Origin of the sequence: Sphaerisporangium perillae (assembly GCF_023276435.1) — a bacterium.
GTDB lineage: Bacteria > Actinomycetota > Actinomycetes > Streptosporangiales > Streptosporangiaceae > Sphaerisporangium > Sphaerisporangium perillae.
In genome coordinates, this window is record NZ_JALLPO010000037.1 from 57,672 (window position 1) to 102,284 (window position 44,613).

Annotated in this window: 47 protein-coding genes and 1 pseudogene (1 of these 48 cut by a window edge); 28 read left to right on the forward strand and 20 right to left on the reverse strand. The window is 69.0% G+C overall.

What is annotated here, in order from left to right; all coding sequences use genetic code 11:
- Together MYF83_RS31150 and MYF83_RS31155 are read right to left on the reverse strand one after the other, a co-directional pair.
- Window positions 1-972: the 5' portion of a glycosyltransferase gene (locus MYF83_RS31150; RefSeq protein WP_248964322.1), read on the reverse strand. Its footprint begins 672 nt before the window's first position; 972 of the gene's 1,644 nt are visible here — the first part of the coding sequence; the start codon lies at window positions 970-972; the stop codon falls past the left edge of the window.
- Window positions 973-1,125: 153 nt separating this feature from the next.
- Window positions 1,126-2,271 carry a class I SAM-dependent methyltransferase gene (locus MYF83_RS31155; protein ID WP_248964323.1) on the reverse strand — a complete coding sequence of 382 codons (1,146 nt, stop codon included), beginning with the start codon at window positions 2,269-2,271 and terminating at the stop codon, window positions 1,126-1,128.
- Between the two features lie 295 nt (window positions 2,272-2,566).
- On the opposite strand from MYF83_RS31155, the gene thrC reads away from it, so the two are divergent.
- The 24 genes from thrC (at window position 2,567) to MYF83_RS31275 (ending at window position 26,324) form a co-directional block, all read left to right on the forward strand.
- A complete protein-coding gene (gene thrC, locus MYF83_RS31160) occupies window positions 2,567-3,625 on the forward strand; it encodes a threonine synthase (protein ID WP_248964324.1) in 1,059 nt (352 codons plus the stop codon).
- Between the two features lie 134 nt (window positions 3,626-3,759).
- Window positions 3,760-4,695 carry a homoserine kinase gene (gene thrB, locus MYF83_RS31165; protein ID WP_248964325.1) on the forward strand — a complete coding sequence of 312 codons (936 nt, stop codon included), beginning with the start codon at window positions 3,760-3,762 and terminating at the stop codon, window positions 4,693-4,695.
- 451 nt (window positions 4,696-5,146) lie between these two features.
- The gene (gene rho / locus MYF83_RS31170; protein WP_248964326.1) at window positions 5,147-7,255 is read left to right on the forward strand and encodes a transcription termination factor Rho; all 2,109 of its coding nucleotides are present in this window, start codon (window positions 5,147-5,149) and stop codon (window positions 7,253-7,255) included.
- Between the two features lie 208 nt (window positions 7,256-7,463).
- Entirely contained in the window at window positions 7,464-8,756 is a 1,293-nt protein-coding gene (locus tag MYF83_RS31175; RefSeq protein WP_248964327.1) for a sensor histidine kinase, read from the forward strand.
- A gap of 70 nt (window positions 8,757-8,826) precedes the next feature.
- Window positions 8,827-9,474 (forward strand): response regulator transcription factor, encoded by a 648-nt coding sequence (locus MYF83_RS31180; protein ID WP_248964328.1) that lies wholly within the window; start codon window positions 8,827-8,829, stop codon window positions 9,472-9,474.
- 267 nt (window positions 9,475-9,741) lie between these two features.
- Window positions 9,742-9,960 (forward strand): 50S ribosomal protein L31, encoded by a 219-nt coding sequence (rpmE, locus tag MYF83_RS31185; RefSeq protein ID WP_248964329.1) that lies wholly within the window; start codon window positions 9,742-9,744, stop codon window positions 9,958-9,960.
- A 111-nt stretch (window positions 9,961-10,071) separates the two neighbouring features.
- Entirely contained in the window at window positions 10,072-11,124 is a 1,053-nt protein-coding gene (gene prfA / locus MYF83_RS31190; RefSeq protein ID WP_248964330.1) for a peptide chain release factor 1, read from the forward strand.
- A 51-nt stretch (window positions 11,125-11,175) separates the two neighbouring features.
- Window positions 11,176-12,030 (forward strand): peptide chain release factor N(5)-glutamine methyltransferase, encoded by an 855-nt coding sequence (gene prmC / locus MYF83_RS31195; RefSeq protein WP_248964331.1) that lies wholly within the window; start codon window positions 11,176-11,178, stop codon window positions 12,028-12,030.
- Between the two features lie 59 nt (window positions 12,031-12,089).
- Window positions 12,090-13,124 (forward strand): L-threonylcarbamoyladenylate synthase, encoded by a 1,035-nt coding sequence (locus MYF83_RS44535; protein WP_372500291.1) that lies wholly within the window; start codon window positions 12,090-12,092, stop codon window positions 13,122-13,124.
- 205 nt (window positions 13,125-13,329) lie between these two features.
- The gene (locus MYF83_RS31205) at window positions 13,330-14,946 is read left to right on the forward strand and encodes a hypothetical protein (RefSeq protein ID WP_248964332.1); all 1,617 of its coding nucleotides are present in this window, start codon (window positions 13,330-13,332) and stop codon (window positions 14,944-14,946) included.
- A 16-nt stretch (window positions 14,947-14,962) separates the two neighbouring features.
- Window positions 14,963-15,343, forward strand: coding sequence for a hypothetical protein (locus MYF83_RS31210; RefSeq protein WP_248964333.1), 381 nt, complete (start codon window positions 14,963-14,965; stop codon window positions 15,341-15,343).
- 101 nt (window positions 15,344-15,444) lie between these two features.
- Window positions 15,445-16,731 carry a serine hydroxymethyltransferase gene (glyA, locus tag MYF83_RS31215; RefSeq protein ID WP_248964334.1) on the forward strand — a complete coding sequence of 429 codons (1,287 nt, stop codon included), beginning with the start codon at window positions 15,445-15,447 and terminating at the stop codon, window positions 16,729-16,731.
- 60 nt (window positions 16,732-16,791) lie between these two features.
- Window positions 16,792-18,027 carry a glycosyltransferase family 4 protein gene (locus tag MYF83_RS31220; protein ID WP_248964335.1) on the forward strand — a complete coding sequence of 412 codons (1,236 nt, stop codon included), beginning with the start codon at window positions 16,792-16,794 and terminating at the stop codon, window positions 18,025-18,027.
- Window positions 18,028-18,165: 138 nt separating this feature from the next.
- Window positions 18,166-18,591, forward strand: a complete 426-nt coding sequence (locus MYF83_RS31225) for a Cg1360 family ATP-synthase-associated protein (RefSeq protein ID WP_248964336.1) — start codon at window positions 18,166-18,168, stop codon at window positions 18,589-18,591.
- A 75-nt stretch (window positions 18,592-18,666) separates the two neighbouring features.
- Entirely contained in the window at window positions 18,667-18,879 is a 213-nt protein-coding gene (locus MYF83_RS31230) for an AtpZ/AtpI family protein (RefSeq protein WP_248964337.1), read from the forward strand.
- Window positions 18,880-18,937: 58 nt separating this feature from the next.
- Complete coding sequence (atpB, locus tag MYF83_RS31235) at window positions 18,938-19,732, forward strand: F0F1 ATP synthase subunit A (protein WP_248964338.1); 795 nt, start codon at window positions 18,938-18,940, stop codon at window positions 19,730-19,732.
- A 68-nt stretch (window positions 19,733-19,800) separates the two neighbouring features.
- Window positions 19,801-20,034 (forward strand): ATP synthase F0 subunit C, encoded by a 234-nt coding sequence (gene atpE, locus MYF83_RS31240; RefSeq protein WP_248964339.1) that lies wholly within the window; start codon window positions 19,801-19,803, stop codon window positions 20,032-20,034.
- Window positions 20,035-20,065: 31 nt separating this feature from the next.
- Window positions 20,066-20,614 (forward strand): F0F1 ATP synthase subunit B, encoded by a 549-nt coding sequence (locus MYF83_RS31245; RefSeq protein ID WP_248964340.1) that lies wholly within the window; start codon window positions 20,066-20,068, stop codon window positions 20,612-20,614.
- Window positions 20,614-21,423, forward strand: coding sequence for a F0F1 ATP synthase subunit delta (locus tag MYF83_RS31250; RefSeq protein ID WP_248964341.1), 810 nt, complete (start codon window positions 20,614-20,616; stop codon window positions 21,421-21,423). Before MYF83_RS31245 ends, MYF83_RS31250 begins: the two co-directional genes overlap by 1 nt.
- Before the next feature lie 40 nt (window positions 21,424-21,463).
- The gene (atpA, locus tag MYF83_RS31255) at window positions 21,464-23,113 is read left to right on the forward strand and encodes a F0F1 ATP synthase subunit alpha (RefSeq protein ID WP_248964342.1); all 1,650 of its coding nucleotides are present in this window, start codon (window positions 21,464-21,466) and stop codon (window positions 23,111-23,113) included.
- A gap of 3 nt (window positions 23,114-23,116) precedes the next feature.
- Window positions 23,117-24,019: a F0F1 ATP synthase subunit gamma gene (locus MYF83_RS31260; RefSeq protein ID WP_248964343.1), complete on the forward strand. Its 903-nt coding sequence runs from the start codon at window positions 23,117-23,119 to the stop codon at window positions 24,017-24,019.
- Window positions 24,020-24,028: 9 nt separating this feature from the next.
- Window positions 24,029-25,456, forward strand: coding sequence for a F0F1 ATP synthase subunit beta (atpD, locus tag MYF83_RS31265; RefSeq protein WP_248964344.1), 1,428 nt, complete (start codon window positions 24,029-24,031; stop codon window positions 25,454-25,456).
- Window positions 25,457-25,508: 52 nt separating this feature from the next.
- Entirely contained in the window at window positions 25,509-25,907 is a 399-nt protein-coding gene (locus MYF83_RS31270; RefSeq protein ID WP_248964345.1) for a F0F1 ATP synthase subunit epsilon, read from the forward strand.
- A 30-nt stretch (window positions 25,908-25,937) separates the two neighbouring features.
- Complete coding sequence (locus tag MYF83_RS31275; RefSeq protein ID WP_248964366.1) at window positions 25,938-26,324, forward strand: DUF2550 domain-containing protein; 387 nt, start codon at window positions 25,938-25,940, stop codon at window positions 26,322-26,324.
- A 127-nt stretch (window positions 26,325-26,451) separates the two neighbouring features.
- Here the strand turns inward: MYF83_RS31275 and MYF83_RS31280 are convergent, their stop codons facing one another.
- On the reverse strand, window positions 26,452-27,042 hold the full coding sequence (locus MYF83_RS31280; protein WP_248964346.1) for a cob(I)yrinic acid a,c-diamide adenosyltransferase: 591 nt from the start codon (window positions 27,040-27,042) through the stop codon (window positions 26,452-26,454).
- Between the two features lie 157 nt (window positions 27,043-27,199).
- Here MYF83_RS31280 and MYF83_RS31285 point away from each other — a divergent pair, with 157 nt between their 5' ends.
- A complete protein-coding gene (locus tag MYF83_RS31285) occupies window positions 27,200-27,517 on the forward strand; it encodes an STAS domain-containing protein (protein ID WP_248964347.1) in 318 nt (105 codons plus the stop codon).
- Between the two features lie 157 nt (window positions 27,518-27,674).
- On the opposite strand, the gene MYF83_RS31290 is transcribed toward MYF83_RS31285, so the two are convergent.
- The 7 genes from MYF83_RS31290 to MYF83_RS31320 form a co-directional block, all read right to left on the reverse strand.
- The gene (locus tag MYF83_RS31290) at window positions 27,675-28,283 is read right to left on the reverse strand and encodes a TetR/AcrR family transcriptional regulator (protein ID WP_248964348.1); all 609 of its coding nucleotides are present in this window, start codon (window positions 28,281-28,283) and stop codon (window positions 27,675-27,677) included.
- Window positions 28,284-28,363: 80 nt separating this feature from the next.
- Window positions 28,364-29,851, reverse strand: coding sequence for an aldehyde dehydrogenase family protein (locus tag MYF83_RS31295; RefSeq protein WP_248964349.1), 1,488 nt, complete (start codon window positions 29,849-29,851; stop codon window positions 28,364-28,366).
- Between the two features lie 170 nt (window positions 29,852-30,021).
- Complete coding sequence (locus MYF83_RS31300; protein WP_248964350.1) at window positions 30,022-30,639, reverse strand: response regulator; 618 nt, start codon at window positions 30,637-30,639, stop codon at window positions 30,022-30,024.
- Window positions 30,636-31,907: a sensor histidine kinase gene (locus tag MYF83_RS43980; protein WP_248964351.1), complete on the reverse strand. Its 1,272-nt coding sequence runs from the start codon at window positions 31,905-31,907 to the stop codon at window positions 30,636-30,638. The genes MYF83_RS31300 and MYF83_RS43980 overlap by 4 nt, the downstream gene beginning before the upstream one ends.
- Complete coding sequence (locus tag MYF83_RS31310; protein WP_248964352.1) at window positions 31,865-32,719, reverse strand: ABC transporter permease; 855 nt, start codon at window positions 32,717-32,719, stop codon at window positions 31,865-31,867. Before MYF83_RS31310 ends, MYF83_RS43980 begins: the two co-directional genes overlap by 43 nt.
- Complete coding sequence (locus tag MYF83_RS31315; protein WP_248964353.1) at window positions 32,716-33,576, reverse strand: ABC transporter ATP-binding protein; 861 nt, start codon at window positions 33,574-33,576, stop codon at window positions 32,716-32,718. Before MYF83_RS31315 ends, MYF83_RS31310 begins: the two co-directional genes overlap by 4 nt.
- 166 nt (window positions 33,577-33,742) lie before the next feature.
- A complete protein-coding gene (locus tag MYF83_RS31320; protein WP_248964354.1) occupies window positions 33,743-35,026 on the reverse strand; it encodes a glycosyltransferase family 4 protein in 1,284 nt (427 codons plus the stop codon).
- Between the two features lie 536 nt (window positions 35,027-35,562).
- Here MYF83_RS31320 and MYF83_RS44540 point away from each other — a divergent pair.
- Window positions 35,563-35,817: a DUF4865 family protein gene (locus MYF83_RS44540; RefSeq protein ID WP_372500296.1), complete on the forward strand. Its 255-nt coding sequence runs from the start codon at window positions 35,563-35,565 to the stop codon at window positions 35,815-35,817.
- Here the strand turns inward: MYF83_RS44540 and nucS are convergent.
- The 5 genes from nucS to MYF83_RS43185 form a co-directional block, all read right to left on the reverse strand.
- Window positions 35,762-36,421 carry an endonuclease NucS gene (gene nucS, locus MYF83_RS31325; protein ID WP_248964355.1) on the reverse strand — a complete coding sequence of 220 codons (660 nt, stop codon included), beginning with the start codon at window positions 36,419-36,421 and terminating at the stop codon, window positions 35,762-35,764. The two genes, MYF83_RS44540 and nucS, sit on opposite strands and share 56 nt — an antisense overlap.
- A 235-nt stretch (window positions 36,422-36,656) precedes the next feature.
- Entirely contained in the window at window positions 36,657-37,397 is a 741-nt protein-coding gene (locus MYF83_RS31330; RefSeq protein ID WP_248964356.1) for a phage portal protein, read from the reverse strand.
- Window positions 37,394-37,873: a hypothetical protein gene (locus MYF83_RS31335; protein WP_248964357.1), complete on the reverse strand. Its 480-nt coding sequence runs from the start codon at window positions 37,871-37,873 to the stop codon at window positions 37,394-37,396. The genes MYF83_RS31330 and MYF83_RS31335 overlap by 4 nt, the downstream gene beginning before the upstream one ends.
- 13 nt (window positions 37,874-37,886) lie before the next feature.
- A complete protein-coding gene (locus MYF83_RS31340) occupies window positions 37,887-39,269 on the reverse strand; it encodes a terminase TerL endonuclease subunit (protein WP_248964358.1) in 1,383 nt (460 codons plus the stop codon).
- A 291-nt stretch (window positions 39,270-39,560) separates the two neighbouring features.
- Window positions 39,561-39,683: a hypothetical protein gene (locus MYF83_RS43185; protein ID WP_279340304.1), complete on the reverse strand. Its 123-nt coding sequence runs from the start codon at window positions 39,681-39,683 to the stop codon at window positions 39,561-39,563.
- A 131-nt stretch (window positions 39,684-39,814) separates the two neighbouring features.
- Here MYF83_RS43185 and MYF83_RS31345 point away from each other — a divergent pair, with 131 nt between their 5' ends.
- On the forward strand, window positions 39,815-40,339 hold the full coding sequence (locus MYF83_RS31345) for a hypothetical protein (protein ID WP_248964359.1): 525 nt from the start codon (window positions 39,815-39,817) through the stop codon (window positions 40,337-40,339).
- An 823-nt stretch (window positions 40,340-41,162) separates the two neighbouring features.
- On the opposite strand, the gene MYF83_RS31350 is transcribed toward MYF83_RS31345, so the two are convergent.
- From MYF83_RS31350 to MYF83_RS44545, 4 genes are all read right to left on the reverse strand, one after another.
- Window positions 41,163-41,588, reverse strand: coding sequence for a phage terminase small subunit (locus tag MYF83_RS31350; RefSeq protein WP_248964360.1), 426 nt, complete (start codon window positions 41,586-41,588; stop codon window positions 41,163-41,165).
- Window positions 41,588-41,734 carry a hypothetical protein gene (locus MYF83_RS31355; RefSeq protein ID WP_248964361.1) on the reverse strand — a complete coding sequence of 49 codons (147 nt, stop codon included), beginning with the start codon at window positions 41,732-41,734 and terminating at the stop codon, window positions 41,588-41,590. Before MYF83_RS31355 ends, MYF83_RS31350 begins: the two co-directional genes overlap by 1 nt.
- A gap of 147 nt (window positions 41,735-41,881) precedes the next feature.
- Window positions 41,882-42,487: a CHAP domain-containing protein gene (locus tag MYF83_RS31360; RefSeq protein WP_248964362.1), complete on the reverse strand. Its 606-nt coding sequence runs from the start codon at window positions 42,485-42,487 to the stop codon at window positions 41,882-41,884.
- 156 nt (window positions 42,488-42,643) lie between these two features.
- Window positions 42,644-42,835: an HNH endonuclease gene (locus MYF83_RS44545; protein WP_372500297.1), complete on the reverse strand. Its 192-nt coding sequence runs from the start codon at window positions 42,833-42,835 to the stop codon at window positions 42,644-42,646.
- Between the two features lie 228 nt (window positions 42,836-43,063).
- Here MYF83_RS44545 and MYF83_RS31365 point away from each other — a divergent pair.
- Window positions 43,064-43,915: pseudogene (locus tag MYF83_RS31365) on the forward strand (IS5 family transposase).
- On the opposite strand, the gene MYF83_RS31370 reads toward MYF83_RS31365, so the two are convergent.
- A complete protein-coding gene (locus tag MYF83_RS31370; protein ID WP_248964363.1) occupies window positions 43,822-44,247 on the reverse strand; it encodes a hypothetical protein in 426 nt (141 codons plus the stop codon). The pseudogene MYF83_RS31365 and the gene MYF83_RS31370 sit on opposite strands and share 94 nt — an antisense overlap.
- Window positions 44,248-44,613: the final 366 nt, after the last annotated feature.

The following is a 44,613-nucleotide window of genomic DNA, read 5'->3' on the forward strand; positions in this document are numbered from 1 at the left end:
GCCCACGGCCGCCCGCACCTGCGGCTCGGTGTGGCCCGCCACGTCCAGGACGACCTCGGCGTAGGGCACCAGCCAGCGCCTGCCGCGTTCCTTGCGCAGATCGCGGCGGAGCGGGATGCGGTGGGCCAGGTAGGGGGCCACGACTCGGACGGTCGACTCGGTGTCGACACGCTGCGCGGGAAGCCCAAGGTGGGCGGCCCGCGCCTCCATGTCGGGCACGAACACGGCGCCGCTCATGGCGAGCCGGTAGGCGAACTCGGTGTCCTCGCCCCTCAGCACCTGCGGATCGAGGCCGCCCACCCGGTCGAAGAGGGCGCGGCGGAAGGAGACGGTCGGCCCGGTGCAGACGTGGTACGGGTTCCGGCTCGCGCGCAGCCCGTCCAGCCGCCGGATGGTGGCCTCCGTGGAACTCGGTACCGCCCTCGTCATGTCGAAGAGCGTGTCGAAGGCGCCGTCGCGCACGGCGCCGTGGACCCGCGTCGTCGTGAGGGCGGGTTCCTGGACGAAGACCTTGGCGCCGATGGTCACCACATAATCGGTGAGGTGGTGCCAGCGCATGAGCGCCTCGATGTGCTCCCGGCAGATCACCATGTCCGAGTCGAGGCGCTGGACGATCTCGCCCTCGGCGAGTCGCACGCCGGTGTTGAGCGCGTGCGCCGTGCCCCAGCCTCCGGGCCCGCTCGGGACGACCCGCGTGTTCTCCGGGCGGATGTCGGGAAGGCGCAACGGCGGCTCGCTGCCGTCGTCTACGACGATGACCTCCATGAGACCCGGCGGGTAGGTCTGCGCGGCGAGCGCGGCCAGCGTGAGGTCGAGGCGATGCTGCCCGCCGTGCGCGGGGATGACCACGCTCACCGGGAGGGTGGGCGTCCACGCGCCGAGCGGTGGCAGGGTGAGCGGCGAGTAGTCGTTGTGGCGGATCCTGGGCCTGAGGCCGGTCTTCGCAGGGCTCGTCCGCGGGGAGGCGGTCAAGATGATCGCTCCTTAGTCGGGTTCCGTTCGCCGCCGGAGCCGACCCTATACAAGGAAGCTGGGAGCTTCATGAGAGGCCCGGCGCATCACCACCTGGGGATCTTCCCCTGCCTGGTGGAACATGCGGCCACCCGCGTTCTTTTACCTCCGTCTTTACCGCTCCTCCGTCCGGCCTGGTCGGGGCAGGGCCGAGGTGGGCGCCGCGATCACCATGGGGCGTTTGGCCGTGGGCGGCGGTGGCGGGATCTCGCGACCGGCGGGGTGCCGCACCCGGCGGTAGGCCGTGATCAGCCGCCACGCCCGCGACCGGCGCAGCCGGGCGATCAGCTCCCGGTACTCCGCGAGGCGGCCTTCCAGCTGTCGTACCCGGTGTCCGAGACGGGTGGTCTCGGCGCGCAGCTCGGCGTTGCGGCCGAGCAGGTCCTCGCTCGCGCGGGTGAGGGTGAGCTCGCGCGCGGCCAGCTCGGCGCAGCGGGCGCGAAGCTCGGCGATCTGCCCGTGGAGGAGCCGTTCCCGCTGGAGGAACGCGGTCTCGGCCCGGCTCAGCGCGAATCCGGGCGTGCCGCGCGGCTCGTCCCGGCGCACCGCGACCCCGGCGAGATGGTGGCGCAGCACGGTCAGCTCGCGGATCTCGAAGAGCGGCTCCACCAGGTGGCGCATGCTTCCGTGGTAGAAGACCCGGCGCCGCTCGGCGTCGCCGTCCTCCTCGCCTGCCCGCCGCTCGTCCCGCCGATCCGTCTCAAGCTCGTGGCCCACGGCGCGCGCGATCTCCGGCCCGTCTGCGGCGGCGCGCGGGATCTCCCGTTCGTCCCCGGCGGCGCGCGCGATGCGCAGTACCTCGTCGCTCACCCCGTACGGGACCGTGAAGACGAGCGTGGCGCCCGGCCGGAGCGTCCTGCGGAGCGTTTCGAGTACCTGTACGGGGTCGGCGACGCGGTCGAGGATCTCGCCGGCCACGGTCGCGTCGAAGGCTCCCTCGGGCAGGCCGTCGAGCCCGTGCGCGTCTCCCACGGTGAAGTCCACGCGCGCGGCGACGTCCGCCGGGAGCCGGCCGGCCCGCCGGCGCGCGTTCGCGATCGCCGGCGCCGAAGGGTCGATCCCGGTCACCTGGTCGCCGCGCTCGGCGAGCAGTAAGGAGAGGTCGCCTTCACCGCATCCCAGGTCGAGCACGGCCATCGGGCGGCCCGGGCGGCTCGCGGGCAGGTGGTCGAGGATCCAGTGCAGGCGGTCGCGGTCCCCGGCCCGCGCGGTCTCCACGCCTGTGCCGTGACACGCGTGGAAGACCTGGTCGTCGGTCACGGCGACGTTTTCCCTCCGGGCATGCTGATGTTGCCCCAATTGTGGGGCAAAAGATGCTAAAGAGACAGTGTGCTTTCGGGGTTCTTTCTGGATGCGGTATCTGCCGCTTCCCGGGCCCGGCCGGGCCCGCTTGGCCGAGTATTGACATGGAGAACCTTAAGGACGGTCCAGCCTGTGGACGGGCGACGCGGCGGGGCCCGGCCCCCCCGTAGACTCGATGCCTGATACCGCTGGTAGCGGACCCATGGTTACGCGCCCTCGTGCCCGCTCGGGCCCGGGCGCGGGAGGAGCGATCATGTTCAGGGCGTGGCGTGGCCTTATCGAGGAATACCGTGACCGGCTTCCCGTGACCACGACGACGCCCGTGGTCACTCTGCTGGAAGGCGGCACGCCGCTGGTCCCCGCGCGCCGCGTCTCCGCGCTGACCGGCTGCGAGGTCCATCTCAAGGTCGAGGGTCTGAACCCCACCGGCAGCTTCAAGGACCGCGGCATGACCGTGGCCATCAGCAAGGCCGTCGAAGACGGCGCCAAGGCCGTCATCTGCGCCTCCACCGGCAACACCAGCGCCTCCGCCGCCGCCTACGCCGTCCGGGCCGGGCTGACCTGCGCGGTCCTGGTGCCGCGCGGCAAGATCGCGATGGGCAAGCTGGCACAGGCCCTGGTGCACGGCGCCAAGCTGCTCCAGGTCGACGGCTCGTTCGACGACTGCCTCGAGATGACCCGCAAGCTCGCGGAGAACTACCCCATCGCGCTGGTCAACTCCGTCAACCCCAACCGCCTGCAGGGGCAGAAGACGGCGGCCTTCGAGATCGTCGACGCTCTCGGCGACGCGCCGGACGTGCACTGCATCCCCGTCGGCAACGCCGGCAACATCTCGGCCTACTGGATGGGCTACCGCGAGTACGCCAAGGACGCCCTGGCGACGCATACCCCGCGCATGCTGGGCTTCCAGGCCAGCGGTGCGGCGCCCATCGTCAACGGCGCCCCCGTCACCCACCCGCACACGATCGCCACGGCGATCCGCATCGGCAACCCGGCGTCCTGGCGCCTGGCCGAGGCCGCGCGCGACGAGTCCGGCGGAGCCATCCAGGCCGTCACCGACCGCCAGATCGCCGCGGCGTACAAGCTCCTCGCCCAGGAAGAGGGCGTGTTCGTGGAGCTCGCCTCCGCCGCCAGTGTCGCGGGGCTCCTCCAGGCCCACGAGCAGGGCCTCGTACGGCCGGGCGAGCGCGTGGTGTGCACGGTCACCGGCAACGGCCTCAAGGACCCCGACTGGGCGATCTCCGGGGCGCCGACCCCGCTGACGATCCCGGTCGACGCCTTCGCGGCCGCCGCCGCGCTCGAACTCGCCTGACTCCCTGCCCGTGCGCCGGCCCGATGCCTCCTGCGGCGCGCTCGCCCGCCGCCTCGGGCCCGCGCTCGCGCTCTGCCTGAGACCCACGGCACGACCGTAGACCGGCCGAGATGGACGAAATCCCGAGGAACCGCATGTCATCGAGCAGCACCGTCGTGGTCCGCGTGCCCGCCACCAGCGCGAATCTCGGACCCGGGTTCGATTCGCTGGGGCTCGCCCTCGGCCTCTACGACGAGGTGGAGGTCGCCGTCCTCGACGACGTGCCCGGCTCCCCGGGCGGCCTCGACCTGGACGTCCACGTCGAGGGGGAGGGCGCCGGCGAGCTCGACCTCGGTGAGGGCCACCTGATCGTCAAGGCCATGCGCGCCACCTTCGACCGCGCCGGCGTGCCGCAGCCGAGGCGGCTCAGGATGCGCTGCCTCAACCGCATCCCGCACGCGCGCGGCCTCGGATCCTCCTCCGCCGCCATCTGCGCGGGCGTCCTCGCCGCTCGGGCGCTCGCCGCGCCGGCGCTGTCGGACGACGAGGTCTTCGAGGTCGCCACGCGCATGGAGGGACACCCCGACAACGTCGCTCCGTGTCTGTCCGGAGGCCTGACCATCGCCTGGACCGAGTTGTCCGGAACTCCGCGTAAGCTGAAGCTGAGCCCGCATGGGGGCGTCCGACCTGTGGTGTGCGTGCCGAGAACCCGGCTCTCCACCGAGGAGGCGCGCGGGCTCCTGCCGAAGGAAGTGCCGCATGCCGACGCTGCGGCCAACGCCGGACGCGCCGCCCTGCTCGTCGCGGCCCTTACCCAGCGGCCCGAGATGGGGTTGTTGCTCGCCGCCACCGAAGATCGTTTGCATCAGGATTACCGTGCGCCTGCGATGCCGGCCACCGCTGATCTGGTAAAACGTCTCCGCGTGGCAGGAGTGCCCGCCGTGGTCTCGGGAGCCGGTCCGACGGTTCTCGTGTTCGGAACGGCGGATACCCATGATTTGATCGCGTCGGAAGTGGGTAGTGACTGGCACATCCAGCCATTGGACGTCGACCGGTCCGGCGCGAGCGTTCAATTTCCCGAGACACGCTGATGCATCTTCGACCTTCAGGGAATAGCAGTGTGCGCTGGTGATGTTAGGCTGATAGCCGCACCAGATGCCCCCGTTGCGGGTGCGTGCTTGTCAGCCATACATCGCTGGATCGCGCCTTGCGTCGCAAGACACAGGCCGCACAGCGGGCTTCCCGAATTCATAGCCTCCGGTTGGTCCACATCCGGTTGGCGTGTCGAGAAGCGGCGTAATCGGGGACATGCGCGTTCGACTGACATCGACATCTGGTCGGCGGTAACCAGCCGGGGGGCGACCCCCGGGCCCCCAACGGCTCGCGAATCTCGACGGTGACGGCCACGCGCCGGTTCGACGCACCGGTCTGCCGACACCTTAGAAATTCGTTTAGCCCGACCCGGTCTGTCCCGCCGGGTCGCACCACCGGGACGCCTGGCTGATCGTGGCCGACGCCCGACCCCTGGGAAGGACCTTTTAGTTGAGCGACACCACCGAACTCCTCTCCGACGCCACCGGCACAGTGCCGCCGGCCGCCGGCGACACCCCCACCCGCGCCGCGGCCAGGCCGCGTCGTCGCTCCGGCACCGGCCTGTCGGCCATGGTGCTGCCCGAGCTGCAGGCTCTCGCGTCGAGCCTTGGCATCAGCGGGACCGGACGGATGCGCAAGAGCCAGCTCATCGCGGCCATCCAGGAGAAGCAGGGCGTAACCGCCGACGGTGCGACCACTCCCGTCGAGCCCGCCGCCGCGGCTCCCGCGGCCACCGCCGAGCCCGTGGCCGAGCGCCCGGCCCGCACCCGCAGGGAACGTTCCCGTCCCGCGCCGGTCGAGGCCGTCGCCGAGACCCGCGAGGAGCGGACGCCCGTCGCCGAGGCACAGCCCGCCGAGCAGGCTCCCGCCGCCACCGCACCCGCCTCCGTCTCCACGCCCGCCGAGGCCCCGCAGACCGAGGGCCGTACCGACCGTGGCGAGTCCCGCCGCGAGCGCGGCGACCGCGCCGAGCGTGGCGAGCGCCGTGGCCGTGGCACCGACCGGCGTGAGCGTGGCGACAACCGCCCCGACAACCGCAACGACAACAGCCGTCCCGAGCAGCGCGCCGCCGACGCGGGTGAGGCCCCGGGCCGCCGCGAGCAGGGCCGTGACCAGGGTCGCGACCAAGGCCGTGACCAGGGTCGCGAGCAGTCACGTGACCAGGGTCGCGAGCAGTCACGTGACCAGGGCCGCGAGCAGTCACGTGACCAGGGCCGCGAGCAGTCACGTGACCAGGGCCGCGACCGCGACCAGGGTCGTGACCGCGACCAGACGCGTGACCAGGGCCGTGACCAGGGCCGCGACCAGAGCCGTGACCCGCAGGGCGACGACGACCGCCGCGGCCGCCGCGGCCGGTTCAGGGAGCGCAACCGTCGCGGGCGTGACCGCTTCGACAGCAACGAGCCCGTGATCGGTGACGACGACGTCCTCATTCCGATCGCCGGCATCCTCGACATCCTCGACAACTACGCGTTCGTGCGCACCAGCGGCTACCTGCCGGGTTCGAACGACGTGTACGTCTCGCTCGCGCAGATCCGCCGCAACGGCCTGCGCAAGGGCGACGTCATCACCGGAGCGGTGCGCCAGCCCCGCGACGGCGAGCGCCGCGAGAAGTTCAACGCCCTCGTGCGGCTCGACACCGTCAACGGCATGGACCCCGAGCAGTCGCGGAACCGCCCCGACTTCTCCAAGCTCACCCCGCTGTACCCGCAGGAGCGGCTGCGGCTGGAGACCGACCCGAACATCCTGACGACCCGGATCATCGACATGGTGGCCCCGATCGGCAAGGGGCAGCGTGGTCTCATCGTCTCGCCGCCGAAGGCCGGCAAGACGATGGTGCTCCAGGCGATCGCGAACGCGATCACCAGGAACAACCCCGAGTGCCACCTGATGGTCGTCCTGGTGGACGAGCGTCCGGAAGAGGTCACCGACATGCAGCGGTCGGTGAAGGGCGAGGTCATCCACTCGACCTTCGACCGTCCCGCCGAGGACCACACCACCGTCGCCGAGCTCGCCATCGAGCGTGCCAAGCGGCTGGTGGAGCTAGGCCACGACGTGGTCGTGCTCCTCGACTCCATCACGCGCCTCGGCCGCGCCTACAACCTGGCGGCCCCGGCGTCCGGACGCATCCTGTCCGGTGGTGTCGACTCGACCGCGCTGTACCCGCCCAAGCGATTCTTCGGCGCCGCCCGCAACATCGAGAACGGCGGCTCGCTGACGATCCTCGCCACCGCGCTGGTCGAGACCGGCTCCAAGATGGACGAGGTCATCTTCGAGGAGTTCAAGGGCACCGGCAACGCCGAGCTGAAGCTCAACCGCTCCCTGGCAGACAAGCGGATCTTCCCCGCGGTGGACGTCGACGCGTCCGGCACCCGTAAGGAAGAGATCCTGATGTCCAGGGACGAGCTGCAGATCGTCTGGAAGCTGCGCCGGGTGCTCCACGCCCTCGACATGCAGCAGGCGCTCGAGCTCCTGCTGGAGAAGATGAGGGAGACGCAGTCGAACGCGGAGTTCCTGCTGCAGGTGCAGAAGACCACCGTCAGCTCCGAGCGCGACTAGTCGCCGCCGCATCACACGCGACACCTCCGCCGTCACCGGGCCGAAGGCCCGGTGGCGGCGTTTGCGCTTTTTCGGCGACGCGCCCGGGGTGGTGCTGGCCGCATCCCGACAGTTGGTGTCCTCCCCATGGCGTGACGGCCGCGGGCTTGGCAGGCTCTTCCCGTACGGCCGGACCGGCCGGGCGGCGGCTCGACGGGAGGGGCCTGGGATGTCCGGCGAGGCCGTGACCGGTCGGCCGCCATTGCGCCAGAGGGTGCCGCTGGGGCCGCGCGGTCCCCTCGGCCTGCTCGTCGATCCCATGACCTGGCGGGCCGTGCCCTACCTGCTGCTCAGCATGATGCTGGGCGTCGCCTGGTTCGTGATCCTGGTGACCGGCGTGACGGTCTCGCTGTCCATGGTGGTCGTCTGGGTGGGCGTGCCCTTGCTGGTGCTGACCCTGCTCGTCTGGCGGGGAGGCGCCATGCTGGAGCGCCGGCTGCTCCGGCTGGCTCTCGGTGTCACCATCCCCGACCCCTACCAGCCGCGCCCGGCGCGCGGCGTGGCGCGCCATCTGCGCTGGCTCTTCGGCGATCCGGCCACCTGGAAGGACCTGGGGTACCTCCTTCTGCTGCTGCCGCTCGGGCTCGTGGAGTCCCTCGCGTCGTTCACGCTGTGGGTGTGCTCCGTCGAGCTGCTGGCGCAGCCGGTCCTGCTGGGGTTCGGCGTGCGCACGCAGATCGGCGACCGGCTGGCGCTCGACGGCGTGCTCGGGGCGATGCCCTGGGCGCTGGGCGGTCTGCTGCTCCTGGGGGCGACGCTGTACGTGGTGCGGGGCATGGCGTGGATCCACGGCATGCTCGCCGTGGCGCTGCTCGGCCCCGGCGACGAGGCGCGGGTCATGCATCTGCGGGCGAGCCGGGCCAGAGGCGTGGACGCCGCGGAGGCCGAGCGCCGCCGGATCGAGCGCGACCTGCACGACGGCGCCCAGCAGCGGCTGCTCGCCGTGGCCCTCGACCTGGGCATGGCGCAGGCGAAATTCGACTCCCATCCGGAGGAGGCGCGCGAGCTGCTGGCCCAGGCCCATGCGGGCACCAAGGCCGCCATAAGCGAGTTACGCGACCTCGCCCGCGGCATCTACCCGGCCATCCTCACCGACAGGGGGCTCGACGCGGCGCTGTCGGCGCTGGCGGCCCGTGCCCCGGTCCGCGTGGAGGTGTCGGTGGAGATCGCCGACCGCCCGCCGGCCGCGGTGGAGAGCATCGCGTACTTCATCGTCGCCGAGTCGCTGACCAACATGGCCAAGCATTCGATGGCGACGGAGGCGTCGGTCCGGGTCGGCCGGGACGGTGATCGCGTCGTGGTGGAGGTCCGTGACAACGGCGTCGGCGGCGCGCAGGCCCGCCCGGCCGGGGGCCTCGCGGGGCTCGCCGACCGTGCGGCGACCATCGACGGCACGCTGACCGTCGAGAGCCCGCCGGGCGGGCCTACGCTGGTCCGCGCCGAGCTACCGTACGAATGGTGAGGCCCGTGCTCTGGCGTGCCGCGTCCAGGGTTACCGTACGAATGGTGAGAATCCTGCCCGGGCGGCCGCCGTGCGCGTGGTGATCGCCGAGGACTCCGTCCTGCTCCGGGAAGGCCTGATCAGGCTGCTCGCCGACGGCGGCATCGAAACGGTGGCCGCGGCGGGCGACGGCCCGGGTCTGGTCGAGGCCGTGCGCGCGCACCGGCCCGATCTCGCGGTGGTGGACGTGCGCATGCCGCCGAGCCACACCGACGAGGGGCTCCGCGCCGCGCTGGAGGCCCGCTCCCTGGTGCCGGGGCTGCCCGTGCTGGTGCTGTCGCAGTACGTCGAGGAGCGGTACGCCGCCGAGCTCATCGGGCGGGGCGCCGCCGCCGTGGGCTATCTGCTCAAGGAGCGGGTCGCCGACGTCGCCGAGTTCCTCGACGCGGTCCGGCGGGTCGCCGCGGGCGGCACGGTCATCGACCCGGAGGTGGTGGTGCAACTGCTGAGCCGCCGCAGGCGCCAAGAGCCCATCGAGTCCCTCACCTCCAGGGAGTCGGAGGTGCTGGGCCTGATGGCGGAGGGCCGGTCGAACAACGCGATCGCCTGGCGTCTCGGCGTCACCGAGGGCGCGGTCGAGAAGCACATTTCCAGCATCTTCTCCAAGCTCGGCCTGGATCCCGCGCCCGACGACCACCGCCGTGTCCTGGCCGTGCTCGCCTACCTCCGGCGCATTTGACGCCCCTGTTGCCGCACTTTTTGCGGTGCCCTGGTGGAAAAATGGGGCGAATCGCCGATCGGCGGCCTAGGCTCGGCGGGTCGCCGCAGCCGCTCCGGCGGCGCGTGCCGAAGCTCCGGCCCCCGGGGAATGCGCGGTGGCCTGGCGGGGTTACAGGATCTGGCACACTGGTAGCCGAACCACGGCGGTTCCGGTTCCCGCCCGACCGCGTGTCACCTGACCGCGAGATACGAAGGCGACCCGGCGACCGCGCCAGAGAGGATTGAGATGAAGCCCGACATTCACCCGCAGTACGCCACCACGCAGGTGACGTGTAGCTGTGGCAACAGCTTCACCACCCGCAGCACCGCCAAGAACGGCGTCATCCACGCCGACGTGTGCTCCGCCTGCCACCCGTTCTACACGGGCAAGCAGAAGATCCTGGACACCGGTGGCCGGGTGGCCCGCTTCGAGAAGCGCTTCGGCAAGAAGCCCGCGAGCAAGTAGCTCCCTCAACGACGCCGGCTCGGAATCGCCCCCGCGTGGGGGCGTGCCCGGGTCGGCGTTCTTGATGATGGCCCAGGTTCTCGCCGGTTGTGAAGGGAAGAAGGACGCACGGTGAATCTCGACGAGTTGCTCAACGAGTACGCGGAGCTTGAGCAGAGGCTCGCCGATCCCGCTGTGCACGCGGACCAGAACACGGCGCGCACCCTCGGCAAGCGCTACGCGCAGCTGACCCCCATCGTGTCGGCCTACCGCGAGCTCGACGGCGTCCGCGACGACCTGCAGGCGGCCAAAGAGCTCGCCACCGAGGACGCGACGTTCGCCGAGGAGGCCGTCCAGCTCGAGAGCCGCATCGGCCCGCTGGAGGAGCGGCTCAAGCACCTGCTCATCCCGCGCGACCCCAACGACGACAAAGACATCATCATGGAGATCAAGGCCGGTGAGGGCGGCGAGGAGTCCGCACTGTTCGCCGGAGACCTCCTTCGCATGTATCTCCGGTACGCCGAGCGCGTCGGCTGGAAGGCCGAGATCATCGACGCCCAGCACTCCGATCTCGGCGGCTACAAGGACGTCACGGTCGCGGTGAAGGGCAAGGGCGCCGACGGCGTCTGGTCGCGCCTGAAGTACGAGGGCGGGGTCCACCGGGTCCAGCGGGTGCCGGTCACCGAGTCGCAGGGCCGCATCCACACCTCGGCGGCGGGCGTCCTGGTGTACCCCGAGGCCGAGGAGGTCGAGGTGCAGATCGACCCCAACGACCTGCGAATCGACGTGTTCCGCAGCTCCGGTCCCGGCGGTCAGAGCGTCAACACGACCGACTCGGCGGTGCGGATCACCCACGTGCCGACCGGTGTGGTCGTCTCCTGCCAGAACGAGAAGAGCCAGCTGCAGAACAAGGAGTCGGCGCTGCGGATCCTCCGCGCGCGGCTGCTCGCCATCGCGCAGGAGCAGGCCGACGCCGCCGCGTCGGCCGAGCGCAAGTCGCAGGTGCGCACGGTCGACCGCTCCGAGCGCGTCCGGACCTACAACTATCCGGAGAACCGCATCTCCGACCACCGCGTAGGGTTCAAGGCCTACAACCTCGATCAGGTGCTGGACGGCGACCTGTCCGCGGTCATCCAGGCCCTCACCGACGCCGAGATGGCGGACAAGCTCGCCGCCCACTCCTGAACGATGAAACCGACGTATCCCCTGGCAATCACGTAACCCGCGAAGACTCCCATGACCCTGCTGATGGACGAGATAGCGCTCGCCACCGCCCGGCTCGCCGAGGCGGGGGTGCCGTCACCGCGCACCGACGCCGAGGAGATCGCGGCCTTCGTCCACGGCGTGCGCCGGGGCCAGCTCCACACGGTGCCCGATTCGGAGTTCGACGCGCTGTTCTGGGAGGGCATCGCGCGGCGTGAGGCCCGCGAGCCGCTCCAGCACATCACCGGACGCGCCTACTTCCGGTACCTCTCGCTCGAGGTCGGTCCGGGGGTGTTCGTGCCGCGCCCCGAGACCGAGGTGGTCGCGGGCTGGGCCATCGACCGGCTGCGCGAGATGGACGTCGCCTCCCCCGTCGTGGTCGATCTCGGCACCGGATCGGGCGCCATAGCCCTGTCGATCGCCCAGGAGGTCGCGCTCGCGCAGGTGCACGCCGTCGAGGTCGACCCGGTCGCCTACGGCTGGGCCAAGCGCAACATCGTCGAGCACGGTCAGGGCCGGGTGTCCCTCCATCCGGAGGACCTCGCCGACTGCCTTCCCGAGTTGGACGGCCAGGTGGACCTGGTGATATCCAATCCGCCCTACATCCCGCCGGGCGCGGTGCCGCGCGACCCCGAGGTGCGCGACTACGATCCCTCCCGTGCCCTGTACGGCTCGGGGGAGGACGGCCTGGACGAGGTCCGCGCCGTCGAGCGCACGGCCCGGCGGCTTCTGCGGCCCGGTGGCCTGGTGGCCGTCGAGCACGCCGACCAGCAGGGTTCGGCGGTCTACCTGGTGTTCTCGGAGGAACGCGGCTGGCGTGACGCGCGAAACCACGCCGATCTGGCGAACCGCGACCGTTTCGTCACGGCGCGCTTCGGCCAGGAATGAGGGCCGCGCCCCGGGATCCCGGCTCGGGCGGGCCAGCCTACGTGGGAGGATGACGATTCGTGAGTCGACGTTATGACTGTACGAACACCGAGCAGCGTGCCGCCGGCATCGCCGACGCCGCGTCCGCCATCAGGGCCGGCGAGCTGGTGGTCATCCCGACCGACACGGTCTACGGCATCGGGGCCGACGCCTTCACCCCCTCGGCCGTCACGGCACTGCTCGAGGCCAAAGGTCGCGGCCGCGACATGCCCGTGCCCGTGCTGGTCGGCACCGTACGGGCCGCGGCCGCCCTGGTGGACGATCTAGGCTCCTACGGGCAGGACCTGATCGACACGTTCTGGCCGGGGCCGCTGACGCTGATCTGCCGGGCGAGCCGTTCGCTCAACTGGGACCTCGGCGACACCAAGGGCACCGTCGCGATCCGCATGCCGCTGCACGCCGTCGCCCTCGAGCTGCTCAAGGAGACCGGCCCCATGGCGGTGAGCAGCGCCAACCGGTCCGGCGCCCCGCCGGCGACCACGGCTGCCGACGCGGAGGAGCAGCTCGGGGAGTCCGTCGCCGTCTACCTCGACGGAGGCGCGTGCTCCGACAGCGTCCCTTCCACGATCATCGATCTGACCACGGCCGTGCCGCGCGTGCTGCGCAAGGGCGCGATCCCGGTGGAGAAGCTGCGCGGGGTGATCGGGTACGTCGCGACCGACGCCGGCCCGGACACCGACATCTCCGGCACCACCGGCGCCACCGAGGCCCTCGCCGCAGCCGCCGAGCCCGAGAAGCCGGCCGCGATCGAGCCCGAGAAGCCGGCCGACGCGATCGAGCCCGAAAAGCCGGCCGACGCGACCGAGAAGTCGGCTGAGACGGCCGAGCCAGAGAAGCCGGCCGAGGCAGCCGAGCCGGAGAAGCCGGCCGACGAGGTCGGGCCCGAGCAGCCGATCGGCGCCGATGAGCCGGAGAAGCCCACCGAGGCGGCCGAGTCCGAGAAGCCGGCCGATGCGGCCGAGCCTCAGAAGCCGGTCGGCGCCGATGAGCCCGGACCTGCGGATAAGCCTGGTCCGGCCGGTGGGTCCGCGGGCAAGGCCGAGGGCGGGGCCTGAGAACCGCCTGGGACTCCCACGTGCCTGTCACGACTCATGCCGTATGGCTATCGCGGAGCCGTACGGCATGGGCGTCTCAGTAGCGTGAGGTGCGCCTGTGCTCTTGAGCGACGGCCGGTGGCGAGGGAGCATGGCTGCGAGCGGGGCACGAGCCCTCTCCTGAGGCGCACCAGGGGAGCGGCGGCCACGAGCACGGGAGACGCCCATGGGCAAGCTGGACGGAATGGACCCCAAGCTGGTCCGTGAGCTGCTGGCCGAGGTCGGGCGTGCGGGCACCCGGATGCGCAGCGTCGAGGGCCTCATCACCCGGCTGACCAGCTCAGCGGGCCTGTCGGTCCCCGCCACGTACCGTCCCGTCCAGGTCGCCGATGCCGGAGAGACGCTCATCCGCGACGTCACCGCCCGGCTCGTTCTGCTGGAGAAGAAGGAGAAGCAGAAGGACCCGGACACCGGCCCCAAGAGCATGAAGCAGACCGCTCCCGACAAGCAGGACGCGAAGCCCGACGCCACGAAGTCCGACAAGGACGACACCCCCAAGGCCGACAAGACGGATAAGACCGACAAGCCGGACAAGGCCGATAAGGACGACGCCCCGAAGACCGACAAGACCGACAAGACCGATAAGCAGGAAACTCCGAAGGCCGAGAAGCCGGACAAGCACGAGGCGCCTCAGGCTGACAAGCCTGACAAGACCGAGACTCCGAAGGCCGAGAAGCCCGACAAGCACGAGGTGCCTCAGGCCGACAAGCCTGACAAGACCGACAAGCACGAGGCCCCGAAGGCCGAGAAGCCGGACAAGCACGAGGCCCCGAAGGCCGACAAGCCGGATCCTGCCCCCAAGGCCGACAAGCCGGACGCCGCGCCCAGGAACGAAGTCGCGCCCCAGCCGGAGGCGCCCAGATCCGATACGGAGCCCAGGGCCGATCCGGCGCCGAAGCCCGACCCGGCGCCCAAGGCCGATGACACGCCCACGGCTGACCCGGCGCCGAAGCCCGATCCGGCACCTGATCCCGATGGCACGAGGCCCGAGGCCGAGCAGGTTCCTCCCACGGCGCCGGTTCCCGAGGGGGATCAGCCCCAGTCCGCGCCTCCGACGACCGACGTCCCGCAGCCCACGCCTGATGGGCAGCAGACGACCCCCGACGTTCCGCAGCCCACGCCTGATGGGCAGCAGACCACTCCCGACGTTCCGCGGTCCCCTGACGTTCCGCAGACCACCCCTGATGTTCCTCAGCCCACGCCTGATGGGCAGCAGACCACGCCTGATGTTCCGCAGGTGACTCCGGAGGGGCCGCAGGCCGGGCCTGATGTTCCGCAGGTTGCTCCTGATGGGCAGATGGACACCCCCAACGTCGACAACCCGCAGGACATCGACACCACGGGGGAGCGGACGCGGGTGATCGACGTGGACGGCGTGCGGGTCGTCGAGGTCACCATGACGCCGCCCACCACCGAGCATCTCCGGTGGCTGGCGGAGAACATGGACAAGATCCCGCCGCTGGACCAGCCGGTGGTGGTGCCGTCCGACGGGCTCCAGGCGGGCCATCCGCACGCCGATGGGCCGGTCGGCTACGTCGAGCCGGAAGGGCCGTCGGGTGCCGCCAAGCCGTCGGCGCCTCTGCCTCCCGACTCGGGGGGCTCGGCCGCCGACCAGGGCCTTACGGCTCCTCAGGGCGTCGTGCAGCCGGGTGCGCACGTGCAGTCAGGTGTGTACGCCGCCGGGGACGACGAGGCCCTGTACGGCGGGTTCAGCCCCGATGACGGGGACGCCGGAGATGGTCCGTCGCCGGAGCGTGGTTCCGCCTCGCCGTCCGGTTCGTGAAGGAGGGCCGTTCGAGATGTACGCCGATCCGCCGGCACCGAAGCCGCTCCAGCCCGGGGAGACGCCGCCCGCGTCCTCCTCCGACCCGTTCAGCCCGGACGGGCAGGCGACGAGCTGGCGGTTCAACCCCGAATACCAGAAGCTGGTCGACCTGTGGCAGCAGACGCTGCCGTTGCTGGAAGGGCTCACCACCTCGCTGGACAAGGCGTACCAGATGGCCCGCAGCAGGGACGTCTGGGACGCGCCGGTCGCGGAGCGCTATGTGCAGGACATGACCGAATGGCGCAACAGGCTCGGCATGTACCGCCAGGCGGTGCTGACCGCGATCAGCGATCAGGCGGCGGACACCCCCCGCTGGGTGCCGGCCGCCTCGACCGCCCCGCACGCCTACAGCTGACCGGTAGGCCCGGGACCGGCCCGGGCTCGGGGCTTACAGTGGGGAGGTCGGTGTCCTCACCGCGTGCGGTCTCGTGCGGGGGAAGGAGTGGTGAGCCAGCCATGCATGCGAAACGGCGCGACCACGAGCACGCTGAGGAGTTCTACGGGCCCGACTTCTCCCAGCTCCAGCGGGAGGATCCGGAGATCGCCCAGGTGCTGCTCGACGAGGTCGGACGCCTCCGCGGCGGGCTCCAGCTGATCGCGAGCGAGAATCTCGCCTCGCCCGCCGTCATCGCGGCGCTGGGGTCGACGCTCACCAACAAGTACGCCGAGGGCTATCCGGGCAGGCGCTATTACGGCGGCTGCGAGGTCGTCGACCGAGCGGAGCGGCTCGCGATAGACCGGGCGAAGGCCCTGTTCGGGGCGGATCACGTCAACGTCCAGCCCCATTCGGGCGCCTCGGCCAACCTGGCCGCGTACGCCGCGCTGCTCCGGCCGGGGGACACGATGCTGGCGATGGAGCTGTCCCACGGCGGGCATCTGACCCACGGGTCCAAGGTGAACTTCTCGGGCCGCTGGTTCGACGTGGTGGCGTACGGGGTGCGGCGCGACACCGAGACGATCGACTACGACGAGGTGCGCGAGCTGGCGGTGCGCCACCAGCCCAAGCTCATCGTCTGCGGCGCGACGGCGTATCCGCGGCTCATCGACCACGCGGTCTTCCGCGGCGTCGCCGACGAGGTGGGGGCGTGGTTGCTGGTGGACGCCGCGCACACGATCGGCCTGGTGGCGGGCCGTGCGGTGCCCTCGCCGGTGCCGTACGCCGATGTGGTGACGTTCACCACGCACAAGGCCATGCGCGGGCCGAGGGGCGGCGGCATCCTGTGCACCTCCGAGCTCGCCTCGCGCATCGACCGGGCGGTCTTCCCGTTCATCCAGGGCGGTCCGCTGATGCACGCCATCGCGGCGAAGGCGGTGGCCTTCGGCGAGGCGTTACGGCCGGAGTTCCGGGCGTACGCCGAGCAGGTGATCGTCAATTCCAGGGCCCTGACGGAGGCGCTGGCGGCCGAGGACATGCGGCCGGTGTCCGGCGGAACCGAGACGCATCTGGCGCTGATCGACCTGCGAGATCTGGGGGTGACGGGTGCTGAGGCCGAGCGGCGGTGCGCCCGGGCGGGCATCATCCTCAACCGCAACACGATCCCCTATGACCCGGAGCCGCCGACGGTGACCTCGGGCATCCGGCTGGGGACTCCCTGCGTGACGACTCAGGGCATGGGGGTGACGGAGATGAAGGAGATAGCCTCGATGGTCGCGCAAGCCGTGCGCGATCCGGGTGCGATAACGTCGGTGGCCGAGCGGGTGACGCAGCTCACCCGCGGTCATCCAGCGTATCCACGCGGTTAATGTGTAGTTCTGTGCAATTTTTCGGTCACATTTGACCGAACAATCCGGGAAACTGGGGTCGTGCGCGAATACCTCCTCATGGCGTCGGTGTCGGCGGTGGTCACCTATCTGCTGGTCCCGCTGGTCAGGGTCTTCGCGCTGCGCATCGGCGCCGCGCCGGAGATCCGTGAGAGAGACGTGCACACGGTCCGCACTCCGCGTCTCGGCGGCCTCGCGATGTACGCGGGGATGCTGGCGGGGTTGTTCGTCGCGAGCCACCTGGAACACATCGGCCCCAAACTCGCCGACCCACGGATGGGCGGCGGCCAGACGGTGATCGCCCTGGCCATCGCGGGCGGTGTCATCGTGCTCACCGGCTTCCTGGACGACTGGCTGGACATGGACGCCATCGTCAAGCTCGGCGGCCAGATCGCCGCCGCCGGCCTGCTCGTCGCGTTCAAGCTCACCCTGCTGTGGATCCCGCTGCCCAACGGCGGCACGGTCAGCCTCGACAACACGCTGACCACGGTCATCACCATCCTGGTCGTCGTCGTCGCCATCAACGCCGTGAACTTCGTGGACGGCCTGGACGGCCTGGCCGCGGGCATCGTCTGCATCGCCGCCATGGCGACCTTCGCCTGGACCGTCGCCCTGACCGACAGCCTCGACCAGGGCCGTCTGAGCGTCACGGCGGCCATCACCGCGATCCTCATCGGGATGTGCCTGGGCTTCCTGCCGCACAACTTCCACCCCGCGAAGATCTTCATGGGCGACACCGGCGCGATGCTGATCGGCCTGGTCCTGGCCACCTCGGTGGTCACGGTGACCGGCACGGTGGACTACAACGGCGCCGCCGGCGACATCAACCGGTTCCCGGTGGTCCTGCCCATCCTGCTTCCCCTCGCGGTGATGGTGCTCCCGCTGGCGGACCTGGTCATGGCGGTGGTCCGGCGCACCTCCTACGGCAAGTCGCCGTTCTCGCCCGATCGCGGTCACCTGCACCACCGGCTGCTGCAGGTCGGCCACTCGCACCGGCGCACGGTCCTCATCATGTACGCCTGGACGTTCCTGTTCGCCGCGACCGTCGTCGGCCTGTCGGTCGGCGGCGTGCCACTGATCGTCTTCCCGGTGGTCGTGCTGCTGGCGCTGGTCGTGCTGGTGATGATGGGGCTCCCGCTGTGGCGGTCCGGCCGGGGCGGCCGGGGCGGCGGCGCCCACGCCGGCAGAGGGCCGGAGCCCGGCTCGGGCCCGGCCTCGGAGGACCCTTCCGTCCCTGGTGCGGCGAGCACCCCCCGCGCCACGGCCCCGACCGGTTGAGTAGCCGTTCACCTGCACGAAAGCCCAGGTAAAGGCATCACTCCATGAGCTTGTGATATCTTTCACTAGCAAGGGCGGAGCAGGGCTCGCTCTGTAAGGTAGCAATCGCTCGCTTGACAACTTTGCTTTGGAGCACCGATGCAGGCCAACGACGTGCGCGCACTCAAAGGCGCGGCCATACCCACCATCGCGGTGGGGCTGGTCGTCGTCGTGGTGGCCGCCCTGCTGGGCGGAGGCGCCGGCGCTCTCGGAGCGGCGATCGGGCTCGTGGTCGTCGCCGCGTTCTTCACCGCCGGGCTCGTGGCCGTCACCTGGGCGGGGCGCGTCTCACCACAAATGATGATGCTGGCCGCCGTGCTGGGCTATCTGGTCAAGGTCGTCCTGCTGATGGTGCTGCTGAGCGCCTTCGCCGACGCCACGGCGTTCTCGCCCCGCGCCTTCGGATGGGCCGTCATCATCTGCACGATCGTCTGGACGATCGGCGAGGTCCGCGCCTTCCTCAAGCTGAAAATGCTGTACGTCGACCCCGAGGCCAAGGTCCCCGGACAGGGTGGACCGCGATGAGGCGTAGGATTCCCCGTGGCGGTACGGGGTCCGATATGACTAGTCCCCTGCCTGCCTGCTATCGTCGTGCCCGCGATGAGCGAGCAGCGCAAGCCCGAGGAAGACGGTCGCGACTTCGCCAATGCCGCCTGGTCAATCCCGAGCACTCTTCTCGCCGGGATGCTGGTCTGGGGTGGCATCGGCTGGTTGCTGGACCGTTGGATTGGCGTGGGCGCGTTCTTCCCGATAGGCGTCATCCTCGGGGTCGTGCTCGCCGTCTACCTGGTCTATGTGAAGTACGGCCGCTGAGCGCGCCGACCACATCCCGCAGTCTTCTGTTGATCCACCATCTTGGAGGGAACGCCGCGTGAGCGCGCTGACGGTCCTCGCCGCCGACGGAGAGTTCGAGGCCCCCGGGCCTTCGATCTTCAACTTCCCCCCGCTCTGGGACGGCGGCCCCGCGTGGGCCTCCAAGCCCGTGCTGTTCGCCCTTGTCGGCGCACTGATCGTGTGTGTGCTCGCCTGGGGCGCGTTCGCCCGGCCGAAACTCGTGCCGCGGGGCATGCAGAACATCGGCGAGCTCGGCTACCTCTTCGTCCGCGACCAGGTGGCGCGCCCGTTCCTGGGCAAGGACGCCGAGCGCTGGATGCCGCTGATGGTCTCGCTGTTCTTCCTGATCCTCCTCTGGAACCTGTTCGGCGTCGTGCCGTTCGTCCAGATCCCGATCGCCTCGCACATCGCCTTCCCGGCGGTCTTCGCGATCACGATCTATGTGATCAAGATCTACCTGGGCATCAAGCACCAGGGCTTCATCGGCTACTTCAAGAACATGATGTTCCCGCCGGGGCTCCCCAAGCCCATCTACCTCCTGCTTGCCCCGATCGAGTTCCTCTCGAACCTCATCATCGCGCCGTTCACGCACGCGGTCCGACTCTTCGCGAACATGTTCGCCGGCCACATGCTCCTGGCGTTCTTCAGCATGGTCGGCTTCTGGTTCCTCATTGAGAGGCCCACCATCGCGGGTGCCGCGGTCGGCGTCCTCGGCGTGGTCATGACGATCGTCATGACCGGCTTCGAGATCTTCATCGAGTACCTGCAGGCGTTCCTGTTCACGATGCTGGCCGCGATGTACATCGGCGGCTCGCTGCACCCGGAACACTGAGTCACTTCCACTGACCTGGTCCTGACCGGTGAACCCTCACCGGCCGACAAGTAAAGGAAAGCATCACAATGAGCCTTCTTGCTGAGGTCTCCGGCAACGTCACCGCCATCGGCTATGGTCTCGCCGCCATCGGCCCCGGCATCGGCGTCGGCATCATCTTCGGTCAGGGCGTGCAGGCCATCGCCCGTCAGCCCGAGGCTTACGGCCTGATCCGCCAGAACATGCTGCTGGGCTTCGTCCTCACCGAGGCGCTGGCGCTCATTGGTCTGGTCGCGCCGTTCATTTTCCAGGGCATCAAGTAACGCGAACCACCCCTGACGGAAGGCTGCAGCCATGACTCTGGGAGCCGGACTCCTCGCCGCGGAGGCGGAAAATCCGCTCATCCCGCATGCTTACGAGCTCATCGTCGGCGGCTTCGCGTTCCTTGTCGTCTTCGTCGTCGTCGGCAAGATCCTCACCCCGCGCATCCAGAAGACGCTGGAGGAGCGGACCGAGGCCATTGAGGGCGGCATCAAGAAGGCCGCGGAGGCCCAGGCGGAAGCCCAGCGCACGCTGGAGGACTACCGGGCCAAGCTGAACGAGGCACGTCACGAGGCCGCCCGCATGCGCGAGGAGGCCCGTGAGCAGGCCGCGCAGATCAAGGCGGAGCTCCGCGAGGAGGCCCAGGCCGAGGCCCGGCGTCTCATCGAGGCGGCTCACGCACAGATCGAGGCCGACCGCAGGCAGGCGTTCACGCAGCTGCGCGCTGAGCTCGGCCGCCTGTCGACCGAGCTGGCGAGCCGCATCGTCGGCGAGTCGCTGGAGGACGAGACCCGGCAGAGCCGCGTCGTGGACCGGTTCCTCGACGAGCTCGAGTCCGCCGGTGAGGCGGCGGTGCGCTGATGAGAGGTCTGAGCCGTAGTTCGTTCGCCGCTGTCGAGGAGCGTTTCAACGCGGTGGCCGCGACGGCGGACCTCGGCCGGCTGGCCGAGGACCTGTTCGCGGTCGCCGTCCTGCTCGACCGCGAGCACGGACTCCGCCGGAACCTCGGCGACCCTGCCCGCCCGGCGGAGCAGAAGGCCGACGTCGTGCGGTCCCTGCTGGACGGCAAGATCAGCGACGCCGCTCTGGAGACGGTCATCGCGGCCGTCTCCGCCAAGTGGTCGAGGTCGGTGGACCTGTCGGACGCGCTGGAGCGGCTCAGCGTCATCGCCTCGGCCGCCGAGGCCGAGTCCCTCGGCAGGCTCGACGACGTGGAGGACGAGCTCTTCCGGTTCGGCCGCATCGTCGACGCCAACCTCGCACTGCGCCTCGCCGTGGTCGACCCGGCCGCGCCGGTGGAGGCCAAGCGCGGGCTGCTGAACGACCTGCTCGGGGACAGGGTCGCCCCGGCGTCGCTGCGCCTGATCACGCAGCTCGCTCTGCACCCGAGAGGGCGTAGTTTGGAAAGAGGGCTGGAGGAGTACATCCAGCTCGTGGCGGAGCAGCGACAGCAACTTGTCGCCGTGGTGCGCAGCGCGGTTCCGCTGACCGACGGGCAGAGGCAGCGCCTCGCCTCGTGGTTGCGCACCACGTACGGACGCGACGTCCACCTCAACACCGAGGTGGACCCGCGAGTGCTCGGTGGGTTCTCGGTCCGGCTCGGAGATGAGCTGATCGACTCCACCATCGCAGGACGTATTGAAGAAGTCCGCCGCCGGTTGGCCGGCTAGGAGTGTCAGGGCGGCCGATGATTAGGGAGACTGAAGAGAGATGGCGGAGCTGACGATCCGGCCGGACGAGATCCGGGACGCGCTTGAGCGCTTTGTTCAGGCGTACGAGCCGGAAGGCGCGGCGCGCGAGGAGATCGGGACCGTCGTCGACGCCGGCGACGGCATCGCCCACATCTCCGGCCTTCCCTCGGCGATGGCGAACGAGCTGCTTGAGTTCGAGGACGGTACGCGTGGCCTGGCACTGAACCTGGACGTCCGGGAGATCGGTGCCGTTATCCTGGGCGAGTTCAGCGGTGTCGAAGAGGGCCAGTCGGTCCGGCGTACGGGCGAGGTCCTGTCCGTGCCGATCGGCGACGCGTTCCTCGGTCGCGTGGTGGACCCCCTGGGCAACCCGCTCGACGGCAAGGGCACGATCGAGGCGGAGGGGCGCCGTCCCCTCGAGGTGCAGGCGCCCTCCGTGGTGCAGCGCCAGCCGGTGAAGGAGCCGCTGCAGACCGGCCTCAAGGCGATCGACGCCATGACGCCGATCGGCCGCGGCCAGCGCCAGCTGATCATCGGTGACCGTGGTACGGGCAAGACCGCGATCGCCGTGGACACGATCCTCAACCAGCGCGAGAACTGGGCCACCGGCGACCCGACGAAGCAGGTTCGCTGCGTCTACGTCGCGGTCGGCCAGAAGGGCTCGACGATCGCGCAGGTCAAGGCCCGTCTGGAGGAGGCGGGCGCGATGGAGTTCACCACCATCGTCGCCGCTCCGGCCTCCGACCCGGCAGGCTTCAAGTACCTGGCGCCCTACACCGGTTCGGCCATCGGCCAGCACTGGATGTACCAGGGCAAGCACGTGCTCATCGTCTTCGACGACCTCACCAAGCAGGCCGACGCCTACCGCGCCGTGTCCCTGCTGCTGCGCCGCCCGCCGGGCCGCGAGGCGTTCCCCGGTGACGTCTTCTACCTCCACTCCCGTCTGCTGGAGCGCTGTGCCAAGCTCTCCGACGACCTGGGCGCGGGGTCGATGACCGGTCTTCCGATCATCGAGACGAAGGGCAACGACGTCTCGGCGTTCATCCCGACCAACGTGATCTCCATCACCGACGGTCAGTGCTTCCTGGAGACCGACCTGTTCAACGCGGGCGTACGCCCGGCGATCAACGTCGGTGTCTCCGTCTCCCGAGTCGGCGGCTCGGCGCAGATCAAGGCGATGCGGAAGGTCGCCGGCACGCTGCGCCTGTCGCTGTCGCAGTACCGCGACCTGGAGGCCTTCGCGGCCTTCGCCTCCGACCTGGACGCGGCCTCCCGCGCCCAGCTGGAGCGCGGCGCCCGCCTGGTGGAGCTGCTCAAGCAGCCGCAGTACACCCCCTTCCCGGTCGAGAAGGAGGTCGTCTCGGTGTGGGCCGGCACCAGCGGTGAGCTGGACGACGTGCCCGTCGAGGACATCGCGCGCTTCGAGGCCGAGTTCCTGGAGTTCCTCTCCACGACCTTCAAGGGTGTCCTGGACGCGATCCGCGAGACCAAGGAACTGGGCGACGACACGGTCACGACCCTCAAGGACGCGATCACGGACTTCAAGAAGACCTTCCAGACCTCCTCCGGCGAGCTGCTGGTGCAGGACGAGCCGGTCGAGGCCCTGAGCGCGGACGAGGTCGGCCAGGAGAAGATCGTGAAGCACGTCCGCAAGACCGAGAAGAAGTAGCTCATGGGTGCCCAGCTAAGACTGCTGCGGCGGCGGATCCGGTCGGTCAGGTCCACGGCGAAGATCACGCGCGCCCAGGAGCTCATCGCCTCGTCCCGCATCATCAAGGCGCAGCAGCGCATGGAGGCGGCCGTGCCGTACGAGCGCGAGATCACTCGCGCGGTGTCGGCCGTCCTCAGCAACAGCGCGGACATCGACCACCCGCTGACGGCCGCCAAGGAGCGCCCGGCCAACGCCGGCGTGCTGATCGTGACCAGCGACCGGGGTTTCGCGGGAGGCTTCAACGCCAACATCCTGCGTGAGGCCGAGGCGCTGGCCGGTCACCTGCGCGGCCGGGGCGTCGAGGTGAAGCCGTTCGTCGTAGGGCGCAAGGGCATCACCTGGCACCGCTTCCGCAGCCGGGAGATGAGCGGGGAGTGGTCGGGGTTCTCCGACAAGCCGCTCTACGCCCACGCCAAGGAGATCGCCGGCGCGCTGATCGGGGCCTTCGAGGACGAGAACGGCATCGACGAGATTCACGTCGTCTACACCGGGTTCGTCTCGATGCTGACGCAGGACGTGCAGGCCAAGCGGATCCTGCCGCTCGAGGTGGAGGAGACCACCGAAGAGCCGCCCGGGGGACCGCTGCCCTACTACGAGTTCGAGCCGACCGCGGGTGAGGTGCTGAACCAGCTCCTGCCCCGCTACATCGAGTCGCGCATCTACAACGCGCTGCTCCAGTCGGCCGCCTCGGAGCACGCCTCGCGTCGCCGGGCCATGAAGTCCGCGACCGACAACGCCAACGAGCTGATCCGCGTGTTCACCCAGCAGATGAACCAGGCTCGCCAGGCCGAGATCACCCAGGAAATCAGTGAGATCGTCGGTGGCGCGAACGCGCTCGCCGACGCCTCAGCGGGGAAAGAGTGAGAAACCACAATGACTGTTGAGACCGTCGCGACCGCCGTTGGTCGTGTGGCCCGGGTCACGGGTCCCGTCGTCGACGTGGAGTTCCCCGTCGAGGCCATGCCGGAGATCTACAACGCCCTGACCACCGACGTGACGCTGGGCGAGACCACCAGGACGCTGACCATGGAGGTCGCCCAGCACCTGGGCGACAACCTGGTGCGCGCCATTTCCATGCAGCCCACCGACGGCCTGGTGCGCGGCGCCGCCGTCATCGACAGCGGCGGCCCGATCTCGGTGCCGGTCGGCGACGTCGTCAAGGGCCACGTGTGGAACACCCTGGGCGAGGCGCTGGACACCCCCACCGCCTCCCTCCAGATCAACGAGCGCTGGGGCATCCACCGCCGCTCCCCGGCGTTCGACCAGCTCGAGTCGCGCACCGAGATGCTGCCCACCGGCATCAAGGTCATCGACCTGCTCACCCCGTACGTCAAGGGTGGCAAGATCGGCCTGTTCGGCGGCGCGGGCGTCGGCAAGACCGTCCTCATCCAGGAGATGATCCGCCGGGTCGCGCTGAAGTTCTCCGGCACGTCGGTGTTCGCCGGCGTCGGTGAGCGCACCCGTGAGGGCAACGACCTGTGGCTGGAGATGGAGGAGGCCGACGTCCTGAAGGACACCGCCCTGGTGTTCGGCCAGATGGACGAGCCTCCGGGCACCCGCCTTCGCGTCGCGCTCTCCGCGCTCACCATGGCGGAGTACTTCCGCGACGTCCAGCAGCAGGACGTGCTGCTGTTCATCGACAACATCTTCCGGTTCACCCAGGCCGGTTCCGAGGTGTCGACCCTGCTCGGCCGCATGCCCTCCGCGGTGGGCTACCAGCCGACGCTGGCCGACGAGATGGGCGTTCTGCAGGAGCGCATCACCTCGACCCGCGGTCACTCGATCACCTCCATGCAGGCGATCTACGTCCCCGCGGACGACATCACCGACCCGGCCCCGCACAACGCGTTCGCGCACCTCGACGCGCAGACCGTTCTGTCCCGGCCGATCTCGGAGAAGGGCATCTACCCCGCGGTGGACCCGCTCGACTCCACCTCCCGGATCCTCGACCCGCAGGTCGTCGGCGAGGAGCACTACCGGGTCGCCCAGGAGACCAAGCGGATCCTGCAGAAGTACAAGGAACTGCAGGACATCATCGCGATCCTCGGCATCGACGAGCTCTCCGAAGAGGACAAGGTCACCGTCCAGCGGGCTCGCCGCATCGAGCGCTTCCTGTCCCACCCGATGTACGCCGCCGAGGCGTTCACCGGTCAGCCGGGAGAGTTCGTGCCGGTCGAGGAGACCATCCGCTCCTTCAAGGGCCTGTGCGAAGGTGAGTACGACCACCTGCCCGAGCAGGCGTTCTTCATGGTCGGCGGCATCGACCAGGCCATCGCCAAGGCCAAGGAACTGGCCCGCTGATCACTGAATGCCGGTACGGCCCGGCCGTACCGGCATTCGAGGAAGGTGTGTGATGGCAAAACTCCGCATTGGCGTGGTGTCGCCGGAACGTGAGATCTGGTCCGGCGAAGCCGACATGGTGATTGCCAAGACCGTGGACGGCGAGATCGGTATTATGCCGAACCACGCACCCGTGCTCGGCGTCCTCGTCGAGGGCGGCGTCCTTCGCATCAAGCGGGGGGACGGCGACATCGTCGCCGCCGTCCACGGCGGGTTCATCTCGGTGGCCAGCAACGACGTGTCGGTTCTGGCCGAGACGGCCGAACTCGGCTCCGAGGTGGACGTCGCGGCGGCTCGTGACGCGCTCCAGCGCGCTCTCGCCTCCGTACAGGCCGACGGCGAGGACGCCGAGGCCCAGGTCGAGGCCAAGCGTGCCAGGGCCCGGCTGCGTGCGGCCGGCGAAGAGGTCTGATAGATACACAACATGAACGTGGGGGCGACGATGGCGGCGCTTGACATACTGATAAGCGTTGTGGTGATCGCCGCCCTGCTCGTTCTCCGCGGGATCCTGCTCGCACGGTCCAGGGGCAACGTCGTATGTAGCCTGAGGACGGGAGACCGCGCCTGGAGGAGTGGAGTAGCCCGCTACGCGGGCGGGGAGCTCCACTGGATCCCCTTCCTGGGACTGCGACTGAGGCCGCGCCACGCGATTGCGAGGCGCGGCCTCATGGTTTCCACCCGGCGTCCCCTCACCGGCGAGGAAGGCCCCGCCGGCTACTGGACGGTCGACTGCGCCGGGGTCTCGCTCGCCATGAGCGAGGACGCCCTCACCGGTTTCCTCGCCTGGGTCGAATCCGCCCCGCCCAGCGCCCACCTCGACGCCGCGTAGCCGTGTTTTCCGGCCTCGCTTCGCTCGGCGGGCTCGGGGCGCGTTTGAGGCGGCGGTCTTCGTCGTCGTCCGGGCTCGTTCCTCACCATCTCTCCTCCTCAGACCGCCGCCGCGCCTCTCGCGTGCTTTAGCGGGTGCCGCCGGGCTTCCAGAGGAGTTCTCGGCCGTCGGCGGCGATGCGGCAGAGGATGAACATCAGGTCGCTCAGCCGGTTGAGGTATTTGGCGGTGAGCGGGTTGACGTCGTCGTGGGTCTCCAGCGCCGACCAGGTGGTGCGCTCGGCCCGCCGGACGACCGTTCGGGCGACGTGCAAGAGAGCGGTGCCGGGCGTGCCTCCGGGGAGGATGAAGCTGCGCAGCGGCCGCAGCCGCTCGTTGAACAGGTCGCACTGGGCCTCCAGCCACTCCACGTACGACGGTTCGACGCGCAGCGGCGGGAACTCCGGGTCGGGCGTGACGGGCGAGCACAGGTCGGCTCCGACGTCGAACAGCTCGTTCTGCACCCGGGCCAGCACCTCGACGATCTCCGCGGGCAGCCCGCCGAGCGCCACCGCGACGCCGATGGCGGCGTTGGCCTCCTCGACGTCGGCGTAGGCGGCGAGCCGGGGGTCGGTCTTGCGCGTGCGGCTCATGTCACCGAGGGTCGTGGTGCCGTCGTCTCCCGTGCGCGTGTAGATCTTGGAGAGGACGACGGGCTTGTCGTTGTCGGCTCGCGTCATGCCGTCCAGCGTAACCGGCGGTGGATTTCCCGTCCCTCCCGCCGCCGCCGTGAAGCCGGCGCTCCGGGCACTTGACCAGGTGGGAGGCATGGGCCTCGCCAGAGCGGGCAGGGAGACCCTGCGGCCTGGAACGGGTCGCCGGACATGAGGAGGCGGCATGCGAAGCCGGATGAGTCCGGGATGCCAGGTGGTCCATGTCGGGTCCCGTCTCGACGTGGGCACCGTCGCGACGCTACGACCCCGTCTGCACGAGGCGGTCGAGAGCGGCGACGGTGACATGATCGTCGACTGCTCGGAGCTGGAGATGATCGATTCCGCCGGTCTGGGGGTTCTCGTCGGAACGCATCGCCGCGCGCTACGCGCGGAACGCCGCCTTGTCCTACGGGGGGTGCCACCGCGGGTCATGCGGTTGCTCGCCATCACCCGGCTGCACCGGGTGCTCCGGGTCGAGCTTCCCATGGCCGCCGTGGCCTAGTCGCGGGTCCGGCGTGCGACGGGGGTGCGCCGGCGTCGCTCATATCGAGGGGGCGCCCTGTGGCGCCGTTCTCAGGTTCGGGGGTGGGACGGCCGGTCGGCGCCCGCCCTCCGGCCTTTCAGGGCCCGGAGCGACGCTTGCTGATCGTCTCCGGCGGTCAGGAGCCGAAGCAGCGGCGGAAGATGTGGACGGCCGTCTCGATGAGGTGGTCCAGCGGGGGCCGCTCGTCGGCCAGCACCCACTCGATCAGCAGTTCCTGCAGCGCGCCGACCATGCCGAGCGCGAGAAGGTGCGTCCGGCCCGGCAGGCCGCCGTGCGCGTCTCCGAGGCTCTCCTCGATGATCTCGGTGAAGCCCTGCACCGCGCGCTGCCGGTGGGTGGTGAGGATGTCGCCGGCCCGCCGCACTTCGAGGTGCATGATGCGGGCGCGGCGGCTGTCCCGGGTGACGAAGGTGATGTACTCGCTGATTCCCGCGCGGACCCTGCTGTCGGCGTCCGCCGGCGCCTCGCCGATCGCCTTGGACACCGCGAGGAGGGTCTCCTCGACGCAGCGCTCGTAAACGGCCCGCATGAGGTCTTCACGCCCGGTGAAACATTCATAGAACGCGCGGTTGGAGATGCGTGCCGACGCGCACAGCCGTTCGATGGTGGTCGCGGTGAATCCCGCGGCGGCGAACAGCGTGTAGGCAGCGGTCAGCAACCGCTCCCTGCGGTCGGCTAATCGCTGCTCCGCGGTCATTCCCCGGTAGTCGCGTCCCGTCGTCACTGCACACCTCACGTCCTGCTGGCCCCGTAGGAACCCATCATTATGGACGCAAGATCGTTTTTGGGGAAGTATCAGGACAACTAGCTTCTCCGTCGACCATGGAGGAACGTGACCAACTTCACAAGACGCTCCATCTCCGCCGGCGTGCGGCCGAAGGAGGTGAGGTTCATTCCGGGGAGGGCGAACCGCTGCCGGCTGATGGCCTTCGGCCGGGCGAACTCGCGCAGCCCGTCGGCGCCGTGGATGCGCCCGAAGCCCGAGTCGCCCACGCCGCCGAACGGGAGCGCCGGCACGCCCGCGAAGGAGATGACCGAGTTGATCGCCGTCATGCCGGTGAGCATCGTGCGGGCGAGCTCCATGGCCCGGCGGGCGTTGCCCGAGAAGATCGTGCCGCCCAGGCCGTAGGAGACGGCGTTGGCCTTCTCCATCGCCTCCTCCACGGTGGCGACCTTCCGCACGGTGATCGTCGGCCCGAAGGTCTCCTCTCGCACCGCGCTGGAGTCCTCGGGCACGTCGGTCAGCACCACCGGGTCGACGTACGGCGGCCGTACGGACTCCGTGCCGCCGACCACGGCCTTGCCGCCCCCGGCGAGGGCGTCGTCGACGTGCCGCCGGATCACCTCGGTCTGGGACGGCATGGTGATCGGCCCGTAGTCCTCCCCGCTGCGCACGGCCTTCGCCCGCTCGGTGAGCTCGCGCATGAACGCGTCGTAGACGCGCTCCACCACGTAGACGCGTTCGACGCCCACGCAGGTCTGGCCGGAGTTGGACATGGCGCCCCAGACCGCCGCGTCGGCGGCGGCGGCCACGTCGGCGTCCGCGTCGACGATGAGGGCGTCCTTGCCGCCGCACTCGGCGACCATCGGCGTGAGGTTGGCCGCGCAGGCGGCCATGACGCGCTTGGCGGTGGCCGTCGAGCCGGTGAAGGCGATCTTGCCGATCCCCGGGTCAGCGGCGAGCGCGGCCCCGGTCTCCCCGAGCCCGGTGACCACCTGGAACACCGGGCGCTCCGGCACGCTCTGCGCGAACAGCTCGGCCAGCAGCAGGCCGACCCCCGGGGTGAGCTCGCTGGGCTTGAACACCACGGCGTTCCCGGCGGCGAGCGCGTACGCGATCGAGCCCATCGGGGTGAACACCGGGTAGTTCCACGGCCCGATGACGCCCACCACACCCAGGGGGAGGTACTCCAGGGTGGCGGCGAGGTTGATGCCGATCAGGCCGGTCGGGACGCGGCGGGGGCCGAGGACCTTGCGCGCGTTGCGCGCCGCCCAGTCGAGGTGCGTGATCGCGAGCACCGTCTCCAGGGTGGCGTCGGCGACCGGCTTGCCGGTCTCCTCGTGGATCAGCGTGGTGATGCGGGTGAGGTTGCGCGTCAGGACGGCCTTGTAGTCCAGCAGCCGCCGCCTGCGCCCCTCGTATCCCAGCCCCGCCCACCAGCGGCCCGCCTCGGCGGCGCTCTCGACGGCCGCCCGTACGGCCGCGGCGTCGTGCACAGGGTGGGTGCCCACGACGGCCCCCGTGGCGGGGCCGAGGGAGTCGAAGGTGCGCTGCTCGGTAGCCGTTGCCATGGCGTCTCCTTCTCGGGCCTCTGCGGTCGCGCTCGCGCCCGGACGCGGGCGTTCCGGGGACCACGCTCTTCCCCCTCGGGGGTCTGTGGCAACCTTAGCCCCGTCGTTGCGATGGGAACCATCTCTGCTGGAACAATATTCGGTGCGAGATCGTGCGGCCCCGAGATGGTTCAGAGCAGGCCGCGGGAGAGTGCGGTGGTGACGGCGGCGGTGCGGTCGGAGACCCCGAGCTTGCCGAAGATCCGCAGCAGGTGCGTCTTGACCGTCGTCTCGCTGATGAACAGCTCCCTGCCGACCTCCGCGTTGGTCAGGCCGCGCGCCACCAGCGCCAGCACCTCGGTCTCCCTCCTGGACAGCGACTCGGCCGCCGGCGCCCGCATCCGGGTGACCAGCTTGGTCGCCACCGACGGGGACAGCACGGTCTCGCCCCGGGCGGCACCGAAGACGGCCGCGACCAGGTCGGCGCGCGAGGTGTCCTTCAGCAGGTATCCCGCGGCGCCCGCCTCGACCGCGCGCACGATGTCCTGGTCGGTCTCGTAGGTGGTCAGGACGATCACCCGCGTCCGCGGGCCGGCGGCGAGGATCGGCGGGATGGCCCGCACCCCGTCGCCGCCGGGCATCCGCAGGTCCATCAGGATCACGTCCGGGCGAAGCTCGCGGGCGCGCACCACCGCCTCGTCGCCCGACCCCGCCTCTCCGGCCACGGTGATCCCGGGATCGGCCTCCAGCATGCCGCGCAGGCCCTCCCTCACCACGGGGTGGTCGTCGACGATGAGCACACGTATCACGAGAAGTCGCCCTCCTGAGGGAGCCGGACGCTGAGTTCGGTGCCGCGCCCGGCCGCGCCGTCCACCCGCAGGGTGCCACCGGCCTGCTCGACGCGGCTGCGCATGGCGCGCAGGCCGTAGCCGGTGGTGGGCGTGGCCTCGCCGAACCCCGTCCCGTCGTCGCGGACCCGCAGGACCACCTCGTGGTCCCCGTACGTGAGGACGACGGTGGCCGACGAGGCGGCCGCGTGCTTGCGCACGTTCGCCAGCCCTTCTTGGGCGGCCCTGATCAGGACGACCTCGGTGCCCGGTGGCAGGGGGCGCGAGGTGCCCTCGATCGTGAAAGCGACGGGTATGCCCAGTTCCTCGCCCAGCCGGGCCGTGATCCTGCCGAGCGCCTCGTCGAGGGTCGATCCGTCCAGCGGGGCGGGGGTGAGGGTGGCGATCAGCCCGCGGGCCTCGTCCAGGCTCTCCCTGGCGGTGCGCATGGCCAGCGCGAGATGCCTGGAGGGGTCCGGCTGCGCCTCGGCCGCCTGGATGAGCATGATGATGCTGGTGAACCCCTGGGCGAGGGTGTCGTGGATCTCTCCGGCCAGCCGCTCGCGTTCGGCGAGCGCGCCCCGCTCGCGCGAGAGCCGTTCGACCTCGGCCCGGCTGGCCGAAAGCTCCTCGATCAGCTCGCCCCGCTCGGCGCTCTGGTGGATGATGCGGGTGATCCACGGGCCGAAGACCATGGAGGTGATGATCACGAGGGTGCTGGTCGCGGCGAAGGCGACGATCTCTTCCCATTCCAGGCCGGGCTGTAGTGCGAACCGGACCGCCGGGCTGACGTTGAGGAGCAGCACGGTGGCGACCGCCCAGCGGGGGCGCAGCACCATGAACGTCTGCGGGCAGAGCGCGAAGAGGGCGAAGGAGGCGGCCGGGGCGATGACCGTCGCGGGGACGAACGCGACGATCACGAAACCCGCGTAGTACAGCCCGACCCGGGAGTTGGCCTCCTCGTCCTTGATGGCCCGGCGGCCGACGAGCAGGTAGACGACGGCGCACAGGCCGAGCAGGGTGATCGCCGTCGTCTTGGCGGCGGGACCCGTGCCGCCGTCGACCACCACCAGCACGAGGGTGACCGCGAAGGCGAGGAGGAAGAGGGCCTCCCAGCCGCCGAAGCCCTCCCAGGCGTTGGCGACGGGGCCGCTGGAGGCTCGCGCCTCCGGCCGGCCCCGCCGCACGGCGAAACGCGCACCGGCCGTCATCCGTCGCGGCGGCTCTTCCAGCGGAACGTCGTCAGGCACAGGACAAGACCTCCGACGGCCCAGGCTGCCAGGATCAGCGCCACGCGGTCCAATTCGTAGGACTTCGTCAGCTCCAGGGCGGCCCCCGCGTCGCCCAGGAACACCGACCTGAAGCCCTGGCACATCCACTTCAGCGGGAAGAGGGAGGAGATCCTGATCAGCCATTCCGGGAGCTCGCTGAACGGGATGAACACCCCGGAGATGAACTGCAGCACCACGAACGGCATGCTGATCACGGCGGTGGCGCTCTTCGCGGACCGCGGCAGGCTGCTGACCGCGATGCCGAGCAGCGCCGACCCGGTGATGCCGAGCACGAAGACCCAGGCGAAGGTGACCCACCGGCCGAGCTCTGTGGGAAGCGTCAGGTCATAGGCCGCCACGCCGATCGCCAGCAGGATCGCGACCTCCAGCAGGGCCACCAGCAGGACGCTGAGGATCTTGCCGACGAAGTACGCGCTGCGTGGCAGGGGTGTGCCCGCCAGGCGCTTGAGCGTGCCGTCGTCCCGGTCGACGGCGATGCCGATGCCGAGGTTCTGGAAGCTGGCGCTCATGACCCCCGCGCCGATCAGCCCGGCCGTGTAGAGCTGCGAGACGGTGATCGGGCTGCCCTCGAGCCGCCCGCTGAAGATCGCGCCGAAGATGACGAGCAGGATGATCGGGAAGGCGAAGGTGAAGATGACCGCGTCCCGCTCGCGGAAGAACATCTTGGTCTCCACGGCGGCCCTGGACCAGCCGAGGGCGAGGACCGAGGGCAGCGGGTGGGAGGTGGCGGTCCGGCCGGCCGTGGCGGTGGCGGTGGCGGTGTCGTTCACTGGGTCACCTCGGCGAGGGGTGAGGAGATGAGGCGCATGTAGATGTCCTCCAGGGAAGGCCGGGTCACGGTCAGCTCGGGCACCTCGCCGTCGAAGCGGCGGGTCAGCTCCAGCACCGTCTTGGTGGGGGTGTCGGTCTCGACCTGCTTGCGCTCGCCCTCGTCCAGCCAGCTCACCCGGGCCTTGGCGCTCGCCCGCCCGCCGAGGGTGGCGGGCCGGTCCTGGGCCACGACGCGGCCTCTGGCGATCACCGCCACCCGGTCGGCGAGCGCCTCGGCCTCCTCCAGGTAGTGGGTGGTCAGCACGATCGTCGTGCCCTCGCGGGCCAGTTCGTGGATCAGGTCCCAGAACCGGTGCCGGGCCTCGGGGTCGAAGCCGGTGGTCGGCTCGTCCAGGAACAGCAGCTCGGGGTCGCCGACGACGCCGAGCGCCACGTCGACCCGCCGCCGCTGGCCGCCGGAGAGCTGCCTGATGCGCTTGCCGGCCTGCTCGGTGAGCCCCACCTGGGCGATCACCTCGTCGGGATCCCTGGCCTGCGGGTAGTAGCCGGAGAAGTGGCGGACGGTCTCGCGTACCGTCAGCTCCGCCGTGTCGTTCGCCGTCTGGAGCACGATGCCGACCCGGCCGCGCCACGGCCGGGTCGGATGCTCGGGGTCGATGCCTAGGACGGTGACCTCGCCGGCGTCCCGCTTGCGGTACCCCTCGAGGATCTCCACCGTGGTCGACTTGCCGGCGCCGTTGGGGCCGAGGATGGCGAACACCTCGCCGGCCGAGATGTCCAGGTCGATGCCGTCCACCGCGCGTACCTCGCCGTACCGCTTGGTAAGGCCGCGGACCCTCACCGCTGTCTGCGTCATGTACCCGAGCATCGCGACCGCACGGCTCGCGCGGCACCATCGACGGACCGACCCCGATGTCCTCCGTTCGGTGGACACGCCGCCGGGAAACGTGCGGCGGCGGGCCTCGGAGAGGGCGCCAGGCGGGCCAGGCGGGCCAGGGCAGCGTGCGCCGGCGGGGCGCGTGCTAGACCGGCGTGCCGAGCGAGCGGTCGGGCAGCTCGCGGCGGTCCTCCAGGTCGGCCAGCAGGGCCCCCCACTGGGCGCCGATCACGTCCATCTCGTACTGCGCGGAGGTGGCCAGCGCGTTGGCGCCGAGCCTGCGGCGCAGCTCCTCGTCCTCGATCAGGCGGCAGATGCCGGCCGCGAGCGCGGCGGCCTTCTTGGAGCGGACCAGCAGCCCGTCGTGCTCGTCGGTGATGATCTCCTTGGGCCCGTGCGGGCAGTTGAAGCTCACCACCGGCACGCCCTTGCTCATCGCCTCCAGGATCGTCATGCCGAAGCCCTCGTAGCGCGAGCTGACGGCGTAGATCGACGACTTGGACAGCTCGACGCCGATCTCGGGCGTGCTGCCCATCAGGAACACCTTGTCCGACAGCCCCGCCTCGTCGATGCGGTTCTGCAGCTTCTCCTCGCGCTCGGGCGTGCCGCCGCCGTAGATGCGCAGCACCCAGTCGGGGTGTGCCACCGCGACCGTCTTCCAGGCGTTTACCAGCCGGTCGAAACCCTTGGCCCAGACGATGCGGCCGATGCCGACCACGACCTTCTCCTCGAGCGAGGAGACCTCGCCCGCGAGCTTGGGAATGGCGTTGGGGATGCGCAGGAGGCGTTTGGGCGGTTGCGCCTTCAACGCCTTGGTGTAGTCCTTCAGGTCGGCCTGGGTGAGCGTCGTGAATGCGTCGAGCTTGCCGTACCGCCTCTTGATATCGGCCTGCAGCGCGGGCCCGTGCGATTCGAGGGTGACGTGCTCCTGGCCGACGGTGAGCACCTCCGGCGGCGCGAGCAGGCCCATGACCAGGTTGAACCCCGGGCGGGTCCCGATGACCACCCCGCCGCGCAGCGAGCGCAGGAAGCGGACCAGCCGCAGGTCGGTCAGCAGGCTCATGCTGAGATAGGCCTTCTCCTCCTCGGGCACCAACCTGCTCGGACGCCGCGCCAGGAACTCGGCGAACCACCCCCGGGGGACCGTCCTGTCGTCCAGGAACCGCACCGGCACGCCCGGCGGCAGGTCGAAGAACGGCTCCTCGGCGGTGCGGATCAGGCTGATGATCTCCACCTCGTGGTCGCGGGCCAGATACGCGGCCAGGTTGAGGACGGTGCGGATCGTGCCCCCCATCCCGTAGGCGTGCAACAGCAGGATGCGGATCGTCCTCGTGCCGCGCGGTACGGCCTTGCGCGCCCGCCTGGCGTTGACCAGCTTGAGCAGCTTCACGGCCGCGCGTGCGACGACCCTGCGCCCCCTCGTCAGCACGCTAAAGACCCCTCGTATCGTGCGGTCATTATTTTTGCCCCTCGCAATGTCATTCGCCGTCGGCCCCTGGGAGCACGCGTAACCAGGGGTGAGAATGATGAGTCACTTCCCCCGGAAGGTAAGGAAACCGTTAACGCCCGCCTTACCTGCCCCCGCGTCAATGTTCTAGACGTGCTGAAGCACCCCAAAAGTTGCACCCGACTCCCAACAAATTCGTTGAGTAGCCGGTCAACTACGTAATGAACGGGCGCTCTGGCACTTCCTCACACCATTACTTCGCCGAAGTCCGTGTTCGGGTTCCCGGCCCGGGGCGCGGGGCCCCGCCGCCGCGCGGACCGTCCTGGCAGTGATCACATGACTACTTCGCCGGTCGCCGGTTTCGCGTTCACGGCGGCCGGATGGGCCCTGTACCTACCGGTCTGTACGCGCGGATCATGGACGCGGGGGAACGGAGCCGTCCGCTTCGGGGACGGCGTTCGAGCGGGTCTCGGCCTACCTGCTCCGGCGGCGCGAGGCGCTGCGCGGCCGATTATGGCATGGGTGTGATATGGCATCGGGGCGCGACCGGAGGCGCGGCTCTGGACGCCTTTTCCGGGCTCGGCCTCAAGGCCTGCGTAATTCGCGAGCGCGGGGTCGACGGCTCACCGGTCGACCAATACGCGCCTTTTCTATTTGTGGAACTCCGTCACCGGGATGAACAGGTTCCGAGCGCCGCGGCCCTCGCGGTGACGGTGGTCAGAACAGGGTGTCGGTGCGCTCGATGCCGCGCAGGGCGTCGTAGTCGAGGGTGACGCAGTCGATGCCGCGGTCGGCGGCGAGCACCCGGGCCTGCGGCTTGATCTCCTGCGCGGCGAAGACGCCCTTGACCGGCGCGAGCAGGCTGTCGCGGTTGAGCAGCTCGAGATAACGGGTGAGCTGCTCGACCCCGTCGATCTCGCCGCGCCGCTTGATCTCGATGGCGACTGTGCCGCCCAGGTGGTCGCGGCAGAGGATGTCCACCGGACCGATCGCCGTGGGGTACTCCCTGCGGATCAGCGTCCAGCCGTCTCCGAGGGTGGCGATGTTGTCGGCCAGCAGTTCCTGCAGGTGCGCCTCGACGCCGTCCTTCTGGAGCCCGGGATCGACGCCCAGCTCGTGGGAGGAGTCGTGCAGGATCTCCTCGATCGTCAAGATGAGCTTCTCACCGGTCTTGCCGTGCGTGACGGTCCAGCTGGTCTCCTCCTCGCGCAGCTTGCACGGGGGGTTCATCCAGTTGAGCGGCTTGAACGCCCGGTCGTCGGCATGGATGCTCACCGAACCGTCGGCTTTCAAGATCACCAAACGGATGCCTGAGGGCAAATGCGCTGATAGACGACCTACATAGTCCACGGTGCAGCGGGCAACGACGAGACGCATCGAGCCAGCCTAGCGGTCTGGGAGGGCGCGGGGGCGGCTGCTGGCCAGGCTGTCCCTTCGGGGGCAGCGGCCTGCCATCCGGGCCGAGCACGGCCGGGGGCGGGCCGTACTTCTCGTCCAGCCGCTGGGTCTCCTTCATCTGCTCCTCGCGCATCTGCGCGAAGCGAGAAATCTGGATCGGCGTGTAGCCGTACTCCTCCTGGAGCTGCTTGACCGGAACGTCGAGTTCCTTCATCTACAGCAGGGAGTCAGCCATAGCGGCCTTACTGCGGTACTCGGGGTCAGCCCAGATGGTCTCTGCGTTGTACGCCTTGGCCTTGGACGTGTCGCCCTTGACCAGGAATGCAAGCCGCATGGCCTCTTCCCAGGATTCACCGAAGTGCAGCATCCGCTCGTGGGCCTTAGCCACGAGCCCTGCCTCGGCAGCGGTAATGGATTCCCCGGAAGGAGCCTGACCGCCATTGAGCAGGAAGAAGTGGAACGGGACCCTGGACTGGCTCGCCATGTGCTGGACGAGCATGTCGATGAGAGCCACGTAGTTGTTGAGGTCCGCGGCCTGGAACTGGCCCCACTTGGCCTCGGGGTTGTCCAGAGTGAGGATGCGGTCGATGTAGGCGCGTACGGCGTCCGCTCGCGCGGCAGCCTCCTCTTCCGAGGTGGCGTCATCCGGAAGCGATTCCACGCCGGAAATCACTCGCTGCGGGAAGGCAGCGAACTCGGACGCGACAATGGCATCCGCCGTGATCTTGTTGATGGCGTCCTGGACGGGGATGATCGCCGCCAATTCGGAGAACGGCACCATCCGCAGCCGGGAGCGGTTGTTCAGCGGAACCACCGGCACGACGCCGAGAGGATTCGTAACCTCCTTCGGCGATTCCCACTTCATGCCGTCACCCATGCGGGTGCTGGTGTACACCGTCTGAGGGGTCCACAGGGTGACGTACTCCCCGCCCCAGTCGTCGGTGTACTGCTTCATCGCAGCGGCCAGCTTGCGCCGGGAGCCGGGCTCGTACTGGAAACGACCTCTTGGGCGCTCTCGGGCACCATCACCGGCTGGTCCTCGGAGTCTCCCCACACCGTCACGTACGAGCTGCCCTGCACCAGGGCGTCGATGTGACCGGCGTTGGAGTCCGCGTCGAGGAAGTTGCGCTGCCAGATCTCGGTGGCGTCGGTATCGGCCGGCTCCTCCGGCCCCATGCGGAAACCCTGGACACGCAGCCGCTCGGAGATCGAGTCCACGATCAGGGGGCAGAAGTTGTCCCTCCAGCCCGTGAACATCCCGCCGAAGATCTCGGAGAACTTCGCCTGGGCGAAGGCCAGGTTCTTGTTCTCGGAGTCGTAGTAGTCCAGGTACCTCTGGCTGTTGGACGCCTGCGCGTTCAGCTTGCCTTCGAGGTAGGTGATCCAGTCCAGCGGGGACTCGGGGCGTACCCCTATGCGGCCAACAGTCAAGGGGACAGCCTCCTTAGTAGCTTCGCAGGCGGGCCTTTCGGCGGACCTTCATACGTCCGTCGGCAATGGCTTCCGCTCGGGCCTCATAGGCCAAAATCGCCGCGATGGCGGCGTCGATCTTCTTCTTGGACCGCTTGGATTCCTTGCGGATCAGCACCCCCTGGGGGACCTCGTAGACGACCGCGTTGGCCACATGGCGGCCCAGGTCGGGGTTGCCGTCGTGGCAGATGTCCTCGGCCAGGTGGGCTGCGGTGTGCATCCGCTCGACCGCCTTGGTCATCTGCAAGGCGCGCTGCGGGGAGAACTCGAAGACGATCTCTCGCCCGTCCTTGTCCTTCTCCTTGAAGTCCAAGGCCCAGGTGCCCACGACGTTCTGCCAGTAGGAGGGGTCGGCGTAGAGCCACTCCACGCGGTAGGTGGAGAACGCCTCGCGCATCCGCTTGTCCACCAGCAGGGTGTCGACCTGCCAGTCGGCGGCGAGCTTGGAGAACTGCGGGTCGGGCTGCTCGTCAAGGTGGATCATGAACAGCTTGCCGTCGCGGAGACGGCAGCCGACGATCGCGGTGGAGTCGCTGTAGAGCGACCCGTCGAAGCCGATGGCGATCTGGTCGCCAGCCTTGATCGGGTCGTCGTCCTTGCGCAGGCCGTCCCATACGGGCTTGGCCATCCACGCGTCAGCGGACTCCTGAATCTTGTTCAGGTAGAAGCGGTACGCCTGTGCCTGGCTCGTACGCGGGTCCTGGATCGCAGCGACCAGGCCGTCAAGGTCAACCCACTTGGAGTCGCCGTACGCCTGCCTGAGACCCAGCCGGACAGCGTCCTCGTCCTTCAGGTCGATCTCGTCGGAGTCGGCCTCCACGCAGTCGTACAGGAGCTTGCCGTTGGGCTTCTTCAAGTACGCGTCGTAGGTGCGCTGAGCGACAGAGTCCTCGTTCGGGTTGAACGCGTTGGTGGACTCCACGATGCGCGAGCCCGCGCCGGCCGTCTTGCGGACGTTACGGTCGAGCACCTCGAACACCGCTGTGCCACCGTTGTTCGGCACCCAGTGGTGGGTCTCATCCCCGACCACGAACGTGGGCCGGGCGCCCTCCAGGCCACGGCTGGAGCTGGTTACCGGCTCGATGCGTCCCGGACGGCCGGAGCGGAACTGGATGCGCTCCTTGCCGATCTCAAGGTCGTACTCGACCTCTGCTGGCGAGTTGGCCAGCATTCCGCGGATCATGTCGCGGGTGTTCGCGGTCTGGTCGATCGAGGTGGCGGCGATCTGAATCAGCGGCAGGCCGACCGGCTTGGCCACCGGGAACCCGGCCTCGTCGAAGTAGCTGAACCTGCACGGGCCGATGAACTCGACGATGGCCAGGGCCGCAAGGACCGGGGTCTTGCCCCAGGTAACCACCCCTTGCTACGGCGAAGGCAGGCTGTGTCGTACAGCCATTTGCCCTTCTCATCAATGGCATACAGCCACAAGATGAAACGCTTCTGCTCGACGGTGAACTGCCACGGATCGCCTGCGTTCTCGCCATCCGGCTGGACGAGATACCTCTCGCCCCATCGCAGGATTTGATAGCCCAGCGACCGCTGAGGATGGGGAACACCTTCGGGAAGGTTGCCACTTTGCATGGGGTGTGGGTCACCCCCCTCCGGGTGCTCAGGTCGCCCGGAGGGCGGTTCAGTCGTCGATGGTCAGTTAGCCCTTCCCGGTCTTCTTCGGCGGGAAGGGCGCGGCCTTGCCGCCACGCTTGGCGGTCGCCGGGGCGGGCTTGGGGGTGGGCTTCTTGGCGGGTCGCTTGGGCTTGGGAGCCATGGCCATGGGCATGCCTTTCGATGTCAGGTGCGGGGGATCACGCGCCGCCGAGGCTGCGGTACAGCTCCAAGTCGGCGACGTTCTCGGGGAGTACGTCCGCATTGCATCGGACATCACCCCCCTACGATCTGAAATTTGTGACGGAGCTATCAGCAGAGCGCACCGGTATTGCGAACAGGCTTGAAGTGGTCATCGAGCATCCGGAAACCCTGCGCGAGCGAATCGCGCCTGTGCCCAGGGGTGTCTCAGCGCCGGTGCTTTTCGACGTCATAGAGGTGCTGTCCGCCCTTCACGCCTTCGTCGGGGCGGTCGACATGGCAGCGCAAGCCAGCGAGCTGCAGGACGCGGTTGATGAGGCGGATGACGAGGCTCTGGCTTCGCAGGCAGCCGCCTTCCTTCGCATCCTGGCCATCGAGAGCATGCTCGTAACGCGTCTCTCGATGAACTCGCCGCTCACGATCGAGCTGGCTGTGGCCGGTATTAGTAGCGCGGGTGTCGTCTCTACGGTTGTGTACCTCTTCAAGAACCCTGACAAGATCGGCGAGTGGTTCCCGAAGCTCCAAGTGGGCTGGTACAACGGTCGCGCCGAGGCTGAGAAGGCGCGGAAGGCGTACGAGAAGTTGCGAGATGCTCGGACGAAGATCCGAGAGCTGGAGAGCTGATCACGCGCCGCCGAGCTGCCGGTACAGCTCGAAGTCCAGTCGTTGTGAGGGGCTTGGTGGGGGAACTCCCTCGGGAGGTTGGCCGTTTGCACAGGCACCACCCCCTATTCGCCCAACACCAGCCCACAAAATGGGATAAAATCCCTGAGTTGAATAGGGGGGACCGTTCCAATGCGGGAAGGTGTAAAGTGGCAAATAATGGACATAGGGCCCAAAGGGCCCCCATTAGTGAGACCCGTACGGGAAAGCAGATATCGTGGTGGGTAGGAGTGCTTGGTTTCCCAGTGGCTACGGCTAGCTTGCTTTACGGCGTGCTGTCTTATCGGGGCGATGAAGCAGACCGTGCAGAGGCTCGGAGGACGAGCGCCCAGTCAACTCCAGTTACGCACGATGAGGATCGGCCAAGGTCCGTATCGATAAGTAGTCCGAAGCCCAGCATCAAATCAGTAAAACGCGCTGCGCCGCCGACTCCTGCCTCCTTGCGGCAAGAGGTCCCGGCTCGCTTCATCGGCACATGGTTCGGACAAGTCGCTCAGTTTGGCAGTCAAAACTACACGCTCAAGCTGAGGATCAAGGGTGGTGAGCTGGGGAAATCTGTTGCCACGGCTGAATACAAGGAGCTTGGGTGTAGTGGCTACGACGAGCTTTCGAAGGTGGTCTCCGGAAATGAGTTGAAATTGCGTGAGGTAATTACCGTAGGTGTGGAAAAGTGTATCGAAGAGATGGCTGTAGAGCTCAGGTATGACTGGACTGGCTCGCTAAGCTATAGCTCCAGAGCGGCCAGTGGAGAATGGTCAACCGCAACATTGACCAAGGTGGCAGACTAGACCCCACCTAGCTGCCGGTACAGCTCGAAGTCGGCGACGTTCTCGGGAAGCTTGTCGGGCTTCTCCTCGCCCTTCTTCTCGGCCTTGTTCATCCGCAGGCGCATGCGGTCGGTGACCGTCGCGCCAAGCAACGACTCGTTCTGCCGGATCTCGGCCAGAGCGTTGTGACCCGGACGGCGGAAGTACGCCTCAACGAGAGGGGCGAGCATCTGAAGGCGCATCCAATCGGTCGCCTTGAAGCTCTCGGACTGGTCTGCGTCGACCCAGGTGTCCCACCAGCGGCAGGTGGCTACGGAGTAGCCGTCCCGCTTGAACAGCTTGCGCATCCGGTCAGGGACGTCCTCGTCGCCTTCCAGATGGGACAGGTCCACGGCGTTGCGCCGGACCGCGTTCTCCTTGGGAGCCGGTCCGCGGCCTGCCATCACTCGCCCCTGACGAACCTGTAACGGCCGGCGAGCACATCGCTCACGGTCATGACGCCGTCAGCGTCGGTCTCGGTCTCGGTGTCCGGTGTCTCGGCCGCCGTGGCGGTCGGGGAGCTGATGCGCCTGCCTCTGGGTGCCGCCATGTGCGTACCTCCGGTTGATGAAGAAAGAAGTGTGTGGCGCTCGGAACCCGCCCTCGCGTGCGCCTTGTCAGCCCCACCGGCCCTACGGCGCGATAGTTGCTGCTGACAGCCCATGTGCTGTAGAGCCTGAGTTCAGGAGTAGGGGACTCAGGCCCAATATCCGTAGCCAACGATGCTGCTGGAGCGATGCACCCGCTGCACCCGGCCGGAGGAGTTGCCCTCGATCGTCTCGATCGAGCCGTCGCCGTTGACCTTCTCGACAATGGCCGCGTGGTCGATGTTGACCCGGCTCTTGCTGCCGCCCCAGTCGAAGAACACGATCGCCCCGACCTTCGGCGTGGTGTGCCAGCGGCCCTTGGAGGCGTACCAGGCGGCCCAGGTGGGCGTGTAGGCGTCTGTGCCAACCTTGGCCCGTAAACCGGCCTGCTGAGCCACCCAGGCCACGAAGATCGCGCACCAGGGGGCGGTGGTGAAGTAGGTGTCGCCCTTCAAGACGGCGTACCAGCGCGTGTACTTGTTGGGGGCCCCGGAGATGCCGAGCTTGGCCTCGGCAGCGGCGACCTTGAGGAAGGTACTGACCGTGCCCGGCGGCGGCTTGGGCTTGGGAGCCGGGGGAGGCTTCGGCTTGGGCTTCGGGGTGGCCGACTTGGTCTGCTTAGGAGTCGGCGTGGGCTTCGTACTTGTCGAAGCAGAAGTAGTTGTGGATGCAGGAGTCGACGTCGCACGCGGCTTCGGGGAAGTCCCAGCGAGCACACCCGAGGGCGTCGGTGTCGGAGTAGAGCTGGTCTTCGGAGAGGGGGCCAAGCTCAATGAGGGCGGCGAAGGAGCCTGTATCAGTAAGGAAGCAAGGACTGGGACACATGCCGCAGTTACCGCCTGGGCCACAGCCCTGGGTGTGATCTTCATTGCTCATTGGTGACGCGCCCTCCCCCGCGCGGCCTCCGTTCGAGTCTTCAAGGTGTGACAGTCGGGGCAGATGCAGGCCAGGTTGGACAGGTCCCAGGAGCCGCCGTCGGCGACGGCTACAACGTGGTCCACGATCCGTCCGGGGCCACCGCACAGGTAGCAGCGCTCACGATCTCGGCGACGGGCCTTGCGCATCAGCGTCGCGGCGTTGGTCGGCCGCGTCAGGTTCCGGGGACTTGTCTGTTGCCAGGGCACGTAGTGGATCTGGCATCGCCCCGCGTTGGTGGCTGGCTTGGGGCAGCCAGCTTCCAGGCACTTCTCAGAGGGAGTTTTGTGAGGGATTGCCCTCGTGTGCGTTCTCCCGAGAGTGAGGGGTTTGTGACGGAAGGTTGACGTTCACTGTGGCTGCGGTGGACTGGCGGTATGGGCGAGCGTGAGCCTTATCTCAGCGATCTATCCGACGGGCGATGGGCGCTGATCGAGCCGGTGATCGCGGCCTGGAAGCAGCGGCACCCCTCGGTCAGTGGTCATCAAGGCCGCTACGCGATGCGGGAGATCGTCAACGCGATCCTGTACCAGGCCCGGACCGGCTGCCAGTGGCGGTACCTGCCACACGACCTTCCGCCGCACACCGCGGTGTACTACTACTTCGCCGCCTGGCGTGACGATGGCACCGACCAGACCATCCACGACCTGCTGCGCTGTCAGGTGCGGGAGCGGGCCGGACGCCGCGAGGACCCCAGCGCGGTGGTGCTGGACACCCAGACCGTGCACGCTTCGATCAACGCGCCTGCCTCCACCACCGGGCTGGACGCGGGAAAGAAGAGCCGGGGCCGCAAGCGGGGCATCGCCTCCGACGTGCTCGGACTGGTGATCGCGGTGGTGGTGACCGCCGCGAGCGTGCACGACAACGCGATCGGCATCGCGCTGCTGGACAAGGTCGCCATCGACAACCCCTCCGTCACCAGAGCGTGGGTGGATGCCGGGTTCAAGAACGCGGTCACCTGACACGGCGCCGGGTTGGGCATCGCGGTGGAGACCGTCCACCGCGACCCGCAGACCAGGGGGTTTGTGCCACTGCCCAAACGATGGGTGGCCGAGCAGGTCTACGGGACGCTGATGCTGCACCGCCGTCTGGTCCGCGACTACGAACGGCTGACCACCAGCGCCGAGTCGATGGTCTACTGGTCGATGACCGACAACATGACCCGCCGGCTGACCGGCACCGCCACCATGACCTGGCGGTCGGCGTCGTTGCTGGGCCTGGCGGCGTGAAGGGGCCCGGTGGTTCCCGATGAGCTGCTGCGGCACCTGGACCAACGGGAACAGGATGCCCACGCCGAGGTCGACCGGCTGCGCGCCGGAATCGCCGAGTTGTCCTCCCGGTTGGAGGACACCCAGCAGCTGGTTCCCGCCTGCAGCTCACCCGGCAGACCCTGCTCGAGATCGCTGGACGACAGCACGAGCAGCAGGACCAGCCCGACAGCAGCCAGGAGCCGCTCCCGCCCGCCTACCAGGAGATTCTCGCCGTCTTCACCCGCACCGACGGCGGCCTGCGCGCCAAGGACCTGTGCCGTGCCCTGAACGTCGGGGATCAGCCACGCCATGTCGAGAACATGCGCGCCAAGCTCAAGCGCCTGGTCGGCCGAGACGTCCTCACCGAACCAGAACCCGGCCTATTCGCCATGAACCGGAACAAGAGCTAACAAAACTCCCTCTTAGGAGCCCTGGGCATGGTGATTCACCCCCAGGAGTCGGAGACGTGGTGGGGGTGTGAAGGTGGGCGAGTGTCGCCAGGGGTCCTGTAGGACCCTCGTACCCCTTAACGGATCGGCCTTCAGGCCGATCCTTAACAGGAGTGTTGGTTATCGACTCGGGCCTTAAGGCCCGGTAGGAGTTAACTAGTTAAGTAGGAGTCCCTTTAAGGGGACTCAACTAGACGGTAGGAACGAACCTCAACCCCAACCCCCCAA

Bases quoted from the DNA above. Each gene is read 5' to 3' on its own strand.
- thrB (WP_248964325.1), top strand. From the start codon at position 3,760: ATGTCATCGAGCAGCACCGTCGTGGTCCGCGTGCCCGCCACCAGCGCG.
- atpE (WP_248964339.1), top strand. From the start codon at position 19,801: ATGAGCCTTCTTGCTGAGGTCTCCGGCAACGTCACCGCCATCGGCTAT.
- MYF83_RS31175 (WP_248964327.1), top strand. From the start codon at position 7,464: ATGTCCGGCGAGGCCGTGACCGGTCGGCCGCCATTGCGCCAGAGGGTG.
- MYF83_RS44545 (WP_372500297.1), bottom strand. From the start codon at position 42,835: ATGCGCAAGGCCCGTCGCCGAGATCGTGAGCGCTGCTACCTGTGCGGT.
- MYF83_RS43185 (WP_279340304.1), bottom strand. From the start codon at position 39,683: ATGGCCATGGCTCCCAAGCCCAAGCGACCCGCCAAGAAGCCCACCCCC.
- MYF83_RS31260 (WP_248964343.1), top strand. From the start codon at position 23,117: ATGGGTGCCCAGCTAAGACTGCTGCGGCGGCGGATCCGGTCGGTCAGG.
- glyA (WP_248964334.1), top strand. From the start codon at position 15,445: ATGCATGCGAAACGGCGCGACCACGAGCACGCTGAGGAGTTCTACGGG.
- atpD (WP_248964344.1), top strand. From the start codon at position 24,029: ATGACTGTTGAGACCGTCGCGACCGCCGTTGGTCGTGTGGCCCGGGTC.
- MYF83_RS31315 (WP_248964353.1), bottom strand. From the start codon at position 33,576: ATGACGCAGACAGCGGTGAGGGTCCGCGGCCTTACCAAGCGGTACGGC.
- atpA (WP_248964342.1), top strand. From the start codon at position 21,464: ATGGCGGAGCTGACGATCCGGCCGGACGAGATCCGGGACGCGCTTGAG.
- rpmE (WP_248964329.1), top strand. From the start codon at position 9,742: ATGAAGCCCGACATTCACCCGCAGTACGCCACCACGCAGGTGACGTGT.
- MYF83_RS31275 (WP_248964366.1), top strand. From the start codon at position 25,938: ATGGCGGCGCTTGACATACTGATAAGCGTTGTGGTGATCGCCGCCCTG.
- MYF83_RS31355 (WP_248964361.1), bottom strand. From the start codon at position 41,734: ATGGCGGCACCCAGAGGCAGGCGCATCAGCTCCCCGACCGCCACGGCG.
- MYF83_RS31270 (WP_248964345.1), top strand. From the start codon at position 25,509: ATGGCAAAACTCCGCATTGGCGTGGTGTCGCCGGAACGTGAGATCTGG.
- MYF83_RS31330 (WP_248964356.1), bottom strand. From the start codon at position 37,397: ATGAAGCAGTACACCGACGACTGGGGCGGGGAGTACGTCACCCTGTGG.
- MYF83_RS31280 (WP_248964346.1), bottom strand. From the start codon at position 27,042: ATGACGCGAGCCGACAACGACAAGCCCGTCGTCCTCTCCAAGATCTAC.
- prmC (WP_248964331.1), top strand. From the start codon at position 11,176: ATGACCCTGCTGATGGACGAGATAGCGCTCGCCACCGCCCGGCTCGCC.
- MYF83_RS31245 (WP_248964340.1), top strand. From the start codon at position 20,066: ATGACTCTGGGAGCCGGACTCCTCGCCGCGGAGGCGGAAAATCCGCTC.
- MYF83_RS31205 (WP_248964332.1), top strand. From the start codon at position 13,330: ATGGGCAAGCTGGACGGAATGGACCCCAAGCTGGTCCGTGAGCTGCTG.
- MYF83_RS31230 (WP_248964337.1), top strand. From the start codon at position 18,667: ATGAGCGAGCAGCGCAAGCCCGAGGAAGACGGTCGCGACTTCGCCAAT.
- MYF83_RS44540 (WP_372500296.1), top strand. From the start codon at position 35,563: ATGGGTGTGATATGGCATCGGGGCGCGACCGGAGGCGCGGCTCTGGAC.
- MYF83_RS31250 (WP_248964341.1), top strand. From the start codon at position 20,614: ATGAGAGGTCTGAGCCGTAGTTCGTTCGCCGCTGTCGAGGAGCGTTTC.
- MYF83_RS31350 (WP_248964360.1), bottom strand. From the start codon at position 41,588: ATGGCAGGCCGCGGACCGGCTCCCAAGGAGAACGCGGTCCGGCGCAAC.
- MYF83_RS31210 (WP_248964333.1), top strand. From the start codon at position 14,963: ATGTACGCCGATCCGCCGGCACCGAAGCCGCTCCAGCCCGGGGAGACG.
- MYF83_RS31285 (WP_248964347.1), top strand. From the start codon at position 27,200: ATGCGAAGCCGGATGAGTCCGGGATGCCAGGTGGTCCATGTCGGGTCC.
- MYF83_RS31295 (WP_248964349.1), bottom strand. From the start codon at position 29,851: ATGGCAACGGCTACCGAGCAGCGCACCTTCGACTCCCTCGGCCCCGCC.
- MYF83_RS31225 (WP_248964336.1), top strand. From the start codon at position 18,166: ATGCAGGCCAACGACGTGCGCGCACTCAAAGGCGCGGCCATACCCACC.
- thrC (WP_248964324.1), top strand. From the start codon at position 2,567: ATGTTCAGGGCGTGGCGTGGCCTTATCGAGGAATACCGTGACCGGCTT.
- nucS (WP_248964355.1), bottom strand. From the start codon at position 36,421: ATGCGTCTCGTCGTTGCCCGCTGCACCGTGGACTATGTAGGTCGTCTA.
- MYF83_RS31370 (WP_248964363.1), bottom strand. From the start codon at position 44,247: ATGGCGTGGCTGATCCCCGACGTTCAGGGCACGGCACAGGTCCTTGGC.